Origin of the sequence: Paenarthrobacter sp. NCHU4564 (assembly GCF_052156435.1) — a bacterium.
In the GTDB taxonomy this organism is placed as follows: Bacteria; Actinomycetota; Actinomycetes; order Actinomycetales; family Micrococcaceae; genus Arthrobacter.
Map to the genome: position 1 here is coordinate 399,304 of NZ_JBQLIS010000001.1, position 57,671 is coordinate 456,974.

The 57,671-nt window shown below is 64.8% G+C and carries 47 protein-coding genes (2 of these 47 only partly in view); 21 read left to right on the forward strand and 26 right to left on the reverse strand.

Features of this window, described 5'->3' with window-relative positions; translation table 11 throughout:
• Positions 1-255: the final stretch of a septation protein SepH gene (gene sepH / locus ACSVIE_RS01855; RefSeq protein WP_442422837.1), read on the forward strand. The gene continues 1,119 nt to the left of window position 1, outside the view; the window shows 255 of its 1,374 coding nt (coding positions 1,120-1,374); the start codon falls outside the window, past its left edge; it ends in the stop codon at positions 253-255.
• Here the strand turns inward: sepH and ACSVIE_RS01860 are convergent.
• The 4 genes from ACSVIE_RS01860 to ACSVIE_RS01875 all read right to left on the reverse strand — a co-directional run bounded on the left by ACSVIE_RS01860 (position 252) and on the right by ACSVIE_RS01875 (position 5,669).
• The gene (locus tag ACSVIE_RS01860) at positions 252-983 is read right to left on the reverse strand and encodes a thymidine kinase (RefSeq protein WP_442422838.1); all 732 of its coding nucleotides are present in this window, start codon (positions 981-983) and stop codon (positions 252-254) included. The genes sepH and ACSVIE_RS01860 overlap by 4 nt on opposite strands.
• Positions 976-2,190 carry an alkaline phosphatase family protein gene (locus tag ACSVIE_RS01865; protein WP_426007092.1) on the reverse strand — a complete coding sequence of 405 codons (1,215 nt, stop codon included), beginning with the start codon at positions 2,188-2,190 and terminating at the stop codon, positions 976-978. The genes ACSVIE_RS01860 and ACSVIE_RS01865 overlap by 8 nt, the downstream gene beginning before the upstream one ends.
• On the reverse strand, positions 2,187-2,912 hold the full coding sequence (locus ACSVIE_RS01870) for a DUF5998 family protein (RefSeq protein ID WP_426007091.1): 726 nt from the start codon (positions 2,910-2,912) through the stop codon (positions 2,187-2,189). Before ACSVIE_RS01870 ends, ACSVIE_RS01865 begins: the two co-directional genes overlap by 4 nt.
• A gap of 69 nt (positions 2,913-2,981) precedes the next feature.
• On the reverse strand, positions 2,982-5,669 hold the full coding sequence (locus ACSVIE_RS01875) for a bifunctional acetate--CoA ligase family protein/GNAT family N-acetyltransferase (RefSeq protein ID WP_442422839.1): 2,688 nt from the start codon (positions 5,667-5,669) through the stop codon (positions 2,982-2,984).
• Between the two features lie 54 nt (positions 5,670-5,723).
• Here ACSVIE_RS01875 and ACSVIE_RS01880 point away from each other — a divergent pair, with 54 nt between their 5' ends.
• Positions 5,724-8,240, forward strand: a complete 2,517-nt coding sequence (locus ACSVIE_RS01880; protein WP_442422840.1) for a DNA gyrase/topoisomerase IV subunit A — start codon at positions 5,724-5,726, stop codon at positions 8,238-8,240.
• Between the two features lie 77 nt (positions 8,241-8,317).
• Here the strand turns inward: ACSVIE_RS01880 and ACSVIE_RS01885 are convergent, their stop codons facing one another.
• A complete protein-coding gene (locus ACSVIE_RS01885) occupies positions 8,318-8,701 on the reverse strand; it encodes a VOC family protein (RefSeq protein ID WP_426007087.1) in 384 nt (127 codons plus the stop codon).
• Positions 8,702-8,828: 127 nt separating this feature from the next.
• Between ACSVIE_RS01885 and ACSVIE_RS01890 the strand changes: the two genes are divergently transcribed.
• Complete coding sequence (locus tag ACSVIE_RS01890) at positions 8,829-9,347, forward strand: DinB family protein (protein WP_426007085.1); 519 nt, start codon at positions 8,829-8,831, stop codon at positions 9,345-9,347.
• Here the strand turns inward: ACSVIE_RS01890 and ACSVIE_RS01895 are convergent.
• The 4 genes from ACSVIE_RS01895 to ACSVIE_RS01910 are packed head-to-tail and all read right to left on the reverse strand — an operon-like array spanning position 9,344 to position 16,487.
• The gene (locus tag ACSVIE_RS01895) at positions 9,344-10,354 is read right to left on the reverse strand and encodes a GNAT family N-acetyltransferase (protein ID WP_442422841.1); all 1,011 of its coding nucleotides are present in this window, start codon (positions 10,352-10,354) and stop codon (positions 9,344-9,346) included. The genes ACSVIE_RS01890 and ACSVIE_RS01895 overlap by 4 nt on opposite strands.
• A 9-nt stretch (positions 10,355-10,363) precedes the next feature.
• Positions 10,364-13,783 (reverse strand): thiol reductant ABC exporter subunit CydD, encoded by a 3,420-nt coding sequence (cydD, locus tag ACSVIE_RS01900; protein ID WP_442422842.1) that lies wholly within the window; start codon positions 13,781-13,783, stop codon positions 10,364-10,366.
• A 7-nt stretch (positions 13,784-13,790) separates the two neighbouring features.
• A complete protein-coding gene (cydB, locus tag ACSVIE_RS01905; RefSeq protein WP_426007077.1) occupies positions 13,791-14,876 on the reverse strand; it encodes a cytochrome d ubiquinol oxidase subunit II in 1,086 nt (361 codons plus the stop codon).
• An 18-nt stretch (positions 14,877-14,894) separates the two neighbouring features.
• A complete protein-coding gene (locus ACSVIE_RS01910; protein WP_442422843.1) occupies positions 14,895-16,487 on the reverse strand; it encodes a cytochrome ubiquinol oxidase subunit I in 1,593 nt (530 codons plus the stop codon).
• A gap of 279 nt (positions 16,488-16,766) precedes the next feature.
• Between ACSVIE_RS01910 and ACSVIE_RS01915 the strand changes: the two genes are divergently transcribed.
• Positions 16,767-17,153 carry a BlaI/MecI/CopY family transcriptional regulator gene (locus ACSVIE_RS01915; RefSeq protein WP_426007073.1) on the forward strand — a complete coding sequence of 129 codons (387 nt, stop codon included), beginning with the start codon at positions 16,767-16,769 and terminating at the stop codon, positions 17,151-17,153.
• A gap of 5 nt (positions 17,154-17,158) precedes the next feature.
• Positions 17,159-18,184: a M56 family metallopeptidase gene (locus tag ACSVIE_RS01920; RefSeq protein ID WP_426007071.1), complete on the forward strand. Its 1,026-nt coding sequence runs from the start codon at positions 17,159-17,161 to the stop codon at positions 18,182-18,184.
• A gap of 1 nt (position 18,185) precedes the next feature.
• Here ACSVIE_RS01920 and ACSVIE_RS01925 read toward each other — a convergent pair whose 3' ends face one another.
• Positions 18,186-18,722 (reverse strand): Chromate resistance protein ChrB, encoded by a 537-nt coding sequence (locus ACSVIE_RS01925; RefSeq protein ID WP_426007070.1) that lies wholly within the window; start codon positions 18,720-18,722, stop codon positions 18,186-18,188.
• A gap of 34 nt (positions 18,723-18,756) precedes the next feature.
• Here ACSVIE_RS01925 and ACSVIE_RS01930 point away from each other — a divergent pair, with 34 nt between their 5' ends.
• Positions 18,757-19,956, forward strand: a complete 1,200-nt coding sequence (locus ACSVIE_RS01930) for an MFS transporter (RefSeq protein ID WP_442422844.1) — start codon at positions 18,757-18,759, stop codon at positions 19,954-19,956.
• A 9-nt stretch (positions 19,957-19,965) separates the two neighbouring features.
• Here ACSVIE_RS01930 and ACSVIE_RS01935 read toward each other — a convergent pair whose 3' ends face one another.
• Positions 19,966-22,074, reverse strand: coding sequence for a DNA gyrase/topoisomerase IV subunit B (locus ACSVIE_RS01935; protein ID WP_442422845.1), 2,109 nt, complete (start codon positions 22,072-22,074; stop codon positions 19,966-19,968).
• 265 nt (positions 22,075-22,339) lie between these two features.
• On the opposite strand from ACSVIE_RS01935, the gene ACSVIE_RS01940 reads away from it, so the two are divergent.
• Positions 22,340-22,561 (forward strand): DUF7455 domain-containing protein, encoded by a 222-nt coding sequence (locus ACSVIE_RS01940; protein ID WP_426007065.1) that lies wholly within the window; start codon positions 22,340-22,342, stop codon positions 22,559-22,561.
• Positions 22,562-22,791: 230 nt separating this feature from the next.
• Here the strand turns inward: ACSVIE_RS01940 and ACSVIE_RS01945 are convergent, their stop codons facing one another.
• The 4 genes from ACSVIE_RS01945 to ACSVIE_RS01960 all read right to left on the reverse strand — a co-directional run bounded on the left by ACSVIE_RS01945 (position 22,792) and on the right by ACSVIE_RS01960 (position 28,056).
• Positions 22,792-24,111, reverse strand: coding sequence for an RNA polymerase sigma factor (locus ACSVIE_RS01945; protein ID WP_426007063.1), 1,320 nt, complete (start codon positions 24,109-24,111; stop codon positions 22,792-22,794).
• A gap of 256 nt (positions 24,112-24,367) precedes the next feature.
• The gene (locus ACSVIE_RS01950) at positions 24,368-25,651 is read right to left on the reverse strand and encodes a DUF4192 domain-containing protein (protein ID WP_426007061.1); all 1,284 of its coding nucleotides are present in this window, start codon (positions 25,649-25,651) and stop codon (positions 24,368-24,370) included.
• Positions 25,652-25,720: 69 nt separating this feature from the next.
• Positions 25,721-27,082 carry an MFS transporter gene (locus ACSVIE_RS01955; RefSeq protein WP_442422846.1) on the reverse strand — a complete coding sequence of 454 codons (1,362 nt, stop codon included), beginning with the start codon at positions 27,080-27,082 and terminating at the stop codon, positions 25,721-25,723.
• Between the two features lie 35 nt (positions 27,083-27,117).
• A complete protein-coding gene (locus tag ACSVIE_RS01960) occupies positions 27,118-28,056 on the reverse strand; it encodes a proteasome assembly chaperone family protein (protein ID WP_426007057.1) in 939 nt (312 codons plus the stop codon).
• Positions 28,057-28,369: 313 nt separating this feature from the next.
• Here ACSVIE_RS01960 and ACSVIE_RS01965 point away from each other — a divergent pair, with 313 nt between their 5' ends.
• The 5 genes from ACSVIE_RS01965 to ACSVIE_RS01985 all read left to right on the forward strand — a co-directional run bounded on the left by ACSVIE_RS01965 (position 28,370) and on the right by ACSVIE_RS01985 (position 34,489).
• The gene (locus tag ACSVIE_RS01965) at positions 28,370-29,890 is read left to right on the forward strand and encodes a leucyl aminopeptidase (protein WP_442422847.1); all 1,521 of its coding nucleotides are present in this window, start codon (positions 28,370-28,372) and stop codon (positions 29,888-29,890) included.
• A gap of 286 nt (positions 29,891-30,176) precedes the next feature.
• Entirely contained in the window at positions 30,177-31,559 is a 1,383-nt protein-coding gene (lpdA, locus tag ACSVIE_RS01970) for a dihydrolipoyl dehydrogenase (protein WP_426007053.1), read from the forward strand.
• A 114-nt stretch (positions 31,560-31,673) separates the two neighbouring features.
• Positions 31,674-33,443 (forward strand): 2-oxoglutarate dehydrogenase, E2 component, dihydrolipoamide succinyltransferase, encoded by a 1,770-nt coding sequence (gene sucB, locus ACSVIE_RS01975; protein WP_426007051.1) that lies wholly within the window; start codon positions 31,674-31,676, stop codon positions 33,441-33,443.
• Positions 33,444-33,565: 122 nt separating this feature from the next.
• A complete protein-coding gene (locus tag ACSVIE_RS01980; protein WP_426007049.1) occupies positions 33,566-33,919 on the forward strand; it encodes a hypothetical protein in 354 nt (117 codons plus the stop codon).
• A gap of 141 nt (positions 33,920-34,060) precedes the next feature.
• A complete protein-coding gene (locus ACSVIE_RS01985) occupies positions 34,061-34,489 on the forward strand; it encodes an OsmC family protein (RefSeq protein WP_442422848.1) in 429 nt (142 codons plus the stop codon).
• 72 nt (positions 34,490-34,561) lie between these two features.
• On the opposite strand, the gene ACSVIE_RS01990 is transcribed toward ACSVIE_RS01985, so the two are convergent.
• Positions 34,562-38,071, reverse strand: a complete 3,510-nt coding sequence (locus ACSVIE_RS01990; protein WP_442422849.1) for a S41 family peptidase — start codon at positions 38,069-38,071, stop codon at positions 34,562-34,564.
• 86 nt (positions 38,072-38,157) lie between these two features.
• Here ACSVIE_RS01990 and ACSVIE_RS01995 point away from each other — a divergent pair, with 86 nt between their 5' ends.
• Complete coding sequence (locus ACSVIE_RS01995; RefSeq protein ID WP_426007043.1) at positions 38,158-39,045, forward strand: TIGR01777 family oxidoreductase; 888 nt, start codon at positions 38,158-38,160, stop codon at positions 39,043-39,045.
• On the opposite strand, the gene ACSVIE_RS02000 is transcribed toward ACSVIE_RS01995, so the two are convergent.
• On the reverse strand, positions 39,042-40,679 hold the full coding sequence (locus ACSVIE_RS02000; RefSeq protein WP_442422850.1) for a serine/threonine protein kinase: 1,638 nt from the start codon (positions 40,677-40,679) through the stop codon (positions 39,042-39,044). The genes ACSVIE_RS01995 and ACSVIE_RS02000 overlap by 4 nt on opposite strands.
• Positions 40,680-40,829: 150 nt before the next feature.
• On the opposite strand from ACSVIE_RS02000, the gene lipB reads away from it, so the two are divergent.
• From lipB to ACSVIE_RS02015, 3 genes are all read left to right on the forward strand, one after another.
• Positions 40,830-41,498, forward strand: coding sequence for a lipoyl(octanoyl) transferase LipB (lipB, locus tag ACSVIE_RS02005; RefSeq protein WP_442422851.1), 669 nt, complete (start codon positions 40,830-40,832; stop codon positions 41,496-41,498).
• On the forward strand, positions 41,495-42,502 hold the full coding sequence (gene lipA, locus ACSVIE_RS02010; RefSeq protein ID WP_442422852.1) for a lipoyl synthase: 1,008 nt from the start codon (positions 41,495-41,497) through the stop codon (positions 42,500-42,502). The genes lipB and lipA overlap by 4 nt, the downstream gene beginning before the upstream one ends.
• Before the next feature lie 84 nt (positions 42,503-42,586).
• Positions 42,587-43,348, forward strand: a complete 762-nt coding sequence (locus ACSVIE_RS02015; RefSeq protein ID WP_426007035.1) for a DUF4191 domain-containing protein — start codon at positions 42,587-42,589, stop codon at positions 43,346-43,348.
• Positions 43,349-43,454: 106 nt separating this feature from the next.
• On the opposite strand, the gene ACSVIE_RS02020 is transcribed toward ACSVIE_RS02015, so the two are convergent.
• The gene (locus ACSVIE_RS02020; protein WP_426007033.1) at positions 43,455-43,892 is read right to left on the reverse strand and encodes an RDD family protein; all 438 of its coding nucleotides are present in this window, start codon (positions 43,890-43,892) and stop codon (positions 43,455-43,457) included.
• A gap of 301 nt (positions 43,893-44,193) precedes the next feature.
• Here ACSVIE_RS02020 and glnA (ACSVIE_RS02025) point away from each other — a divergent pair, with 301 nt between their 5' ends.
• A complete protein-coding gene (glnA, locus tag ACSVIE_RS02025; RefSeq protein WP_426007031.1) occupies positions 44,194-45,618 on the forward strand; it encodes a type I glutamate--ammonia ligase in 1,425 nt (474 codons plus the stop codon).
• A gap of 137 nt (positions 45,619-45,755) precedes the next feature.
• On the opposite strand, the gene ACSVIE_RS02030 is transcribed toward glnA (ACSVIE_RS02025), so the two are convergent.
• The 3 genes from ACSVIE_RS02030 to ACSVIE_RS02040 all read right to left on the reverse strand — a co-directional run bounded on the left by ACSVIE_RS02030 (position 45,756) and on the right by ACSVIE_RS02040 (position 47,460).
• Positions 45,756-46,109 carry a hypothetical protein gene (locus ACSVIE_RS02030; RefSeq protein ID WP_442422853.1) on the reverse strand — a complete coding sequence of 118 codons (354 nt, stop codon included), beginning with the start codon at positions 46,107-46,109 and terminating at the stop codon, positions 45,756-45,758.
• A 566-nt stretch (positions 46,110-46,675) separates the two neighbouring features.
• A complete protein-coding gene (locus ACSVIE_RS02035; protein WP_442422854.1) occupies positions 46,676-46,891 on the reverse strand; it encodes an AsnC family protein in 216 nt (71 codons plus the stop codon).
• Between the two features lie 32 nt (positions 46,892-46,923).
• Positions 46,924-47,460: a GNAT family N-acetyltransferase gene (locus ACSVIE_RS02040; RefSeq protein WP_442422855.1), complete on the reverse strand. Its 537-nt coding sequence runs from the start codon at positions 47,458-47,460 to the stop codon at positions 46,924-46,926.
• Positions 47,461-47,575: 115 nt separating this feature from the next.
• On the opposite strand from ACSVIE_RS02040, the gene ACSVIE_RS02045 reads away from it, so the two are divergent.
• Positions 47,576-49,072, forward strand: a complete 1,497-nt coding sequence (locus tag ACSVIE_RS02045; RefSeq protein ID WP_442422856.1) for an arylsulfatase — start codon at positions 47,576-47,578, stop codon at positions 49,070-49,072.
• Between the two features lie 10 nt (positions 49,073-49,082).
• Here ACSVIE_RS02045 and ACSVIE_RS02050 read toward each other — a convergent pair whose 3' ends face one another.
• Together ACSVIE_RS02050 and glnA (ACSVIE_RS02055) are read right to left on the reverse strand one after the other, a co-directional pair.
• Positions 49,083-52,094 carry a bifunctional [glutamine synthetase] adenylyltransferase/[glutamine synthetase]-adenylyl-L-tyrosine phosphorylase gene (locus ACSVIE_RS02050; RefSeq protein WP_442422857.1) on the reverse strand — a complete coding sequence of 1,004 codons (3,012 nt, stop codon included), beginning with the start codon at positions 52,092-52,094 and terminating at the stop codon, positions 49,083-49,085.
• 8 nt (positions 52,095-52,102) lie between these two features.
• On the reverse strand, positions 52,103-53,443 hold the full coding sequence (glnA, locus tag ACSVIE_RS02055) for a type I glutamate--ammonia ligase (protein ID WP_426007021.1): 1,341 nt from the start codon (positions 53,441-53,443) through the stop codon (positions 52,103-52,105).
• Between the two features lie 188 nt (positions 53,444-53,631).
• Between glnA (ACSVIE_RS02055) and panB the strand changes: the two genes are divergently transcribed.
• Complete coding sequence (gene panB, locus ACSVIE_RS02060; RefSeq protein WP_426007019.1) at positions 53,632-54,537, forward strand: 3-methyl-2-oxobutanoate hydroxymethyltransferase; 906 nt, start codon at positions 53,632-53,634, stop codon at positions 54,535-54,537.
• On the opposite strand, the gene ACSVIE_RS02065 is transcribed toward panB, so the two are convergent.
• Positions 54,534-54,698 (reverse strand): SPOR domain-containing protein, encoded by a 165-nt coding sequence (locus tag ACSVIE_RS02065; protein WP_426007017.1) that lies wholly within the window; start codon positions 54,696-54,698, stop codon positions 54,534-54,536. The genes panB and ACSVIE_RS02065 overlap by 4 nt on opposite strands.
• 105 nt (positions 54,699-54,803) lie before the next feature.
• On the opposite strand from ACSVIE_RS02065, the gene map reads away from it, so the two are divergent.
• Together map and ppgK are read left to right on the forward strand one after the other, a co-directional pair.
• On the forward strand, positions 54,804-55,682 hold the full coding sequence (gene map / locus ACSVIE_RS02070; protein ID WP_442422858.1) for a type I methionyl aminopeptidase: 879 nt from the start codon (positions 54,804-54,806) through the stop codon (positions 55,680-55,682).
• 72 nt (positions 55,683-55,754) lie between these two features.
• Positions 55,755-56,558 (forward strand): polyphosphate--glucose phosphotransferase, encoded by an 804-nt coding sequence (gene ppgK, locus ACSVIE_RS02075; protein WP_442422859.1) that lies wholly within the window; start codon positions 55,755-55,757, stop codon positions 56,556-56,558.
• Positions 56,559-56,619: 61 nt separating this feature from the next.
• Here ppgK and nrdR read toward each other — a convergent pair whose 3' ends face one another.
• Both nrdR and hisD read right to left on the reverse strand, forming a co-directional pair.
• Entirely contained in the window at positions 56,620-57,123 is a 504-nt protein-coding gene (gene nrdR / locus ACSVIE_RS02080; protein WP_442422860.1) for a transcriptional regulator NrdR, read from the reverse strand.
• A gap of 180 nt (positions 57,124-57,303) precedes the next feature.
• Positions 57,304-57,671 carry the final stretch of a histidinol dehydrogenase gene (gene hisD / locus ACSVIE_RS02085; protein ID WP_442422861.1) on the reverse strand. It continues 997 nt past the right edge of the window, so the window shows 368 of its 1,365 coding nt (coding positions 998-1,365); its start codon lies beyond the right edge, outside the window; it ends in the stop codon at positions 57,304-57,306.

Consider the following 57,671-nt stretch of genomic DNA (forward strand, 5'->3'; position numbering starts at 1 on the left):
CCGAACGAGGACAAGGCCGCTGGCCCGGTCCAACGTCCCGGCCTGGATGAATTGCTGGGCGGGTCGGTGACGCCGGCGCCACGCGGTGAGGGTGACGGCGCAACAACAGGCCCGGCCGGACAAGACGAGTCCGACGCCAGGATGGATTCTCCGGTGAAGGACCATGACGCCCCGGTGGAGCGGCAGCCCTCAAGGCCCAAGCGCTCAAGCATTCCCAGCTGGGACGAGATCGTGTTCGGGGCCCGCGGAGACTAAGAGCGCCGAGCGTCTCCGGCGCCTGGCCAGAGGCAGGCGTCGATATCGAACGGCAGCGTCTGGTCGGCGCCCGCCATCAGGTTGGCACCGTGGGCAGTGACCCTGCGCATGTAATGCCGGCGGCACAGGGTTTCGTAGCCGACGACCCGCGGCGGCTGTGCTTCCCGCCCTGCCTCGCCCTCGGTTTCAGGGGCTGCCGAAGACACATCCCCCACCATGACCTGCTCGCCTTCGACGACCATGATGCCGTCAAGGGTTCGTGCATTCTGCGTGGCCCGCCGGCCGCACCAGCACAGGGCTTCGACCTGGAGTACCTGTACCCGGTCCGCCAGCTCGATCAGGCGCTGCGATCCGGGAAACAGCCGGGTCCGGAAGTCCGAGGTGATGCCGAAGGCGAAGACATCCACCTCCATCTCGTCCACCAGCCGGGCCAGTTGTTCCACTTGGTCAGCCGAATAGAACTGGGCTTCATCGCAAATGAGATAGTCCACCCGCAGACCGCTGGTACGGCGGACCACCACTTCGTCCCAAAAGTCGGTATGTGCCTCTACTTCGACAGCATCCGTCTTGAGGCCAAGCCTGCTGGAGATCGTCGATTCGCCGGCGCGGTCGTTGCAGCTGAACCTGACTCCGCCCCGGCCCCTGGCCCGGTGGTTATGGTCCATTTGGAGCGCCAGGGTGGACTTGCCGCAGTCCATGGTCCCCGAGAAGAAGACGAGTTCAGCCACGCTTGCCCTTTTTGCCGCCGGCCGTCAAGCACAGCAGGGGAACTTCCCGCTCTGCCTTGGTGAGCGAGCCGTGCTGGCCGACAACCTCCAGGGACGCGGGCCTGGCCCGCCGCGTGTCGAACAGTGCCAGAGTGTCCCTGGCCGCAACCATGACATCACCGATGCGCGGTCCTACGTGCGGGTGGACGTCACCGAACAATCCCGCCCGGACGGCCTGCTCGCGGGTGAAGACCCAGATCCGTTCCCCGAACCGGCGCCGCCAGGCCGAGACCAAGGCGTTCCGGTGTTCTTCGGTGGCGTCGGGTTCCAGATACAGGTGGACCATGCGGGGCTCTCCAGCTGTATGCCGGACGCCGGCCACGAGGCTTTCGTCGGCCGAGTAATCGATCCGCTGCGATGCCGGAACATCCAGCATGCCGTGGTCCCCGGTCAGCAGGATAGTGGTTCCGGCCGGCAGCGTGGCCGAAAGCCGCTTGACGGTGGCATCAAGTTCCTCGAGCTGATGCTCCCACCGCTCCGACTGGCAACCGTAACGGTGCCCCGCCTTGTCGAGCTCGTTGGCGTAAAAGTACATGAGCGAGCGGCCTCCGCCGGCCATGGCGTCAGCTGCGGCAGTGGTCCGGGCATGCAGGGAGTTGCCGCCCGTGAACCTGCTGCCCCGCAACGCGGCCTGGGTCATGGGCGAGTTGCCGAACTGGGGCAGGCTCACCGTGACGACGTCGATTTCTTCGGCCAACTGTTCAAAGACGGTGGCGTGCGGCTGCCACGCCGCCGGATCAACCGAGGAATCCCAGTTGCCCAGGAGATTGACAACCTTGTCCTGCGCCGGGTCAAGGACGTCGTAGCCCACCATGCCGTGCTGGCCGGCCGGCAGGCCGGTGCCCAGGCTCGCCAGGGAAGCGGCCGTGGTACTCGGAAAAGCTGAATCAATCCACGAGGGGACATTCCCCTGGCCGGCAGCCATCACTGAGCGCAGGAACGGCGTGTGGGGGGCTTTTTGCTTCAGCAGATTCCTGCCCAGGCCATCGGCCAACACCACGCAGACGCGCTGGGCGGGAGGAAGGTTGAGATGGTTGGTGAAGCCGGAAATTCCCATGCTGGCCGCAGCACTCGTGAAAACCTCGGCTATCGACTTGCTGCCGAACAGCGGAGGCGCCGGGAGGTCCTGGGCTGTGTCCGGGGCGTCTGCTCCCGCAGCCCCGCTCAACGCTGGTGTCCGCGGCTCAGGCGGTTGCTGAAGACCCCCGACCGGGGACGGGGAGCCGGAATGCTGGCGTGGGGAACCGGCGTGGGACTTGCCGTATTGACGGCGCGGAGCGCGCGGGCGAAGACCTTGGCGTCCTGGACGGCCTGGAGACCGTCGGCCTCGGCGCTGATCCGCAGGACGATGTCTTCCTGGGCGATGGTTCCCGTGTAACCGTGATCCGCCTCGCACTGGGGATCCCCGCAGCTTGCGGGCCCCATGTCCAGACGCTGTCCGCCGGACCAGGCAATGGACAGCGTCAGTTCGCGCACGGGATCCGATGGCTTGTAGTCCTGGGGCTGCGCGTACATGTAGCTGAGCACGACGGAACGGATCTGGGCCACCGGCACCGACTCCGTGGAGATCTGCGCCACGATTTGCTCGCCGGCCTCGTCCAGCTGCTGGTCGTCCACGTGCGTGATCACCAGCATGTCCTCGGTCAGGACCAGGACGGTGATGTGGCGGCGGACCTCGGCGCGGTCGAAGTGGGTTTCCAGATGCACCAGGTGTGACAGGCAGTCCCGGCCATCCAGGGCGTCATTGACCACATCCGCCACCAGCCGGGGGTAGAAACCGGCCTGCTGAAGGGCCTGGTCGAGGCTCTGTCCCTGCGAGCTGTGGTTGTGGGCTGCGTGGTGCCCTGAAGAAGACGGGCGGGACTGAGGCGTCGGGGACTGGGTGCTCATTCCCCCATTTTCACAGATCGGCGTTCGACTTTCCTAACCGCAGGAATGCCCGCGGCGGCGTTCGGCGGGCTACCCGCGCATGGCCCGGCGTGCGCTGTCCGTCCGCTGGGCGGCGTTGCCGATCCACACCTCCGCGCCCAGGATGGTTGCGCCGGCCGGGCCGGCCAGGACGGGATTGAACTCCACGAGCGCGATGCCGGGGTGGTCGTCCTTGAGCTTGGCGAGACGGGCGGCAATATCTTCCAGGGCCGCGACATCAACGGCCGGCAGCCCTTGGTAGCCGAACAATTTGCGGGAAGCGCGGGGCGAGCGGATGACGTCGTGGAGGTCCGCCGCAAACAGCGGAGGAACCCGGTGCGACCAATCGTCCAGGAGATTGACGGCATCGCCGGCAAGGCCGAAGGACAATACCGGACCCAACAGCGGATCTTCCATGGCCCTGAAAGTGCAGGCCTGGCCCACGGGTGCCATGGCCTGCACTTCCAGGGACGGCGATCCGTAGGGTTCCAAAGCACGGCGCATCCGGGCGATGTTTTGGCGCAGGGATCCGGCGTCCTGGATGTCCAGGCGCACGCCTCCCAGATCCAGCCGGTGCCGCAGGGCAGGGTCCGTGGCCTTGAGCACCACGGGCCACCCCACTTTGTCGGCCGCAGCCACGGCTTCGTCGGCTGTGGCGAAACCAATGCTGGGTACCACGGAAATGCCGTAGCCGGCCAGCAGGGCGGCGGCAGCACCGGCGTCGAGCTTTCGCAGTTTCTCGCCGGTGACGCCGGCAAGCATGGCGGCGAGCGCCTGGCGGGTTCCCTCAACGTCGCATCCTTCGGGTTCCACCACCAGTCCCTGGTCCCGGTCACGCCATTGGGCGTAGCGGACGATGGCCGCGAGGGCATTGACCGCCGCTCCGGCGTTGGAGAAGCACGGCAGGAGCGGGCTGCCGGGTTGCCCCACCATCCCCTCCACCTGGACCGAGGGGTCGAGGATCCCGGTGAACGCTGCGACGACCGGTTTGCCGGCCTGGGCGGCGCATTCTGCCAGGACGCCTGCAAGGGCCTCCACCGTCAACCCCCTGGCAGGCAGCAGGGCTGCCACCACCGCATTGACCGATTCGTCCGCGAGGCTTTCCTGCAGGCTTGCGCGCAGTGCGGGAAGAGCCAAGGACATCCCGGCGTCGAGGTCGACTCCGGTCACGAGCCTGGTGACGTCCAGGCCCAGGGGGCCGGCGCTGTCGGCGACCACTTTCCCGAGGGCGACGGAGTTCGAGTACACCGCCACGCCGGGGCCGGTGGGCAGGGCCTGGGACGATACGATCTGGGCGATGTCCATCAGTTGCTCGATGGTGTCGACGCGGATGACGCCGGCCTGGCGCATCATGGCGTCGACGGCTGCCGCCGGGGCCTGCGTGGTCCGCACTTCGTGCCCTGGCGGCAGCCGTAGGCCGGTGACGTCGGATTTTGCCACGATGACCGGTTTGCTGCGCGACAGCCGGCGGGCCAGCCGGGAGAATTTGCGCGGGTTCCCGATCGATTCGAGGTAGAGCCCCACGGCGGAGGTGTCGGCGTCGTCTTCCCAGTACTGCATGGCGTCGTTGCCGGAGACATCGGCCCGGTTTCCGGCGGAAAGGAAGGACGATAAGCCGAGGCGGCGACGGCTGGCGGCGGCGTAGACCGCCACACCTACCGCGGCGGACTGGCTGAACAGGCCAAGACCGCCGCGGGGCGGCATGGACGGTGCCATGGAAGCGTTCAGGGAGACATCCGGGTGGGTGTTCAGGATGCCCAGCGATTCGGGACCGATGACCCTCATGCCGTTGGCGCGCGCCTGGCGAACCAGTTCATGCTGGCGCGACAGGCCCCGCTCGCCGTCGTCCGCGAACCCGGCGGTAGCCACGACGATTCCCTTGACTCCCGCGGCGGCGCAGTCCTCAACCACCTTGGCGACTTCGTCGTAGGGCACCGCGATGATGGCCAGCTGCACGGGTCCGGGGATCTCAGACAACTTGGCGAAGGAGATCATGCCGGCCAGTTCGAAGGCTTCCGGGTTCACGGCGTACACGGGCCCGTTGAATCCGCCTTCGATGATGTGCTCCAGCAGTTGGTAGCCGACTGTTCCCCACTTGCGGCTGGCACCGATGACGGCGATCGACGACGGCGCCAGCAAGTCGCGCACGCTGCGCGCCTCAGCGCGGTGCTCGCGGGATTCCATGACCGCGCGGGACTTTTCCGTGGGATCGATGTTGAACTCGACACTCACCACACCGTCGTCGAACTGCCGTTTGAGGTCGTAGCCGGCGTCGGCGAACACCATGAGCATCTTGCGGTTCTCGGGCAGGACCTCTGCCGTGAAACGCCGGATCCCGTTCTCGCGGGCGGCGACGGCCAGGTGTTCGAGCAGGATCGAGCCGATGCCGCGGCCCTGGTGGGCGTCGGAGATGTTGAAGGCAACCTCGGCCTCGGCAGGGTCATCCAGACGGTCATAGCGGCCAACACCCATGATTTCGCCGCCGATGGTGATGACAAAGGCCACGCGGTTAACGTGGTCTACTTCGGTGAAGCGCCTGACTTCCTTGCCGGACAGCTTGGGCTTGAAAGAGAAGAACCGCATGTAGATGGAGGCTTGCGATTGTCCGGCATGGAAGGTTTGCAGGGCATCGGCATCCTGGGGGCGGATGGGCCTCAGGTGGGCAGTTCCGCCGTCGCGCAGGACGACATCGGCCTCCCAATATTCCGGATAAATGCCGACGCCGGGCTGTTCCACCATAGGCTTAGCCTAGCCAAAACATCCGCAGTACAGCTTTAAGGATTCACCGACCCCATGGCCCGCAGCCAAACTTCCGCACGCAAAGGCGAGCCGCTCGGCGATTTCACCGAGACGATCGTCGACATTGATGTCACCTCCGAAATGGAAGGCTCCTTCCTGGAGTACGCCTATTCGGTGATTTATTCGCGTGCCTTGCCAGATGCCCGTGACGGCCTCAAACCTGTTCAACGCCGCATCCTCTACATGATGGCGGACATGGGCCTGCGCCCGGACCGCGGCCACGTCAAGAGCGCCCGTGTAGTGGGCGAGGTCATGGGCAAGCTGCACCCGCACGGTGACGCCGCCATTTACGACGCCATGGTGCGTATGGCGCAGGACTTCTCCCTGCGGCTGCCTTTGATTGACGGCCACGGCAACTTCGGCTCGCTCGACGACGGCCCGGCAGCTCCGCGGTACACCGAAGCCCGCCTTGCGGCGGCCGCCCTCACCATGACCGACCACCTCGATGAAGACGTGGTGGATTTCGTCCCCAATTACGACAACCAGCTGACCCAGCCCGATGTCCTCCCGGCCGCGTTTCCCAACCTGTTGGTCAACGGCACCACGGGGATCGCGGTGGGCATGGCCACCAACATGGCGCCGCACAACCTGGTGGAGGTCATCGCCGCCGCGCGCCACCTGATCGCCAATCCCGAGGCAACCCTGGACGACATCATGAAGTTCGTCCCCGGCCCGGACCTCCCCACGGGTGGCCGCATCGTCGGCCTGGACGGCATCCGGGACGCCTACGCCACTGGCCGTGGCTCTTTCAAGACCAGGGCCAAGGTTGAGGTGGAACAGCTTTCGGCGCGCCGTACCGGGCTGGTGGTGACGGAACTGCCCTACATGGTGGGACCGGAAAAGGTCATCGAAAAGATCAAGGACGCCGTCAACGCCAAGAAGCTGACCGGTATCAGCGATGTCGTTGACCTGACGGACCGGAACCATGGCCTGCGCCTTGTGATCGAACTCAAGAACGGCTTCAACCCGAACGCAGTCCTCCAGCAGCTCTACCGCTACTCGCCGATGGAGGACTCCTTCGGCATCAACAATGTCACCCTGGTGGACGGCCAGCCCCAGACCCTTGGGCTGTTGCAGCTGCTGCAGGTCTACGTGGACCACCGCCTGAACGTGGTCCGCCGCCGTACCGCGTTCAGGCTCGGGAAGAAGAAGGACCGCCTCCACCTCGTGGAGGGCCTGCTGATCGCGATTGTGGACATTGACGAGGTCATCCAGATCATCCGGTCCTCGGATGAAGCCTCGGCTGCCCGTGAGCGATTGATGTCGATTTACGATCTCACGGAGATCCAGGCCAATTACATCCTGGAGCTGCGCCTGCGGCAGTTGACCAAGTATTCGCGCCTGGAGCTGGAGAAGGAGCAGGACGAGCTGCGCCGCGAGATAGAGGCGCTGGAGGCGATCCTCGGGTCCGACCAGTTGCTGCGGGAACTGGTCTCCGGTGAGCTGGCCGAAATCGCCGAAAAGTACGGCACTCCCCGTCGGACCGTGCTGCTTGAGTCCGAAGCCGTGTCCCCCACCGTGGCTGCTTCCCTCGCCGCGCCGGGCCCCAAGGGCAAGGCGGCGCCGCTTCCGCTGGAGATCCCGGACGACCCCTGCTGGGCCCTGCTCAGCGTGTCCGGACAGATCGCCAGGACATCCAACCAGGAACCGCTGGCTGAAGCGGGACCGCGGGCCAAGCACGATGTCTTCCGGTCCGTCGTCAAGACCACTGCACGCGGTGAGATCGGAGCCGTGACATCGCTGGGCCGCATGCTTCGCCTGCAGGTGATGGACATGCCGGTGCTCCCGCCCGTCAGCGGACTGCCCAACCTCGCCGGCGGGGTTCCTGCCAAGGAGTTCATCACCCTGCTGAAGGGAGAGTCCCTGGTGGCCTTCGTCCCGTTGGATGCCGTGCTGGCACTGGGAACGGCCCAGGGCGTGGTGAAGCGGGTCCAGCCGGATTACCCGCTCAACCGTGAGGACTGGGAGATCATCTCGTTGAAGGACAAGGATTCGGTCCTGGCGGTGGAGCCCGCGCAGGATGACGACGTCGATCTCGTCTTTGTGACCAAGCAGGCGCAGCTGCTTCGGTTCAGTGCCGCCAGCGTCCGTCCCCAAGGCCGGACTGCGGGCGGAATGGCGGGGATTAAACTGGCCGCCGGCGATGAAGTCATCCACTTCGGCGCCGTCCGCGCTGACGATCCTGCCGCCGTCGTGGTCACCATTGCCGGTACCCAGGGGGCTTTGCCGGGAACGGCGCCCGGTACGGCGAAAGTGACCGCCTTCGGTGAGTATCCGTCAAAGGGCCGGGCCACCGGGGGCGTGCGCGTGCACCGCTTCCTGAAGGGTGAGGACACGCTGCTGCTGGCCTGGGCGGGCCATGGGCCTGCCAAAGCGTCATCGGCAGCCGGCGTGGCCAGGGCGTTGCCCCACGAACACGGCCGGAGGGACGGTTCGGGGGTGCCGCTGTCGCAACCAGTGGAAGCCATCGGGCCAAGCATGGCGTGGCCCGGGGAGCCTGCTGACGCCTGAGGATCACGCAGGAGGGCCGGCGACGCAGTTGTCGCCGGCCCTCCTGGTGCGGCAGCCTCTGCCGGCTGCCTGCCGGGCTAGCCGGCCTGGTTGATGCTCAGTATGTTCCCTTCCGTGTCCAGGAACCACGCTGCGGCACTTCCGTCGGGCATCCGGGCGATGCCGTTGTCCGTTTTCAGTCCCGGCTGGTCGTAGTCCTCGAACGTGACACCCTTTTCCCGCAGCTCCGCGACACTGGCAGCGACGTCGTCCACCATCCATCCCATCTGGGTATTTTTGGCGCTGCCCGCGTTCGGCGTTTGGTAGATGAAGAAGCCCGTACCGTTTCCGCATCTGTACTGAAGGTTGTCGTCGGCGTCCGGGTTTTCGGGTTCCAGACCGAGTTTCTCGCTGTAGAACGCGCGGGCCCGGCCAAGATCCAGTGCTGGTAAGACAGCACCCACTTGCTGATCCTTGAGCATGATTTTCTCTTTCCGGCTCTCCCCCCGGGACGAACTCTACTCCGCGGCGGGTGCTCCGTCATGGGAAAAAGCCACCCAATTCAGTACTTCCGTCCGCCCCTTGCGGCGATTCGCCTAGACTGGCCGCATGCCGATCATTCCCGACCAAAAAGACTGGACCTGGGTCCTCTCGAAGCCCTGCCCCGAGTGCGGTTTCGACCCCTCCACGGTGACTCCTGCGACGGTCCCCGGCAGCGTGCTCAGCATGCTCCCCAGGTGGCGCGCGGTCCTGCGCCGGGAGGACGCTTCCGTCCGGCCCAATGACCACACGTGGTCACCCCTGGAGTACGCGTGCCATGTCCGCGACGTTTTCAGCATTTTCGACCAACGGCTGAACCTCATGCTCACCCGGGACGATGCCGCCTTCGATAACTGGGACCAGGACAAGGCCGCCGTGGAGGGCGACTACGGGTCTTCCGACCCGGAGGCCGTTTCCGGGGAACTTACCGTTGAGGGTGAGCAGGTCGCAGCGTCCTTTGCCCGCGTGGTGGAGGACGAATGGAACCGCACGGGAACCCGGAGCAACGGATCGGTCTTTACAGTGCTGACGTTTTCCCGCTACTTCCTTCACGATGTAGTCCACCATCTCCATGATGTGGACGGCTAAAGCATCTTCTCCCACGTCATGCTGCGGTTCACTGCCTGGTACCCCATCCCCACGTACAGCTTGAGCGCTCCGGTGGGGTTAGCCGAATCCACGTCAAGCGAAGCCACATCCATGCCGGCGCCGCTGAAGCGACGGAAGGCGTCCGCCAGCAGCGCTTGGGCGATGCCACGGCCACGGTAGCCGCGGCGGACACCCAGCAACTCGGTGTAGCCCTCTTTGAAGCCCCTGTCCGCGGCGGCGTCGGGATCAAAGCTTGCGAGCTGGTACCCGGCCACCTCACCCGTTGCGGCGTCCAGGACCACGGCGCTCAGGTCCGGGCGGGCGGTGGGTTCCTCCAGCGTAAACCGCCATGATTCCTCGTCGCGGGGTTCGCTCCCCCAGTGGTCCCTGAACGCGTCGTTGTGGGCCAGGCGCGCAAGCTCGTGGAAGGCCGGTTCGAAGGTCCGCAGCTCAAGTCCAGTATCGAGCCGGGCCTCCGGTGCGGGACCGGACAGGGGCCGGTGCATTTCGTTGAACCAGCGGACAATCCCGTAGCCCCGGGCCGTGAACAAGGCCCACTGATGGCCGTGCTGCTCTTCGGTCCTGATCCGCAGGCGGGGCGGGGCGGCCACGTAGCCGGCAGCGGCGTCGGCCGCGAACCTGAGCCGGGTCAGTGCTTCCTGCCAGGCCAGGACGGCCGAGCCAATGCCCCGGTGCTGCCAGTCCGGATCAACGCATCCCATGGCATTGGCTTTGTCGCCGTCGGGGTTCTTGGTGATCCGGCCGTAGGCACGGGCTGTCCCGCCCTCGTCCAGGCCAAGCAGTGTGTGGGTGCGCGGATCGTTTTTGCCCGACTCCAGCACGTGGACCAGGTCGCCATGCTTCTCGTACCAGACAGGATGCTCGACGGCGGCAGTCCGGGCGATCAGGTCCGCCCAGTTCCGCAGGTCCCCGGCGGTGGCGGCCCGCCATCGAAGTCCAGTGGCGTCAGTGTCAGGAAGGATCGGTTCGTGGCCGTCTAAGAGCATGCCAACAGGCTACTGAGCGGCCGTCCGCCCGGCCAGTTCCGCCGCGCCGGGCGCCGCTGTGCTCATGGGGCCTGCGAGGTCCAGCCTGGCATCGGCAGGATCGATGTCCTGGGGATTGTGCGTCACCAGCACCACCGTCACCTCCCGCAAACCGCGCCGCAAGGCTGACATCATCTCCCGGGCCGAGTCCGCGTCAAGGTGGGCTGTCGGTTCGTCGAGCAGGAGGACGCGGGCACCTGTCAGCAGGGTCCGGGCCATGGCCAGCCGCTGCCGCTCACCGCCGCTCAGCCGCGAGCCTCCGGGTCCTATGCGCGCATCCAGTCCCCCGGGAAGCTTTGCCACCAGGTCGTCCAGGCCAACGTCGGCCAGTGCCTGATGCATCTCATCATCACCGGGCTTGCTGCCCGCCGGCCTGGCCAGCAGCAGGTTTCCACGGATGGTGGAATCAAAAAGGTGCGCTTCCTGGGGGCACCAGGCAGCAGTTCCCGTCAGTTTTACGCTCCCTTCGCTGACGGGGAGGAACCCCAGCAGCACGGACAACAGGGTGGACTTCCCCGCGCCGGACGGCCCTGTCACTGCGAGCCATTGTCCGGGCTGCGCCGTTGCCGAGACGCCCGTGAAGACCAACGGTCCGCCAGGCCAACGTGCACCAAGCCCGCTTAACTCAAGTCCCTCCCGACCATCACGGTCCGGGAAAACCTGCAACCCGGCGTCGTACTCTTCAGAGGCTTCAGCATGTCCGGCGTCCAGGGCACCGGACCCCGCCACACGTCGCAGGACGGCGGTCAGTGCCGGCGCCTGGCGGAGTGCCGGCACGATTCCGGCGTACGGTTCAACGAGGGCAAGCTGCATCAGCACGATGACAGCCACCAGCTCGGGTGCCATAGAGCCGTTGCGCACATCCGGCGCGGCCAGGACGCCCGCCCAAAGCGCGGCCAGGGAACAGGCAAGGACCGTCACCGCCTGCCCGAGCCCTTCGGCCCACGCCGAGCGTTGGGCCGCGGCGGTGGCAGCCCGGTCCTTCCTTCCCAGGGCAGCCAGCACCGGGGCAGCGACGCCATTGGCGGCCAGCCCCGCGCGGGAATCCAGCACGGACGCGACATCACCCAGGACCTCCTGGTGAAGCTGCTGCGCTGACCGGGCCGCGTTGCGGTCTGCCACGACCGCCGCCAGCGGAGCCACCACAAGGCCTGCGGCGGCGGCCACGGCAACGGCGGGCACAGCGGCCGGAAGAACCAGTGCGGTACTGATCAGGGCCGCAACCGCCACCCCCACGGCGGTCAACGGAGGCAGCACCACCCGGGGCAGGAGGTCCCGCAGGGTATCCACGTCGTCAATGATCGCGCCCAGGACGTTGCCGCCCCGCAGGAGCCGCCGCAGGGATAATGCCCGGCGGCTGAGCGATGCCCAAAGCGTCCCGCGCAGTGTGGTCATGGCGGCAAATACGGCGTCGTGGGTAAGCAGCCGCTCGCAATACCGCAGGACGGCGCGGCCGATTCCAAAGAACCTCACCCCGACGATTGCTCCCAGGAGGTACAGGATAGGGGGCTGGTCACTGGCGCGGATAATGAGCCAACCGGACAAACCGGACAGGGCCACCGCGAACAGCGCTGCCAGGATTCCCACGGAGCAAGCGGCTGCAAACTTCCACCGGACGGGGCGCAGGACAGCCCGAAGGCTGTCCAGGCTCCAGGCCGCGGATGCCACCGGTGCAGCCGCTGCTCCCGGCGCGGTTGGCTTGGTAGTGCCGGGACCCGCCGTTTCCAGCCCGGCGGCGGCTCCCCCGGGAGCCGAAGCCGCCGCGGGCACGTCAGGTGAAGAACTCCCGCCGAGGTGGACCACGTGGTCTGCGAGCGCACGGGTTGCCGCGTCATGGGCCACCAGGACCACGGTTGCTGTTCCGCGGACTGACTCAATGGCGCGCCGGACCGCTCCGGCAGTCTGCGGGTCAAGGTGTGCCGTAGGTTCATCGAGGAGCAGGACGGTAGTGCCTGCCTCGATGCGGGCAAGGCCACAGGCCACCGCGACCCTGCGCAGCTCTCCCGGGCTGAGTTCGGCGGGATGCTTTCCGGCGAGGTGGCCGGCGGAGGTCTTGTGCAGCACCCTGTCAGCGGCTGCTGCCTTGTCCGGCGCGGCGAGCCCCTCAAGGTACAGCTCGACTTCTTCCCTGACCGTGGTCGCCACCATGGCGGGATGTTGCGGCACCCAGGCCACGGCGGTACCGGGTCCCGGGAGCTCTACAGAGCCGGTCACGGCAGTTCCGCCGCCGTCGCCGATCAGTCCGGCCAGGACCCCCAGCACGGTGCTCTTGCCGACGCCGCTTGCGCCGGCCAAGGCGGTGACCTGGCCCAGCGGGGCGGTGAAGTCCAAGGGCCCGACGGCGGGAGCTGACCGACCGGCGTATGTCACCGCCAGGCCGCGCACCAGGATTCCGCTGGCGGAGGAGCCGGTTGGGCGTGCCGGGCCGTTACTGGAGGGAAGGGGGCGGGCCGGTGGTGTATCCAGCACAGTGTTGGTTGTTTCGAGCGCGGCCCTGCCGTCGTCGCTGGCGTGGTGCGCTGTGCCCAGCTCCCGCAGGGGCAGGTAGCAGTCCGGGGCAAGGATCAAGGCCAGGAGCCCGGCTTCAAGGGGCATGCTTCCGTCAACAAGCCGAACGCCGATGAACACCGCCACCACTGCCACCGAGATGGTTGCGATCAGTTCCAGGGCGAGGGCCGAGAGGAACGCAACGCGGAGTGTCCCCATCGTTTTGACGCGGTACTGTTCGGAAATTTCCTCCAGCGCGGCGCGCTGTTCGACGGCGCGGCCCAGGCCCACCAGCACCGGAAGCCCCTTGGCCAGCTCAAGGATGTGCCCTGACAATTTCCGCAGTGTCGATTGGGCGTCTTTGACGCAGTCTTCGGTGTGCCGGCCGATGATCACCATGAACAGTGGCACCAGGGGCACCGTCAGGACGATCACCACGGCACTGACCCAGTCGGCGAAGAGGATCCTGGCTCCGATGAGCAGCGGGACGGTGGCGCAGTTGACCAGTGCCGGGAGGTACTGGGTGTAGTAGTCGTCCAGGGCGTCCAGTCCGCGCGTGGCGAGGATGGCCAGGCCGCCGTCGTTGATTCCTCCCACGGGTGCCGGTCCGCCGTTGTCCAGGGCACGTTCCAGGAGCCGTGACCGCAGTTCCTCCTTGACCCCGAGCGCTGCCCGCCGGGCCGCGATCCCCTGCCCCCAGACCGTCAAGGAGCGCAGCAGGGCCCCGCCGGCTCCCCACAACAGGAGGCTGTTCCAGTCGCCGGAACCCTCCGTCAGGCCGGCCAGCATCCCGGCGACGGCCTGCGCCATGAGCACCAGGGACAAGGCTTTCAGTGCGGAGAGCAGCCCGATCACATAAAGGGCAGTCCTGGTGGCCGGACCGGACGGGAAGGCGGGTTTCATGGGTCGCTCAGGCTTCCGGCGTGGAAGGGGCGCCGGGGGTGGTCCCGTCCTTGGAGACCAGTACCTTGGCCGCGATGGCCGGTAGGAAGCCGTGCGCCTCCGGGATGTGGGAGGCACTGACCCTGCGGCGGAACACCCAATAGGTCCAGGCCTGGTAGGCGATGACCAGGGGCAGTCCTACCGCGGCGACGATGCTCATGAGCCCCAGGGTGTAGTCCGAGGATGAGGCGTTGGCGATGGTCAGGTTGAAGGCGGGGTCGATGGTGGACGGGATGACCACCGGGAAGGAAGCACCGAAGATCGATGCCGTGGCGCAGACCACGAAGACACCGGTGGCGGCAAAGGCGCGACCCTCGAATCCGCTGCGGGCGAGTTGCCAGGCAAGGGCCACGGCCACCACACCCGCCCCGGCAACGATCCAGGTCCAGGCCTCACCGCTGATGAGCTGGACTGCGGCCATCCATCCCAGCATGGGAAGGACCGCCACCGGAAGCAGCCGCACGAACCAGCGCCGGGCGCGGTACCGCACGTCGCCGTCGGTCTTCAGCGCCAGGAAAGCCAGGGCGTGGACCAGGGCGAAGGCCACAACGCCCAGGCCGCCGAGCAAAGCGTAGCCGCTGAACCAGTCCAGGGGGCCGCCATCGCGGTCTCCGTTGGCGTTGATCGGCAGGCCCGTGGTGGTCAACGCCAGGGCAGCGCCGATGCCGAACGCAGCCACAAAGGATCCGAGGGCGATCGCCCAGTCCCAGCCGTTGCGCCAGCGGACCGTGTCCACCTTGCCCCGGTATTCGAAGGCCACCGCACGGAAGATGAGTGCCACGAGGACGCACAGGAGCGGCAGGTACAGGGTGGAGAACAGCGACGCGTACCACAGCGGGAAGGCGGCGAAGGTGGCACCGGCCGCCGTCAGGAGCCACACCTCGTTGCCGTCCCACACCGGGCCGATGGTGTTGAGCAGGACCCTGCGGTCGGTGTTGTTGCGGGCAAAAAGCTTCATCAGCATGCCGACACCGAGGTCGAATCCTTCAAGGAAGAGGTAGCCGGTCCACAACACGGCGATCGCGATGAACCAAAGGGTGGGCAACAGTTCCATGGTGGTTTTCCTTAGCTCCTAGTAGGCAAAGGCCAGGACATCGTCGGCCGTGCCGGCGCCGGGAGTGCCGTCGTCGTTCTTGTCGTGTTGCTTGTTTGGGGTGTGGGCGAGTTCCGGCATGGCGGATGCCACGCCTCCCCGCACGTACTTGACCAGCAGCTTTACTTCCACCACAAGGAGGACGGCGTAGATTGCCGTCAGCACCACCAGGGAGCCCAGGAGCTCCCCCGCCGTGACGCCGGGCGAGACTGCTGCGGCGGTGAACATGAAGACCTGGTCGATCCCGTTCATGTCCGGGTTGGGTGCCACCACGAATGGTTGGCGGCCCATCTCGGTAAAGATCCAACCTGCGGCGTTGGCGCCAAAGGGAGCAAGGATGCCAAAGACAGCCAGCCGCATGAGCCACCTGGACGCGGGCACCACTCCCTTGCGCGTCACCCAGAGGGCCAGCAGGGCCGCGAAGGCAGCGATGCCGCCGAACCCGATCATCATGCGGAAGCCCCAGTAGGTGACTTCCATGACGGGAACATACTGGATCTCCTGGCCGGCACGGTCACCGTAGAGGGGGTTGTCGGGCAGGTGCGTGCCGTACTTCTCCTGGTATTCACCCAGCAGGCTGTTGACGCCTTTGACCTCGGTGGTGAAGTCGCCTTTCGCCAGGAAGGAGAGGATGCCCGGAACTTCGATGACGGCCACGATGTCGTCGCAGTTGGTGGCACCAAGGTTGCCCACGCTGAGCACGGAAAACCCGGTGCCGTCATGGCAGGCAGCTTCGGCGGCTGCCATTTTCATGGGCTGCTGTTCGAACATGAGCTTGCCCTGCAGGTCGCCGGTGATGGCGGTGCCGGCGAAGGAAATCATCGCCACGACGGCGCCCAGGCGGAGGGATCGCATCCACACCGAGTAGTCGGCTTTGTCGCGGCCGGGGATCTCAGCTTCCCCGGGGACCATCTTGCCGTCGGCGCCGACGGTGTCGATGCCGTCATGGCGGCGGCGCCACAGGTGGTACCAGGCGATGCCGAGCAGGAAGGCCCCTGCCACGCCCAGGGCGCCGAAGAGCGTGTGCGGCACGGCCACCATGGCCGTGTTGTTGGTGAACACAGCCCAGGCATCGGTCATGACAGGCCTGCCATCCACCATCTCCACGCCCACCGGGTGCTGCATCCAGGAGTTGGCCACGATGATGAAGTACGCGGAAAAGACTGACCCGAGCACGGCTATCCAGAGGCACGCAAGGTGCACCCCCCGCTTGAGCTGCTTCCAGCCGAAGATCCAGAGTCCCAGGAACGTGGACTCCACAAAGAAGGCCAGGAGCGCCTCAAGGGCCAGCGGGGCCCCGAAGACATCCCCCACGAACCTGCTGTACTCGCTCCAGGCCATGCCGAACTGGAATTCCTGCACGATGCCCGTGGCAACTCCCATGATGAAGTTGATGAGGAACAGCTTGCCCCAGAACTTGGTCATGCGGAGATATTCGGGCTTTCCCGTCCGGTACCAGATCGTCTGGATGACAGCCACCACCAGCCCAAGGCCGATCGTGAGCGGCACCATCATGAAGTGGTAAACGGTGGTGATCCCGAATTGCCAGCGTGCGATTTCCAAAGCGTCCATGGCTGTCCTTAGTCCGGCGGCCGAAGTGCACCTGCACTTAGTTCTACGTTCTGTAGAAAACTCTCTTCTACACAGTGTAGAACATCAGCAGGGGGCACATGCCCATTCTTCACGTGGCGTTACACACCCGCCAGAGCCACCCTCCCTGCCGCGGCACGCCGATCGTTCTACCTCGCGTAGAATGGAAGGCTGAAACGCGGTAGATTTATCGTGGAATGTTGAATCATCGCCTCCCGCCTGCGGTTCTGCGGCGGGAAGCGGAAGGTAGGGACGGAACAGATGGCAAGTCTTGGGGAACTGGAACGGGCAGTCATGGATCTGCTCTGGGCAAGCCAGGAGGCTGCAACCGCCAACACGCTGCGCGATCTCCTGGCGCAGGATTCCGCTGCCGGTGACGGCTCGGAAGGACACCAGGGCAAGGACCTGGCAGTCACCACCGTGCTCACCGTCCTTTCGCGGCTCGAAAAGAAGGGCCTTGTGGAACGCGAGCGCGGCACCAGGCCGCACCGCTACCAGGCAGTCTCCAGCCGCGCGGACCACACGGCAGAACTCATGCACGAAGTCCTGGGCTCCGCCCCTGACCGGGAGGCAGTCCTGGCCCGCTTCATTGGTTCCGTCTCCGAAAGCGAAGCCGCTACCCTGCGCAAACTGCTCGGCTACAATTAGCCACTATGTTCTGGACCTCATACTTCCTGGCGGTCCTGGCAATCATCCTGGCGTGGCCGGTACCTGTCCTGCTCTCGCGCGCGCAGTGGCCGGCACGCTCCCCCTTCACCGCCATGGTCCTCTGGCAGGCCATAGCACTTGCCGGCGGGCTGTCCATGATCGGCGCCATGCTGGTGTACGGACTGGAGCCCATCGGCGATAACCTGATCGCCGGCCTGAAGAGCCTGGCAGGCATGGTCTTCAACAATGAGCCCACCACGGCGTTGGGTTTCTGGCACTTGTTTGCCCTCTCCGCCGCAGCTCTCCTGACAGCGCACCTGGTGTTCACCCTCCTTCTGACGTATTACAAGATCGAGCGCCAGCGCCGGCGGCACCGTGAACTCCTCACCCTCCTGGCCTCTCCGTCCGACGACGGACCTGGAACCGTGGTCATCAACCACGATTCGCCCGTCGCGTACTGCCTGCCTGGCGGTGCCCGCTCCGTCACCGTCCTGTCCGATGGCCTGATGGCCGCACTGGAACCGGCAGAGCTGCGGGCTGTGCTCATTCACGAAAACGCCCACCTCACCCAGCGTCACGATCTCCTGCTCTGGGCGTTCGCAGCATGGCGCCAGGCCCTGCCCTGGTTTCCCACCACCCGCCTTGCCCAGACGGCCGTCAACTCGCTCATCGAGATGCTGGCAGACGATGTCGCCCTGAGGACGGAAAGCAAGGGCACGCTCATCAAGGCGATCGCCATTGTGTCCAGCGGCAACGCCGCTCCCGCCCCGGACGGCCGGTCAGCCGCCGCGGGCCATGCAGCCTTCAGCGGCCAGGCGGCACTCAGCGGAACCGGCGCCGTCGTGGAGGCTACTTCGGTCAGCGCCACCGGCGGGGCCGATTCACCACGGACGACGGCGTCACGCGTCAGCCGCCTCCTCTCCCCCAAGCCGCCACTCGCCACGGGGCTCCGGGCACTGGTCCTGGCAGTTTCAGCCTTGCTGCTCGCCGTGCCAACGGCCCTGTTGATCGTGCCGGGACTGCTGGGCTGAGCTAGGTGAGGGTAGCTTCGTAGACCTGTTCCGCAAACGTCTCCAGGACATCGCTGCATCCGGCCAGTTGCTGTGCGGCGGCACGCGCTTCCGGAAGGGCAAGAACATCGCGTGCCTTCAAGTCCCGGTACCAGCGACGCAGACGCTCGAGGCTTTGTTCTTCTTCTTCGAGTTCGGCCAGCGTGAACTTGCCAAGCATGGTCTCCTTGGCGATCTCCTCCATGAACTTCCCGCAGTCCTTGGAAAATTCCGCCCATTCTTCGGTGCGGGCGGCAGCAAACGCATCACGAAAGTCCACTCCACCGGTACCACGCGGCCGGGCCTCCACGACTGTCATGGACCCGTTACCCTTCAGCAGTTGATGGATGCGCTCAATCCCGGCCTCGAATGCGGGGTGGGCAGGAAGAATCCACGTGCCCGGAGAGATGGGTACAGCTCCGGATTTCCGCAACCCCCGCCAGACGGCCACCCGGTGCCGGGAGGGCTTTGCCGGAACGTGCACCAACAGCAGCAGCCACTGCAATTCGACATCAACCACAACAGTCAATGTAGCAGCTGTTACATTCAGTGGTGTGACTTCCTCTTCCGGCAGCCAGTTACTGCCCTCCATCGGCGACCACCATCGCTGGCCGCTCTATGCTGCCGGCTTTACCACCGCGTTCGGCGCCCATGCAGTAGCTGCCGGGCTGGGGGCCGAAAGCGCGGACATCGGGTTGAGCCTCCTGGGGCTGGGGCTCCTCCTGGCCCTCTATGACGTTGCTGAAGTTTTCCTGAAACCCCTCTTCGGCGCCCTGAGCGACCGCATCGGTCCCAAACCAGTGATCGTTGGAGGCCTCCTTGCCTTCTCGGCAGCATCACTGGTTGGCCTGTGGGCCGACCAGCCGCTCATGCTGGCCGCGGCCCGGCTCGGACAGGGAATGGCAGCATCAGCCTTCTCACCCGCATCCTCGGCGAGTGTGGCCCGACTCGCCGAGGGCAGGACCGGGCGATACTTCGGCCGCTACGGCTCATGGAAGGGCCTCGGCTATGCGATCGGGCCACTCCTGTGCGCATTGGCCATCGTCCTGGGCGGTTTCAGCCTGCTCTTTGCCGTACTCTCCGGACTTGCACTGGCGGTGTCGGTTTGGGCGGTGGTGGCTGTGCCTAAAATGGCTCCGCTTCCGCGCCCCCGCTACACACTTTTGGACCTCTGGCAGCAAAGCACGCAATGGTCCTTCCTTGGGCCGACCATCGTCCTGGCAGCCGGCACGGGAGCACTCGGTGCCGCTGTCGGATTCTTGCCGGCCCTGGCTGCCAGGGAAGGCCTGGGAACCGTCGGCAGCGTAGCCGCCGTGAGTGTCCTGGCTGTTGCTTCGTCACTGCTCCAGCCCTACGTCGGCAAGCTCAGGGACCGCGCAGTGATCGGCGACCGGGCAGGCATTGTGGCAGGCCTGCTGGCCATTGCGCTGGGCACGGCACTGGCAGCCATCCTGCCGGGAGGGCCGGGCATCTACACTGCAGCAGTCCTCATTGGAGCAGGCATCGGTGTCGCCACGCCGCTGGCCTTTGCCCACCTGGCGGATGCGACACCACCGGAACGACTGGGCAGGACCATGGGATCGGCGGAGTTGGGCCGTGAGCTCGGTGACGCGGGCGGTCCTCTGCTGGTAGGCGGGGTCGCCGTTGCCGTGGGACTGCCGTGGGGGTTGGGTGCCCTGGCGCTGACCGTGGGGGCTGCAGCACTGGCCGCTCCCGGACATGCCGGGCAGGCGGACCAAAGGACGGGCCCCTAGAAAGTCTTCTCAGGCGTCGATGCGTTCACGATCCAGGGTGGAGGCACCGGCAATGATGAATTCCTTCCGCGGCGCCACATCAGAGCCCATGAGGAGATCGAACACCTCTTCGGCCCGCTGCGCGCTCTCGATTCCCACCTTGCGGAGGGTCCGGTGGCGCGGGTCCATGGTGGTCTCAGCCAGTTGCTGGGCGTCCATCTCGCCCAACCCCTTGTAGCGCTGGATGGGCTCCTTGTAGCGCTTTCCTTCCTTGGCCAGGTTGGACAGCAGGACGTGCAGTTCCGCTTCCGAATAGGTGTAGATCATCTCATTGGCCTTTTGGCCGGGGTTGATCACTTCCACGCGGTGGAGCGGCGGAACGGCAGCGAAAACCCGGCCTGCCTCGACCATCGGGCGCATGTAGCGGAAGAACAGGGTCAGCAACAAGGTGCGGATATGGGCGCCATCGACGTCGGCATCGGTCATCAGGATGACTTTGCCGTACCGGGCGGCATCGATGTCGAAGCTCCTGCCCGAACCGGCACCCACCACCTGGATGAGGGCTGCGCATTCGGCGTTGGAGAGCATGTCCCCGACGGATGCCTTCTGCACGTTCAGGATCTTGCCACGGATGGGCAGCAGGGCCTGGAAGTCGGAAGAGCGGGCCAGTTTGGCTGTTCCCAGCGCAGAGTCGCCCTCCACGATGAACAGTTCCGAACGCGCCACATCGTCGGTGCGGCAATCGGCAAGCTTGGTGGGCATCGAAGACGTCTCCAGGGCGTTCTTCCGACGCTGGGTCTCCTTGTGGACACGGGCCGAGATGCGTGACTTCATCTCGCTGACAACCTTTTCCAACAACAGCGCCGACTGGGCTTTGTCGTTACGGTTGGCTGAATTGAGCCGGCTGGTGATTTCCTTCTCCACGACCCGGGCAACAATGGCGCGGACCGCGGAGGTTCCCAGGATCTCCTTGGTCTGGCCCTCGAACTGTGGTTCGGCAAGCCGCACCGTCAGCACGGCGGTGAGCCCTGCCAGGACATCGTCCTTTTCAATTTTGTCGTTGCCCGCCTTGAGCTTGCGTGCGTTGGCTTCGATGACCTTGCGGAACGTCTTGAGCAGTGCCGCCTCGAAGCCTGCCTGGTGGGTGCCGCCCTTGGGCGTGGCGATGATGTTAACGAAGCTGCGGACCGTCGTGTCGTAGCCGATTCCCCAGCGGAGGGCTATGTCCACTTCGCAGTCCCGTTCAACGTCAGCGATCTTGCTGTGCCCGTTCTCGTCCAGGACGGGTACGGTCTCCTTGAACTTGCCCGAGCCATGCAGGCGCCAAACATCCGTGACACCGGAATCGGAGGCCAGGAACTCCACGAACTCCGAAATGCCGCCGTCATGATGGAAAACTTCTTCATGGACCCCGTTCTCACCCGGGGTACCGGCGAGCCTGCGCTCGTCACGCACGGTGATTCTCAGTCCCGGAACCAGGAAGGATGTCTGCCTTGCCCTGGCCACAAGATCGTCGTACGAGAAGCGGGCATCAGGGGTGAAGATCTGCCGATCGGCCCAGTAGCGGACCCGGGTGCCGGTGACACCCCGTTTGGCTTTCCCGACAACATCCAGGACGGAATTCTCAATGAAGGGTTCGAAGGGGGAATTGGGACCGGGCTTGGCACCTGAATCATTGAAACGGCCGGGCTCGCCGCGGCGGAACGACATCTGGTACGTCTGGCTGCCACGGTCCACCTGAACATCCAGACGACTGGAGAGCGCATTGACCACGGAGGCGCCAACGCCGTGCAGACCGCCCGAGGCCGTGTAGGAACCACCACCGAACTTGCCGCCGGCATGCAGTTTGGTGAACACGACCTCGACGCCGGACAGGCCCGTCTTCGGTTCGACGTCCACCGGGATGCCGCGTCCGTCGTCGTGGATTTCCACCGAGTTGTCCGCATGGAGGATCACCTTGATGTCGTGCCCGAACCCTGCCAGGGCTTCATCCACGGCGTTGTCGATGATTTCCCAGAGACAATGCATCAGGCCGCGCGAGTCAGTGGAGCCGATGTACATGCCAGGGCGCTTGCGGACAGCTTCCAGCCCTTCCAGAACGGAAAGGTGCCGGGCGTTGTATTCAGAACTAGGTGCCACTCGCAGTGCGCTCCTTCGGGGTCTATCTCAAAGTGATGCCGGGGTGTTTGGCCGTCCGGCACGCCAGTGTTTTCAAGGCAAACACAGCCCATACTAGGGTAGCCGCAGGCCCGGCCCGCGCCCGTGTGCCACTCCAGGGCAGGCGCGGGCTGCGTCGTTACGTTACCCACATGTGATACGCGGACAGCGAAAGTGACCCATCCTTGCCATGGTTCACCAACGAATGCTGGTTATATGGATGTACAGAACTACCAAGGAGGCCGACATGACAACAGCAGTTGCAGACCGCACGCTCAACGCAGCCGACAGGTGCGACCGTTGCGGAGCCCAGGCATACGTCCGCGTTGTACTCGAGTCCTCCGGCGGTGAGCTGCTCTTCTGCGCTCACCACGCACGTGCAGTCGAGGCTACGCTTCGGCCCCTGACCTCGGACTGGCACGACGAGACCGAGCGCCTCAACGAGAAGGCCCCGGTCCCCGTTGACTAACTGAGGCCGGCAGGACCGGATCCATCCGGCTGCAGGGTCACGACGTCGAGGGATCGACTACGCGAGCGACCAACGCTTGACCATGAACGAGGCTCCTCCCACAAAGGGAGGAGCCTCGTTTGCTTGTTTGACCAAACAGTCCGCAGGGCACTGGCCGCTGCGTGGGCTTTAAGTGCCGCGGCCCGGCCGGAAGATTCCAGCCGGGCCATGGCACTGACGTGCTCGTATTCCTAGTCCAGGTAGTCCCGCAGAACCTGCGACCGCGAAGGGTGCCGGAGCTTGGACATGGTCTTGGATTCGATCTGGCGGATGCGTTCGCGCGTCACTCCGTAGACCTTGCCGATTTCGTCTAAAGTCTTCGGCTGTCCATCGGTCAACCCGAAGCGCATGGCAACGACCCCTGCTTCCCGCTCGGACAAGGTGTCCAGGACGGAATGAAGCTGTTCCTGGAGCAGGGTAAAGCTGACGGCGTCAGCCGGAACAACGGCTTCCGAGTCTTCGATGAGGTCGCCGAATTCGGAGTCGCCGTCCTCACCCAAGGGGGTGTGCAGGGAGATCGGCTCACGGCCGTACTTCTGGACCTCCACGACTTTCTCGGGAGTCATGTCCAGTTCCAGCGCCAGTTCTTCCGGCGTAGGTTCACGGCCGAGGTCCTGGAGCATCTGGCGCTGGACGCGCGCCAGCTTGTTGATGACTTCCACCATGTGTACTGGAATACGGATGGTGCGTGCCTGGTCGGCCATGGCGCGGGTAATGGCCTGGCGGATCCACCATGTGGCATAGGTGGAGAACTTGAAGCCCTTGGTGTAGTCGAACTTCTCCACGGCCCTGATGAGGCCGAGGTTGCCTTCCTGGATCAAATCGAGGAACAGCATGCCGCGACCGGTGTAGCGCTTGGCCAGCGACACCACCAGGCGAAGGTTTGCTTCAAGCAGGTGGTTCTTTGCACGCTTGCCGTCGTGGATCACGAACTCGAGTTCACGTCGCAGCTTCGGATCCATAGAGCCGTCGTCGTTGTTGATCTTCTCTTCGGCGAACAAGCCGGCCTCGATGCGGAGCGCGAGGTCGACTTCCTGCTCGGCGTTCAGCAGGGCAACCTTGCCGATCTGCTTCAGGTAGTCCTTGACGGGGTCAGCGGTAGCGCCGGCTGACATAACCTGCTGGACGGGGGCGTCGTCGTCGTCCGCGTCCGAGTAGACGAATCCGGACCCGGTGGGAGCGGGCTTGTCCTTGGGGGCATCGGAGGTGTCATCGGCGTCGTCGTCGCTTACTTCCACTTCTTCAGCGGCAGCAGGGTCGAAGTCCTCATCCTCGACAGTGACGTCGTCGGTGTCTTCATCGACGTCGCCAGGAGCAGCAGCGGATTCTGCTGCGGCTTTGGCGCCCGGCTTGGGTCCACGCTTCTTGGGAGCCGGCTTGTCGGAATTGCCCTCTCCGGGCTTGTTGGCGGCACGGGTTGCCGCCCGCTTTGCCGAAGTGGCCGCCTTCTTTTCCTCAGCGGACAGTTCGGCCTGGGCGGCAAGTTCCTTCTCGACGGAAGACGGGGTCACAGAAAACCTTTCTAGCGGCGGTCTGTGGAATCACCATGTGGGCAACACCACTATGACCCTGTCAAGTCCGCGATCAATTTCAAATGCGATCGCCACCTGCAGAGTCACTCTGTACAACTGCCGGCGTCACTGAAATGTTCCCGCTCACGGAGCCATTCAACGCATTCAAACGCGGACCCAACCGGGTCTCGGCATCCATTGTCTCACGATTTTGTGAGGAGTACGCCTGTTGAAGAAGTCAGGCTTGTAAGCGGTGTCAGATCCCGCAGCTTTTGTGGGTGCCCCAGGCGGACTCCTGGCGCATTGCCCACGGACAGATCGTTCCCTGGCCCATGATCCCGTTCAGGAGTTCGGCCAGGCGGTAGCCAGGCTCCGCGGCGTCCGCTTTGACGAGGCAGGCATGCGCGTGTGAGCCGCTGCCCTTGCACCACGCAATCCAACCTTGCATGGTCAACGCGGCAGCAGCCACGACCCCCTGTTCTTCATCGGCAATGATGCGGGACAGGAGTTGCTGCAGCGCATCCAAACGAGCCCAGTCTGGAAGGCCGGGCTCGATGCCCAGGAGGACTTCACCGTAGGAGTACACCGTCCCATGCTCCTGTTCAGTGCCGCACGGCGCACCCGACTGGACCAACGCGCGTGCGTCCAAGCCGAAATCCGCCGGATCGACCGGCAGGTCAGCGGAGTCGTCCCCGGGAAACAATCCGAAGGCGACGGCGCCTGCCTCGGCAGTCTCCATTCCGGCCGCGGCCATGACCACTACAGCATCACGCCACGCCGGGCGCCTGAGCGTCGCGCGAAGGAAGCCGGCGAGTTTGACGCCTTCCGCAGTCCCGGCGGCGTCATCCAGTGGGCAGCTTGCCGGAAACGCATCCAGCACCTGCGCCCATATGGAGGTGACGGTCCGGAGGCATTCCAGGCTTGTCCAGGCCTCCTCCAGGCAGCCGGCATAGTACTCTTCGGCAGCGAGAATGGCAGGATCCATGGGTGCGCCGCCGGCCATCGGCATGTCTGCGTCCCCTGTGCCCCGGCGGGACCCCGGCCGCGGGCCCACGGCACTGCCCCGGTAGACCATCTCGGCGCTGAGTTGGCTGCTGCGGATCCGGTCCACAGGCAGACCCGGGAAGGGACAGCAGTCTTCGTCCCCGCAGAAGGCGCCGCGCCAATACTCGCTGCCAACGAGCCAGGCATCCCGCACTTCCAGGCCGGCACGTTCCAGGCAGCCTTGGAGTTCGGACAGCAGTGGAAGCGTGCTGGCCAGCACTGTACCGTCCCCCCAGCCGTCATCCGTATACACGGCCAGGACAACCCCTGTGGCAGCCTTATCAGCCCGCAGGCAACTCCGGACATGTGCCGCAAAACCGGCCAAGGCTGCGTCCGACCGGACAGTGGGGAGGTCTACCCTGAGGGTGGCCCCGAGGATTTTTCCCTGCATGGTGATGGCAACAAGGCTGTCTTCAGGCCAATAACCCAGCAGGTGCGGAATGTAGGCGAGGATGTCTTCAGGCTGGCGGATGCTCAGGATCTCTGTGGTGGTCATGTCCCAAGCTTGGGCAACCGCTGTGCTGACCGGCAGGGACCACTTGCCCTATGTGGATAAAGGCGCGCATCAGCGCTCCCGCGTGGCGTCCGGTCTTGAACGGGCGGACCTTCTGCGTTCCACACGATCCCGGCGCTGTTGAGCCAGCGCCACCATGAGGGGCGCAACATGGACGCCCTGCGCGGCCATCTGCTGCCGGACCTTCCGCCGGGACAGGAGGATCAGGACCGTCCCGATGCCCAACAGCACGAACTGAACACTCAGGGCGATCCGGAAGGGTGCCAGTCCGTACAACTGCCCCTGGGAAAATCCCGTGGAATGGAGGATATCCAGCACGAGGCCAATCAGGTAAATGGCCACCAGGGCGGCAATGAATCCACCCACATTGACGATTCCGGTGGCGGTTCCGATGCGGTGCGAGGGGTTGAAGGTGCGGGCGAAGTCGAAGCCGATCATGGAGCCCGGGCCGCCGACAGCCAGCACCACTACCAGAATGACCAGCAGCCACAGGGGCGCCCGGCCCGGGAGCAGGAGAACAGCCGCCCAGGCCAGGGCCGTTGCCATGGTGATCAGCAGCACCATGGCTGAGCGACGCATGGGATGCCGCGACACAAACCTCCCGAAGCCCGGCCCGGAGAGGATCGCCGTGGCGACAAAGACCGCCATCAGGGCAGAAACCGTACCGGCGTCCAGGCCCTGCGCGGAGAGCAGGAACGGGTACCCCCAGGACATGGCGAACAGGTTGCCGCTGAACTGCACGGTGAAATGGCTCCACAGCCCAAGGCGGGTGCCCGGCTGCTTCCACGCCCGGGCTACCGATACACCGGTTGCCCGCAGGCCTTGCGCAGTCTGGCGCGGCGGGTGTCCCGGAGGTGCGTCCCGCAGCAGGACCGCCACCAGCACCACAGCCAGCACCGACATGGCGGCCAGGGACAGGAACGCGGGTGTCCATCCTGCCGCGTGCAGGAGAAGCGCGAAGGGCACCACGCTGAACAACTGCCCCAGCTGCCCGCACATGCCCGTCAACTGCGTGACCAGCGGGGCCCGGGCGGGAGCGAACCACAGCGGCACGAGCCTGATGACGGAGATAAAGGTCATGGCGTCACCGGCCCCGACCATTACCCGCCCCAGCACGCCGCCAGGGACGCTGTCCGCAAAGGCCAGCTGCAATTGGCCCAGGCCCATGAGCGCAGCTCCGCCAGCCACCATGGCCCGGGAACCGAACCTGTCCACGAGGATCCCTACGGGAATCTGCAGGCCGGCATAAACCAGCAGTTGGAGCACGGTGAAGAAGGAGATGGCTGCCGCGGATGCATTGAACCGCTCGGTTGCCTCAAGTCCGGCAACACCAAACGACGTGCGCTGGGCCACTGCCACCAGGTACGCGAAGACGCCGATCGTCCAGATGAGCCAGGCGCGGGGTGCGGTCACCCCACAATTATGCCAGCCCCCGCCTCAAATCAGATTTATTGAGTCGAATCCTTGCGGGCCAAATACGCCTCGACCGCCGCGCCGATGTCCTCCGCGTCCGGAAGCTCGTGGTTCTCGTAGGCAAGGAGGGACCTGCGCACGACGCCCTCTGATTTTTCGTCATAACGCGCCTCAAGATTGGACACCACCGCCTGCACTTCCTCCGACGCCTCGATCTGCTCCGCGATCTGGCGCCCCACCTCGCGGCCGGCTTCCCGGAGCCGGTCCGTTGGCAGCATCAACGAGGTTGCTGCTCCCAGGTACTCCAGCCCGGCAACAGCGGCCGTCGGGTATTCGGCTTCAGCGAGGTAGTGCGGTACGTGGATCACATAGCCGGCCACGTTGTGTCCCGCTTCAGTGAGCCGCAGCTCAAGGATGTGTCCGATCGCAGCAGGAACGTCCACCGTGGGTTTCCAGCTTGAAATACCGTCGATGAGCTCGGGGCGGTTTCCATGGACGGTCACCCCGATCGGGCGCGTGTGCGGTACGGGCATGGGGATGGAATGGATCCAGGTCACCAGGTTGACGTCAAGCTTCTCGACGATCCCGACGACGGCCCGCGAGAAACGCTCCCACTGCAGGTCGGGTTCGAAACCGGCCAGCAGCAGGAAAGGCTGGCCCAGCCCATCCGTGAGCTTATAGAGGGCAAGCCGGGGGGCGTGGTAATCCTGCAGGTGGTCCTGCACGAAGCTGATATGGGGCCTCCGCGATCGGTAATCGATCAACTGGTCGGCATCGAACACGGCCACGACTTCGGAGTCGAGCTGGTCCAGCAACTCGGCATTGATCTGCTTGACCACGTGGCCGGCATCGGCAAAACCGGTAAATCCCATGACCATGTTCAATCCCCGCAACCCGGGACTGTGGAAGGTCTCGATGTTGCTGGCGTAAAGCGCCTCGGGGTCCAGGAGGGAGCCGGAAATCCGTTCAAACACGGCATGATCCTTTCACTGTGGCAAAGTTCGTCGCATTCCTGACATGGAGCGGCAGGCTCTCCATGGTGTTGCGTACTGGGTACAACGCGGCGCGGCCAACGGACATTCCTGTCTGTCGTGTGCCGCAGATCTCATTTAATTGCTGTCCGCAGCCTTCAAGAGACTACGATCGAATCGGGCCGACGTCCTCTTGCGACGCTGGGCCTGCAGACCAAGGCCGCCGTCGCAAGAGGACGTCGGGCGCGTACCGGGGCTGGTCCGCCAAACATGCGGTTCCGCCATGCAATGCAGAGAGAAGTGAGGAAACATCCTCGTGGTCAAGACTACTGACATCATCCTCGGCCTTATCGCCAAGGACCTGAAAAAGTCCCCCAGCGACGCCTTGGTGCTTGGCGTTGCCCAGGGCACGAACGGGCCGGAACTCCTTCCCAACCCGCTGAGCGCCAAGGCCGCCGAATCGCTGGCCGCCTCGCTCAAGCTCCTGGGAATCACCGGCGCCGCGGACCAGGTCCACCGCCTTCCCGGCCTGCCCGAAACCGGCTCAGGAGTGCTGGTGCTGGCCGGAACGGGCAAGCTGCAGGACGGAAGCCTGACCGGCGAGGCCCTGCGCCGCGCGGCCGGCTCGGCAGTGCGGCAACTCGCCGGCATCCCGTCAGTAACTCTTGCGCTCCCGACGGCGACCGTCGCCGAGGTCGCCGCTGTCGCCGAGGGCGCCGCCCTGGGGGCCTATTCCTACACGGAACACCGCTCAAGCAAGGACGGCCTGAAGGCACCTGTCGGCAAGGTCCTGATCTCCACGGACGTCGATCCCAAGGCTGCCCAGCCGGGCCTGGACCGGGCCATCGTCCTGGCCCGCGCGGTGAACGCCACCCGGACACTCGTCAACCAGCCTCCGAGCCACCTTTTCCCGGAGTCCTTTGCAGAGTCCGCCAAGGAACTCTCCAAGGGCCTGCCCGTCAAGATCACGGTGTGGGACGAAAAGCGACTGGAAAAGGAAGGCTTCGGCGGCATCCTCGGGGTTGGCAAGGGTTCCACGCGGCAGCCGCGGCTGGTCAAGGTGGAATATGCGCCCGCAAAGGCAACGCAGAAGATCGCCCTGGTGGGCAAGGGGATCACGTTCGACACCGGTGGCATTTCCATCAAACCGGCCCTTGGCATGGGTGACATGAAGAGCGATATGGCCGGCGCCGCCGTCGTTCTTAACACTGTCCTGGCCATCGCCTCACTGAACCTGCCCATCAAGGCAACCGCCTGGCTGTGCATTGCAGAAAACATGCCTTCAGGTGCCGCCCAGCGGCCCGCCGATGTCCTGACCATTTATGGGGGCAAAACCGTGGAAGTCCTCAACACCGACGCTGAGGGCCGCCTGGTCATGGCCGACGGCATCGTGGCCGCCAGCCTGGAAAAGCCTGACGCCATCATCGACGTGGCGACTCTGACCGGGGCGCAGCTTATCGCCCTGGGCCTGCGCACAGCCGGTGTCATGGGCTCGGACTCCGTCACTGCCGCCCTGAAAACCGCCGCGGACCGGGCCGGTGAACTTCTCTGGCCCATGCCCCTTCCGGAAGAACTGCGCCCAAGCCTGGACTCGCAGGTGGCGGACATCGCCAACATCGGCGAACGCAATGGCGGCATGATGACGGCCGCCGTCTTCCTGCGCGAGTTCGTAGGCAAGGATGGCACCGGGGAACAGATTCCCTGGGCTCACATCGACATTGCGGGTCCGTCGTTCAACAACGGCAGCCCCTACGGCTACACCCCCAAGCAGGGCACCGGCTGCACTGTGCGGACCCTGGTGGCGTACGCGGAGGACCTGTTGGCCTCTGCTTCGTAGCGCGCTCATCCCATGCTGCGGGGGCCTTCGGGCGACCTGGCCAAAGGCCCCCGCAACCCCGGAATTATGCGGAAGGTAGCCCTGTGTCACAAGTGAACGTGAGTCTCGACACAAGCGCTCCACAAACGCCGCGCGAGGGTGGAGCATGGGTAGGTGGTTCGCTAAGGTGAACTCGATAGTCACAAATGCAAGAGAACTTACCGGCTGGCATAATCACGGCAGAGCAAGTTCCAAAGACCCGATGACACGCAGGATCGTGTCATCATTCACGCGAGGGAGCGTTTAAGTGGCCGATCAGGCAACTGCGCAAGAATTCGACATCCTGGTACTCGGTGGCGGCAGCGGCGGCTACGCCACGGCCTTGCGGGCCGTACAGCTTGGGTTCACCGTTGGCCTTGTTGAGAAGGCCAAGCTCGGCGGAACCTGCCTGCACAACGGCTGTATCCCCACCAAGGCCCTCCTGCACTCGGCGGAGCTGGCGGACCACGCCCGCGATTCCGCCAAGTACGGTGTTAACGTCACGCTGGACAGCATCGACATGTCGGCTGTGAACGCGTACAAGGACGGCATCATTGCCGGTAAGTTCAAGGGCCTGCAGGGACTCATCAAGTCCAAGGGCATCACCGTGATCGAAGGCGAAGGCAAGCTCCAGGGCACCAACACGGTCGTCGTCAACGGAACCGCCTACACGGGCAAGAACATCGTCCTCGCCACCGGTTCCTACTCGCGTTCGCTCCCTGGCCTGGAAATCGGCGGCAAGGTCATCACCTCGGACCAGGCCCTGACCATGGACTACATCCCCAAGAGCGCCATTGTCCTGGGCGGCGGCGTCATCGGTGTCGAATTCGCCTCCGTCTGGAAGTCCTTCGGTGTGGACGTGACCATCATTGAAGGCCTCCCGTCCCTCGTTCCCAACGAGGACGCCTCCATCGTCAAGAACCTTGAGCGCGCCTTCAAGAAGCGCGGCATCAAGTTCAGCACCGGCATCTTCTTCCAGGGTGTGGAGCAGGACGACAACGGCGTCAAGGTCACCCTCGTTGACGGCCAGACCTTTGAAGCCGACCTCCTGCTCGTCGCAGTGGGCCGTGGCCCCGTCACGGCAAACCTCGGCTACGAAGAAGCCGGCCTCACCATCGACCGCGGCTTCGTCATCACCAACGAACGCCTCCACACGGGCGTCGGCAACATCTACGCCGTAGGCGACATCGTCCCGGGCGTGCAGCTTGCACACCGCGGCTACCAGCAGGGCATCTTCGTCGCCGAGGAAATCGCCGGCCTGAACCCGGCCATTGTCGAGGACATCAACATCCCCAAGGTCACCTACTGCGAGCCTGAGATCGCCACGGTCGGGTACACGGAGAAGGCCGCCAAGGAAAAGTTCGGCGACGACCAGGTCCAGACGCAGGAATACAACCTGGCCGGAAACGGGAAGAGCTCCATCCTGGGCACCGGCGGCATCGTCAAGCTGGTGCGCCAGAAGGACGGCCCGGTCGTCGGCATCCACATGATCGGCTCCCGCATGGGTGAGCAAATCGGCGAAGCCCAGCTGATCGTGAACTGGGAAGCCTACCCGGAGGACGTGGCCCAACTGGTCCACGCACACCCCACCCAGAACGAATCCCTGGGCGAAGCCCACCTCGCCCTCGCGGGCAAGCCGCTCCACGGCTAAGTCTTCACCCAAGACACACGGGTCGGGTGCATGCGGCGGAATCTGCCGGCTGCACCCGGCCCGGACCAGCAGAATTCATCCGCATCAAAGATCAATAAGGAGAACGGGGACGACATGTCTGAATCCGTTAACTTGCCCGCCCTCGGTGAGAGTGTCACCGAAGGAACTGTCACCCGCTGGCTCAAGCAGGTTGGTGACCGGGTGGAGATCGACGAGCCGTTGCTCGAGGTTTCAACCGACAAAGTAGACACTGAAATCCCCTCTCCTGTCGCAGGCGTCATCGAAGAAATCCTCGTCGCTGAGGACGAGACGGCCGAGGTTGGCGCTCCCCTGGTACGCATCGGTGATGGCTCCGGCTCAGCCGGCGCTGCCGAAGAAGCACCCGCACCTGCTGCCGAAGCTCCCGCACAGGAAGCAGCTCCTGCCCAGGAAGCTCCTGCCGAGGCACCGGCTCCCCAGGCCGAAGCACCTGCTGCCTCCAGTGGAGAGACCGCTTCAGGCGGAGAAGGCCACGAGGTCACCCTTCCGGCCCTTGGCGAAAGCGTCACCGAAGGCACCGTGACCCGCTGGCTGAAGGCAGTGGGGGACACCGTAGAGGTAGACGAACCGCTGCTTGAGGTCTCCACCGACAAGGTCGACACCGAAATCCCCTCCCCCGTAGCCGGAACCCTGCAGGAAATCCGCGTCAACGAGGACGAGACAGCTGAGGTCGGCTCCGTTCTGGCCATCATCGGTTCCGGAGCCGCTGCGCCTGCTGCAGCTCCGGCGCAGGCCGCGCCTGCCGAGGAGGCTCCCGCAGCCGAGGCACCCGCCGCCGAAGCACCGGCACCCGCCGCAGCTCCTGCCGCTGCCCCCGCACCCGCGGCTGCGCCCGCAGCAGCACCCGCACCCGCAGCAGCACCCGCACCCGCAGCAGCCCCCGCTCCGGCCGCTGAGGCCGGCGGTTCTGCCGAGTCCGGCTATGTCACTCCCCTGGTCCGTAAGCTGGCCAACCAGCATGGTGTTGACATCGCATCCGTTTCCGGCACCGGCGTTGGCGGCCGCATCCGCAAGCAGGACGTCCTGGCCGCTGCCGAGGCCAAGCAGGCAGCCGCAGCTCCGGCAGCAGCACCTGCCGCTGCCGCGGCTCCGAAGGCTGCAGCTCCGGTTGTTGCTTCGTCGCTCCGCGGAACTACGGAAAAGGCGCCGCGCATCCGTCAGGTCATTGCCCGCCGCATGCGCGAGTCGCTTGAGGTCTCCACGCAGCTCACGCAGGTGCACGAAGTGGACATGACCAAGATTGCCAAGCTTCGCCTCAAGGCCAAGAACAACTTCCAGGCACAGAACGGCGTCAAGCTGACGTTCCTGCCGTTCATCGCCAAGGCCGTTGCTGAAGCCCTCAAGCAGCACCCCAAGCTGAACGCCGCCTACGACGAGTCCAAGCAGGAAATCACGTACCACAACGCTGAGCACCTGGCGATTGCCGTGGACACCGACAAGGGCCTCCTGGTTCCGGTCATCTCCGACGCCGGCAACTTGAACCTCGCCGGTCTCGCCAGCAAGATCGCCGACGTCGCAGGCCGTACCCGTGACGGCAAGATCGGTCCGGACGAACTCTCCGGCGGTACGTTCAGCATCACCAACATCGGCTCCGTTGGTGCCCTGTTCGACACTCCGATCATCAACCAGCCGCAGGTGGGCATCCTGGGAACCGGTGCAATCGTCAAGCGCGCCGTTGTGGTAGCTGACGAAAACGGTGACGATTCGATCGCCATCCGCTCCATGATGTACCTGTCCCTCACGTACGATCACCGTTTGGTGGACGGCGCAGACGCAGGCCGCTTCCTGCAGACCCTCAAGGCCCGCCTTGAGGAGGGTGCCTTCGAAGCCGACCTCGGCCTCTAAGGATTACCAGCAGTCCTTCGAAGGGCAGGCGAACCGGGAATTCCGGTCGCCTGCCCTTTGTCTTGCCCGCCAGGCGCGTGGCTTTGCTACAGGACGTAGAACCAACTGGATAAGCTGGGGCCATGAGTATTCTCTTCAGCATCCTGGTGTTCCTGCACATCGTCGGCGCGGCCATGATTGTCGGCTACTGGATCGCCACCCTCAAGGAGCCCACGATCCACCCGCGGCAACGTGACGGCGCCTTCCTCCAACTCCTGACGGGCATCGCCATGATGGGTGTCATTCCCATGCTTCCCGACGCAGACCCCAACTACTTCAAGCTCGGCATCAAGTTCGCCATCGGTGTTGCCGTGGCCGTCCTGGCCGTCATCGGTTCACGCAAGGTGAAGAACGGCGAGCCCGTTTCCACCGGGCTGGCCCACGGTGTGGGTGGCCTCGCGTTGATCAACATCGCCATCGCGACGATCTGGAACTAGGGCCTCAACAGCCGCTGATCCGGGGTCATAATCCACCGACAGCGGAATGGCCGTGCGGTGCGGGAGGCAACTCCCTAGGATGGAACCCGGTGGCACCTGCCGATGGCCGGTGCCGACAAATGACGACCCAAAGGAGTGGACATGGCAGCAACACGTACCGCACACACGGTTTGGAACGGGAACCTCATGGAAGGTTCCGGCAACACCACGCTGGACAGCTCAGGCCTTGGCACCTTCGATGTCACCTGGAAGGCCCGCACGGAGCAGGCCGGCGGAAAGACGAGCCCGGAAGAGCTCATTGCCGCAGCCCATTCAGCATGCTTCTCCATGGCATTCAGCCACGCCCTGGCGCAGGCCGGCTACACGCCTGAAGAGGTCCAGACCAAGGCAGACGTAACGTTCGTGCCCGGCACCGGCATCACCGGCAGCCACCTGACCATGTCCGCGACGATCCCAGGCATCTCCGAGGACGAATTCCGCCGCATCTCCGAAGAAGCGAAGACCGGCTGCCCCGTCTCCGGCGCCTTGGCCAGCATCGAGATCACCCTGGACGCCACGCTTAACGCGTAGCGGACAGTTGCGAAAGGCCCCTCGTTCTCCCCCATAGCCGGGGAGAACGAGGGGCCTTTTCCATGCCTGGGGTCAGCTTTGCGGCCTGGCGGGAAGCGCAGACGGCCGGACTTTCCTGTAGCCCTCACGCAGCGGCGGCCGGTCTGTAGGAAGTTCCTGGATCATTTCCTTCAGCGCTCCAATGCCGTATTCCAACTGGGGGTCGGTACCGGCAGCGTAAGCATGCGGCGGAAAGAGGACCTCGATGTCAGGTTCCACGCCCCTGTTTTCCACGTCCCAACCGATACCTCCGCTGAACCATGTTGCATACCGCGGCTGCGTCACTCCCGTACCGTCGGCCAGGGCAAACCGGTTGTCGATGCCGACCACGCCGCCCCACGTCCGGGTGCCAATGACCGGACCGATACCCCGCAATTTGGACACCTGCGTAATGATGTCGCCATCGGAACCGGCGAATTCATCGGCCAGGATAACCACCGGTCCACGCGGTGCGTGATGCGGATAGGTGCGCGGTTTCTCCCCGCGCGGCATGCTCCATCCGGTCACCTTCCGGCCGATGAGTTCAGCGACCAGCTGGGAGGTATGGCCCCCACGGTTGCGGCGGACATCGACGATCAGTCCGTCCAGGGCTGTTTCGGTATCGAGGTCGCGATGCAGTTGCGCCCAGCCGTTGGCCATCATGTCGGGAATGTGGAGGTAGCCAAAGCTGCCGCCGGAAGCTTCCCGGACGGTCCGCCGGTTGCCCCGCACCCAGTCCTGGTAGCGCAGCCTTTCCTCGTCCCGGATCGGAATCACCGCCACCCGCCGCTGGACGCCGGCAGAGCTGCCGTGGGCTTCGCCGTTCAGGAGCGTCAATTCAACGGTCCGGCCCGCGGCATCCACCAGCTGCATGGCCGGCGTGAGTTCCGCGGAAAGTTCGACGCCGTCAATCGCCAACAGGACATCGCCCACCTTTGCGTCCGCACCCGGACGGGTCAGGGGCGACGTTGCCTGCGGATCGGAGGATTCGCCGGCGAGGATCCGGGTGATCTCCCACCCCTGGCCACCCCACTGGAGTTCGGCACCAAGCCGGCCCTGACCATTCCGTCCGGGTTCCTTGTCCGGTGCGGGCCGTACATAGGCATGCGAGGTCCCCAGTTCACCGTGGAGCTCCCACAACAGATCCACCAGGTCATCATGCGAGCCCAGCCGGTCCACCACGGGGCGGTAGCGCTTATGGATGGAATCCCAGTCCAGGCCCGCCATGTCCGAGGCCCAGAAGAAGTCCCGCTGCAGGCGCCACGCCTCATCAAAGGCCTGGCCCCAGGTCGACACGGGGTCGAGCATGACCCGGACCCGGTTCAGATCCACCGTGACCAAGTCGCCGGATTCCTCGTCCACCTTGCTGTCCGATGGCACCGACGTGACCTGCTTATCCAGGACATAGACAACCCGTTTGCCGTCACCGGACAGCCGGTAGCTTTCGGCTGCCTTGACCAGCGTCGACTCTTTGCGCTTGGCGAGGTCGTACCGCATCAGTGCGGGGGCCGTCTTTTTGTCCTGCAGGCTTCCTTTACCCTCTCCGGTGACACCGGAGAGTTCAGTGTCAAGCCACAGGAGCGCACCGTCCACCGCCGTCAGGTCGGAGTAGTTGCCCTGCGGGACGGGAACGCTGATGACCCTGTGGGCCAGGCCGTCCGCGTCCACCCGCACCACCGGAGCATCGCTGTCGTCCGTCGACTCCCCTGCCGCCGAAGCGCCCTCGAGGCTGTCCACGGCCGGGCCGAACGGAGACGGAGTATCCGCGGCCAGGGCAACGAGATAGGGCTTGATGGGGCTGGGAAAGGAAAGATCGAAGGAGTGTCCGTCATAGACGGGATCGAAGCTCCGGTTGGACAGGAACGCCAGGAATTTTCCGTCGGGGGTGAACCGGGGCGACTCGTCGCAGAAACGTCCGTCCGTGACATCAACGATGCCGTCCGCGGGATCCGCCGGCCGGGCGAGGCGGAGCTTGCTGCGGGAACCAAAGGACGTCACCGGCTCGGACCAGACCAGCCACTGGGAGTCACCCGACCACGACAGCTGGTCGACGCTGCCCTCACCGATGCTGACCAGCCGGGTCAACTCTCCGGAGGCTGTGTCCGCCACGAACACGTCGCCAAACGTGGTTCCTACGGCGAGCCAACGCCCATCCGGGCTGGCTTCCAGCGCGCTGGTGCGGGTAGGAGCAGGGAACCCGATGCGGAGCTCTGCAGTGTCCTGGTCGGGGGCGGCAGGCATGGCCACAGCAACGCCTGCCCCCGCGGTGTCCGGAGACGGCTGCTCCCCGGCCGCTTGGTCACCGGCTGCGTCCGACGAAGCGGCGGGAACAGCTTGGTGTGCCGCGGCACCGGGTCCCACCACGTTGGACACGGACACGGGTTTGGGCAGGACTGCACTGTCCTCGTCAGAACCCGGTGCATCGGCGGTTTGTGGCGCATCGACCGCGGGCAGCGGAGCCGGAGCCAGCCTGGCAGCAATCCGTTTGATGTAGAGGGCTTCCGCTCCCCCGTGGTCCGCCACATAGGCGATCCGGCCGTCCCCCACCGGGCGGGGAAGCCGCGCACGGACCCCGGGAGTCGCCTCCACGATCCGGGATGGCCCGTCTTTATGGCGGAGCCAGTGGACCGTCCCATGCGATTCGATGGCACTGGCTGTGCCGGCCAGGTTCGGAACGACGTCGCCCAGGTGGGCGGAAACCTTCAGCGGTGCGGGGCGGCGGGCGGGCGACGCCGAGCCCAGCGTAATGTCCAGCTTGGTGGGCTGCGCATCGGCATCGAGGGAAGGCAGGAGCCACAGCTCACCCGCCGACTCGAACACGACCCGCTTACCGTCGGTGCTTGCGTGCCGGACGTAGAAGTCCTCATGATCGGTGTGGCGCCGCAACCCGGTTCCGTCGGGAAGTACCGAGTACAGGTTGCCGTAGCCTTCGTGGTCCGAAAGGAAAGCGATCCTGCCTTGGATCCATAGGGGGTCTGTCAGGTTACCGTCGATTTCCGGCACGAGGCGCTCGAACTCGCCGTTGCCGTCCGAGTCGATCCACAACTTGCCGGCGGTTCCTCCCCTGTACCGCTTCCACCACGCGGGTTCCCGGGAGAGGACGCTCGCCAGGACAACAGGCCGCTCATCGCCGACTTCGGGGCCGAAAGCCACGGCCTCTACGGGGCCGAAAGGAAGTTCGACGGCTGAGCCACCGTCGAGAGGGAGGCTGTAGGCGTGCGTGTGGCGGCTCTCCGCCTGCTGGAAAGCACTGGTGACCAGGACGTTTCCGGCGGGTGTAAACCCCTTGACACGTGTGGTGCTGTGGCCAAAGTAGCTCAGCTGCCTGTAGCCGCCACCTTCGATCCCTGCCGTCACGACCTCCGGGGAGGTACCACAGACAACCGTCCATACAAGCCGTTGGCCGTCCGGCGTGAAACGCGGATTCCTGGACGGGAGCTGCTGGGAGGAGACCCGCCAGGCGCGCCCGCCTGAAACGGGTGCAATCCAGACGTCGTCTTCGGCCACGAACGTGACCAGTTCACCGTGCACATGCGGGAAGCGGAGGTAGCTGGAGGAGGTCATTGTTCGATCATAGTCAAGACCCCCAGGCGGGAACCTGCGCCGGCATGGTGTTTCCGTCACCTGCGCCGGACATGGTGAGATGGGTCATGCGAATAGTGATGGCCGGAGCTTCAGGAATGATCGGGACCGCCCTGGCTGATGTACTGGCCCGGCGTGGAGACGAGGTGGTCAGGCTGGTCCGACGGCCCGCCAGGAACACCTCCGAACACAGCTGGGACCCGGCTGAAGGCAGGCTGGACGAAGCCGTACTGGCCACCGCGGACGCCGTGGTTAACCTTTCCGGCGCCGGCATCGGGGACCGGCCCTGGACCAGGCACCGGCTCAGCGTCCTGCGGGATTCCCGGCTTCAAGCCACGCGGACGCTCACTTCCGCAATGCACCGGCTTGGGTCGCCGGAACTCACGTTCGTCAGCCAGTCCGCGTCGGGCTACTACGGCGCCTCCCGGAACGGTGTCCTCCGCGAAGACTCGGGCCCCGGAACAGGAGTCCTTGCCAGGCTGTGCATCGAGTGGGAAAACGCGGCCCGCTCAGCCCCTTCGAGCGTCAGGGTGCTGAACCCCCGGACCGGAGTGGTACTGAGCACCTCGGGCGGGGCACTTGGCCCGCTTCTTCCCCTGCTCAAACTGGGACTGGGCGGCCCTTTTGGACATGGACGCCAGATCTGGCCGTGGATTACGCTGCCCGACCAAGCTTCCGCACTGGCCTTCCTCATCAACTCCCGGCTCGAAGGGCCAGTCAACGTGTGCGCTCCTGAACGGGCCGACGTCAATGCGATCGTCGCCCGGCTGGCCACGGCATTCCACCGGCCGGCTTTCCTCCGGGTCCCGCGACCGGCCCTGCGCCTGGTCCTCGGCGGGCTCGCAGATGAGCTGGTCCTCGCCGACCAACCGATGGAACCGGCCAGGCTCGCAGCGGCAGGCTTCAACTGGCAGCACCCCCGACTTGAGGATGCAATGGACTGGCTGGCTTCCTAGGCCGGGCCGAGGATCTGGAAGATCTTCCACCGTTCCCCATCCTTCACCAGGACGAGCCGCAGGTCCTGGGGTGATCCTTGAGGCCTCTCCTGCACCACGCTGTTCCCGCCGGCCTGCTCCCCAAAAGCGGAGACCGTTGCCCTCAGGCCCACCACCATCCGGCCGTTGCCGACCGCCTCCACCAGCCTTACCTCCCCAAGTTCCGTCCTCAGGCCTGTGAGCCGAAGATCCTCCGCCGCCAACTGTGCGGCCAGAATGCCGTCTGCTGCTTCTGCCGGAGAGCCCTGGGCGTTCACTATCGAGAGCAACCCGTGATTCTGCTCGCGCAGGGCTGTGTCGCGCACCGCCGACAGCGCCCGGACCGCCACCACGGGGTCGTTGGAAGCGAGGGCCTCCAACACGTCCGGCGACACCGCACCCGGGCTTCCGCCGTCGTGGTGGATCCCGTGAGTTGATGCCTGCACAGCTCGCGGCCTCTCCTGACCGACTGCCCAGATGGCCACGGAGACGCTGGTCAGGGCCGCCACCAGCAACGCGCCCACCACCAGCGCCAAGCCCAAACCGGCCGGACGCACCCCTCGTCTTCGGTCCGCCCTGCGACCAGCGGGGCCACGGGAAAAACGGGCCGGCATGGACTTTGGCTTGCTGCGCCCTGCCGGACCGGCATAGCAGGGGCGGCGCCACCGATTCACGCGACGCAGGGCCAGGATGACCCGGGCAGGCCGGCGCACACGGCCCTCCGGGTTCCGCTGCGTCAACAATTCCGGGATGACGGACGGATGGACCGAGCCAACCAGGTCCACCGGCTCGGCAGCGGCACTGCGGTAGACCGCCGTCGTGAATTCACGGGCGCTGGGACGGACCGCCGGGTCCGGGTCCAGGCCCGCCTCAAGGACGGTCACCAGACCGCGCGGAACTTCCGGAACCAGCAGGGACAGCGGCGGCCGGACCTCCGGTCCTTCCGGAGGTGAACCTGTGAGGCAAAACCAGCCCACGGCTGCCAGTGCATGAATATCCCGCGAAGGCCGCAGGAAGCCCTGCTCTTCCGGTTCGGTAACGGTGGAGTCCGCAAAGCCAGGCGTTCCCACGTCCTGCGACGTTGGAGCGTCGCCCACCATGGCCGCAATTCCGAGGTCGCCAAGAAGCGGCTTGCCCTCGGCAGTGAACAGGATATTTCCGGGTGAGACATCCCCATGCACCGTTCCCTGGCCATGGAGGTACTCAAGAACCTGGGCCATGGGCGTCAGGATCGTGACAGTTTCACCGACCCGAAGGCTTCCGCGGGACTGCACCAGCCCAGCAACGGAACCTCCCGCGGCATAGTCCATAAGGAGGACGGGCTTTTCCGTTCCATCCACCTCCTGCTGCACCAGGCCGTGGACTTTGAGCAGATGGTCGTGCTGCACCAACGACATGATCCCGAACTCACGCAGGGCCGCCGCCTCGGCCCGGTACCCCGCATCCGGCGGCACCGTGGAGCGCTCCTCCAGCAGGCACTTGACGGCGAAGCGTGCTTGGTCGGAGTCCCGGACGGCAAGCCACACCGCCGATGATCCCCCTTGGCCGAGTTTTCGCGACAGGGAGAAACCAGGGATGCCCGGAACCGGTTCACGGGAATTGTCCTGACTTGCCATATCCAAGGTCTACCGGATGCCGTGGAATCCTGCAGAAGTTATCCACAGGCCATGCTGACCCGCCCCACCGCGCACGTACGGAGCGGGATGCGACTGAGAGGTTCACCACAAAAGCATGGGACCTGTCCAGCGGGGTCTAAGCTTGAACCCATGACTCTTGAGTTTTCACAAGTGGGTCTCGCCCCGGAGTTCGTTGATTATGTGCAGGGCTGGGACCTGCAGCGCGAAATCCACAACGAGGTTGTTGCAGGCGCAAGGAACAGCACCGTACTCCTTCTCGAACACTCCCCGGTGTACACAGCAGGCAAGTTGACGGAAGACCACGAGCGCCCCTTCGACGGCACACCGGTAGTGCCGGTTGACCGCGGCGGCAAGCTGACCTGGCACGGACCAGGCCAATTGATCGCGTACCCGATCCTGAAACTCAAAAACCGTGCAGGAATCCGCGACTACGTCGAGCGCCTCGAAGCGACCATGATCGCCGTCATGGCCGACTACGGAATCAAGGCCGTCAGCGTCAAGGGCCGGGCCGGCGTCTGGGTGCTTGCTGACGACAAAGGACCGGACCGGAAGATCGCCGCCATCGGCATCCGGGTCCTGGACGGCGTCACCATGCATGGAGTCGCCATCAACTGCAGCAATGACCTTGCACCCTACGCCCAGATCATTGCCTGCGGCATCACAGATGCCAGTGTCACCACCATGACACTGGAGACCGGCCGGACCATCAATCCCGCCGACATTGTTGACCGCTTCGTGGAAGAGTTCCGCAAGCACGAAGAAGTACTTGTTTCCGCCCCGGAAGGAGCACTCCAGTGACCCTGGCACCTGAAGGTCGTAAGTTGCTGCGTATCGAGCAGCGTAACGCTGCGGTCCCTGTTGAGCGTAAGCCTGAGTGGATCAAGGCGAAGGTCCAGATGGGGCCGGAGTTTGTCGGGTTGAAGAACCTGGTGAAGAAGGAAGGCCTGCACACGGTGTGTGAGGAGGCCGGGTGCCCGAACATTTTCGAGTGCTGGGAAGACAAGGAAGCGACGTTCCTGATCGGCGGGTCCGAGTGCACCCGGCGCTGTGATTTCTGCCAGATCGATACCGGCAAGCCCTCCCCGCTGGACCGGTTCGAACCCACCAAGGTGGCCCGGTCCGTGCAGGCCATGCAGCTGCGCTATGCCACCGTGACCGGGGTGGCCCGTGACGACCTCGAGGACGAGGGCGTGTGGCTGTATGCCGAAACGGTCCGCAAGATCCATGCACTGAACCCCGGCACCGGGGTGGAGTTGCTGATCCCGGACTTCTCCGGCAAACCCGAACACATCGCCGCGATCTGCGACTCCAAGCCCGAGGTGTTCGCCCACAACGTGGAGACCGTGCCCCGTATTTTCAAGCGCATCCGGCCCGCGTTCCGCTACGAACGCTCCTTGGATGTCATCACGCAGGGCCGGGACCTGGGCATGGTGACCAAGTCCAACCTGATCCTGGGCATGGGCGAAACCCGCGAGGAAATCTCCGAAGCCCTGCGGGACCTGCACGCCGCCGGGTGTGACCTGATCACGATCACCCAGTACCTGCGCCCGTCCGAACGGCACCTGCCCGTGGACCGGTGGGTCAAGCCCCAGGAATTCGTGGACCTCCAGCACGAGGCCGAGGAGATCGGCTTCCTCGGCGTCATGTCCGGCCCGCTGGTCCGCTCCTCCTACCGCGCCGGCCGGCTCTGGGCCACCGCGATGCGCAAAAAGGGCTGGGCCATCCCCGAAGCCCTGGCCCACATCGAGTCCTCCGGAACCACCCGCCAGGAAGCCTCCACCATCCTCGCCGCCCACAGCTAGGCCACGGCCGGCGGCACAGAAGGACCGGATGCCGCCGTCATGGCGTCCGGTCCTTCGACATACATCACGTAGAATTAAGGCACTATGGCGAAATCCCCTGATTCCAGCAATTCGACACCTTCTGCCGACGCTCCCAAGCGTGGGCTGTTCCAACGCAAGCCCAAGGAAGCCAAGGCCAAGAAGCCGAGCCAGCTGAAGCAGATCGCTGAAGTCTTCAAGATGACGCGGCGGAATGATCCGCAGGTTGTGTGGATCATGGTGCTGGCATTCCTGGCCGTGGTCGCTGTGGCGTTCCTGATCGGTTTCCTGCTGGAGAACTGGGTCACCGGCTTGATCATCGGTATTCCGCTGGGCCTCCTGGCCGCCGTCTTCATCCTGTCCCGCCGGGCAGAGAAAGCGGCCTTCGCCCAAATCGAAAACCAGCCCGGCGCCTCCGGCGCTGCTTTGGGCACGCTCCGCCGCGGTTGGATCACGCAGGACCAGCCGGTGGCAGTCAACCCGCGCACCCAGGATGCGGTCTTCATGGCCATCGGCCGTCCCGGCGTCGTTCTGGTTACCGAAGGACCGTCCCACCGCGTCAAGGGCCTGGTTGACGGCGAGCGGAAGCGTTTGGCACGCATCCTTCCCAACGTCACGGTCCACGTCCTGCAGTCCGGCCGCGGTGAGGGCCAGATTCCCCTGAACCAACTGGCAAGGACCATGGGCAAGCTCAAGAAGGAGCTCACCAAGGTGGAGGTCAACGCCGTTTCCAAGCGCATCAACTCGCTGGGGAACCGCCTCCCGATCCCCAAGGGCATCGATCCCTACAAGGCACGTCCGGACCGCAAGGCGGCACGCGGACGCTGACCACGGGCTTCCTGTACCAAAGGAAAATGCCTCCTTTGCTCTTCGTCAGAGCATAGGAGGCATTTTTGCGTGCCGCGCGTTCCTGCTGCACGCTCTTGGGCGGGTTTCAGAGGCGGATCAGGATGGTGTTCATGGCTTTGTCGTGGAGGCCCCTCTGGTCGGGATCGAAGACGACGGCCGGTATGACCAGGCATAACAGCAACGTGCGGACGACCGCGGCCAACGGACCCGCCGGGCCGCCGCCGAGACGCACCACGTGGATGCCCGCAATCCTGTGGCCGATGCTGTAGCCGAGGGTCCCGATAAGCAGGATCTGTTCCGCGGCGAAAACCGCGAGGGTGGCCCATTGGTTGCCGCCGAACGCGAAATTGCTGATGACCAGGGCAATGGTCCAGTCGATGACGATGCCCAGGATCCGCCGCCCTGCCCGCGCCATGGACCCCGGTCCGGACTCGGGCAGGCCAAGGCGTTCGCCGGGATACTTGGAAATGCCGGACGTGTCCGGCCCGCTCAACCAGGAGCCTATGTCTTTGCGATCAACCACCCATTAAGCCTAGCGGTTGTTGCCCCGCCTGCCCTCGTCCGGCGGACGGGACGTGTCCAGCGTTGATCGGCCTGTGGACCCACATGGACCTGACACCAACAAGCCAACTACCGTTTACACAACAGATGATTCTGTAACCTGCCCGAAACAATACTGACACTCCCGGGAAATGCCGTCTCCCTAAGGTGGTAGGAGTTGCCAGCCACTGCGGCAAGGGGAGATTTTTGCGTCTCCGGGCCTTGGCTTGGGCTGACCCATGCGGCCTACCGGGCCTGTTACTTGATATGCATAAGGAGCATAGATGTTCAAGACTGCGGACGAAGTCCTCCAGTTCATCAAAGACGAAGACGTCAAATTCGTCGATATCCGCTTCACCGACCTTCCGGGCGTCCAGCAGCACTTCAACGTGCCGGCCAAGAGCGTGGACCTCGACTTCTTCGTGCACGGTCAGCTCTTCGACGGCTCTTCCATCCGCGGTTTCCAGGGCATCGCCGAATCCGACATGCAGCTCATCCCGGATGTCACCTCCGCCTTCATCGACACCTTCCGCATCGAGAAGACGCTGGCCCTGAACTTCTCCATCGTGAACCCGCGCACGGGCGACCCGTACCACCGCGACCCCCGCGGCGTAGCCGAGAAGGCAGAGGCCTACCTGGCCTCCACGGGCATCGCAGACACCGCGTTCTTCGCTCCCGAAGCCGAATTCTTCGTCTTCGACAACATCCAGTACGAGTCCTCCCCGCAGGGCAGCTTCTACAAGATCGACTCCGAGGAAGCACACTGGAACACCGGCCGCAAGGAAGAGGGCGGCAACCTCGGCTACAAGACCCCGGTCAAGGGTGGCTACTTCCCGGTGTCCCCCACGGACAAGCAGGCCGACCTCCGTGACGCCATGTGTGTCGAGCTGGACAAGGCCGGCCTTGAGGTTGAGCGCTCCCACCACGAAGTCGGTTCCGCCGGCCAGGCTGAAATCAACTACAAGTTCACCACGCTGACCGCAGCTGCTGACGACCTCCAGAAGTTCAAGTACGTCATCAAGAACACCGCTGACGCCTGGGGCAAGTCGGTCACCTTCATGCCCAAGCCCGTCTTCGGCGACAACGGCTCCGGCATGCACTGCCACCAGTCGCTCTGGAACAACGGCGACCCCCTGTTCTACGACGAGAAGGGCTACGCAGGCCTTTCCGACACCGCCCGCTGGTACATCGGTGGCCTGCTGAAGCACGCTTCGGCAGTCCTGGCCTTCACCAACCCGACGGTCAACTCGTACCGCCGCCTGGTCAAGGGTTTTGAAGCTCCGGTCAACATGGTCTACTCGCAGGGTAACCGCTCCGCCGGTATCCGTATCCCGATCACCGGTTCCAACCCGAAGGCCAAGCGCATCGAGTTCCGCGCACCGGACCCCTCGTCCAACCCCTACCTCGCCTTCGCAGCCCAGCTGATGGCCGGTATCGACGGCATCCGTAACCGCATTGAACCGCCGGCTCCGATCGACAAGGACCTCTACGAGCTCCCGGCCGAGGAAGCCAAGGACATCCCCAAGGCTCCGGGTTCGCTGGAAGAAGCACTCGAAGCCCTGCGTGAGGACAACGAGTTCCTGCAGGCCGGCGGCGTCTTCACCCAGGACCTGATCGACACCTGGATCGAGTACAAGTACGAGAACGAGATCCTGCCGCTGTCGCTGCGTCCGAACCCCTACGAGTTCGAGCTCTACTACGGCGTCTAGCATCCGCGGGTCGGGTGCCCGTCTGACGGGGACCTGCAAACGCTGAACGGCACAGACAAGGGCCGGGTTCCAGGTGTTACCTGGAACCCGGCCCTTTCGTTCATGCCGTGGTGGACTCCCGCAGGACTGCGAACCCGCTACTCCTGGTCCTTGGCCTGATCGCGGTCCCGGATATTCCTGCCAAACTCGTCCAGCTTCTCCCGGACAGCCTTGGCCGCGTCCGCCAGGCCCTTTTCCGCGCTGCTGAGCGGATCGAGTTGCAGGTATACGTCGTGGTCGACCGTCAGGTCGTACTCATCCTTCAAATGGGTACCGCCGGAAACCCCGTCCAACGACAGGTACACCAGCGCCTCGGTCCGCGCGATACCCGCGATCGTACCGAAGACCACGGTGAAGTCGTTGGGCTGAAAGCTCACCGTCTGGCCTACATGTCGCCGGTCCAGCTCTCCGGCCGGAATGGCTTTTTCGGCCGGACTTCCGTTGTATTCCATGAACTTCCCCTTCTCATCGAGAACAACTACACAATGAGTCTATAAGGAGACTTATGGATTCGTTGAGCGGGTCAGTGTTCCGTGACGGGGACTGCTTCCTGCCGGCCAGGGGAGGAGCAGTCGGCGCAGAACACCTGCTCCGTTTCCTCCCCACAGCACTGGCAGCGATGGATCAGTGCGGCTGGTTCAACTACATAGGCTGTCATACCGACCATGGTGCCCAGTGGTCCATATCACACACACGAGTAATGTGTACTCGTTTTTCGCTGGGGCCAGCCGCGGGACTACTTGGTTTCCCCCAAGGGAACGGTCGTCTCAAGAGGCACGAACGGCGACGCGGGAGCTGCGCCGGAGGGATCGGCAACGGTGTCAGGGAATGTAGCGAAGCAGCGGCGGCACGCAAAAATGTCACCCCGGCCATGACGGGAACTCCAGTGCGGCCCGGCCTGGGCACAGCGAAAGCAGCCTGCGTCTGAGAAGGCCGCGCCTTCCGGGTCGAGCCTGATTGTCACGGGAGAATAGTAAGCCCGCGGGCACCCGGGGGAACAGACCCGGCCGGCGTCGCCCTACTGCTTCCCGTATTTCTTATGCACCGCCTGCTTGCTTACGCCCAGACACACTGCGATGGCTTCCCAGGAGAGTCCTGCCTGCCTCGCTGCGCGAACCAGCGAAGCTTCCGCCCGGCCTACCTCCTTTTGCAGTTCCGCTACGGCGTACAACGCCTCAGCCGGCCCCATTCCGTCCATTGACCCTACCAGCGTCTTCATACGTTCCACCTCCATGGGGTCAACGCTAGTTGACCCTTTTTCGAGGGTCAACCATTGTTGACGCTTCGTGCCGGAAGCCCCTCAAATGCCTTGAACATGGTCCGCTGCGGACCTGCTTTCCCTCCCAGATACCGACCCGTGTCCACAAATCCAGCCTTCCGGTAAGCGGCCTGGGCGGCAGGATTGCGCTCGTTGACGGAAAGTACGACGCCGGCCTGGCCGCCACCCTGCCGCGCCGTCAGCTTTCGCGCTTCCTCAACTGCCGCCACGGCTGCGAGCGTTCCTATCCCCTTGCCTTGCAGCCGGGAGTCGATGAGGAAGCCGCGGAGCAGCCAGGCGGAATCATCGTCATCCCAGCCGGCCAGTGATGCGGCACCGGCCTGGAGGGTCATCACTCCTGCCCCTTTCCCGTTGGCCTCAATGACGTAGGGGTACCGGCTGGCATCCTCCAGCCCGGCCATCATCATCCGCAGCGGCTCTCCGACGAATTCCTGCTGTGCCGCAGCTATCGCCAAGCCTGCGACAGTTCCCAACTGCACCGCCCGGGCGTCGTCATCAAGGAGCTTCAGGGGAATCAGCCACACATGAGTATGATCCTGAACGCGCGAAACACCACTGTTTGCGTCATAATCACGCACTCCGAGCTCTCCTGACAGTAGGGTATGGACCAAAGTTCCCTACAACCCGAGGAACCACCCGATGCCCCAGCCTAACGTTATTTTGATCTGCGTCGACGAGTGGCGGGGTGACTGCCTTTCGGCTGCCGGCCACCCCTCTGTGGAGACTCCGCATTTGGACGACCTGGCCAGGAACGGCGTCCGCTTTACGAAGGGCTACTCGGCCACGCCCTCCTGCGTACCTGCCAGGGCAGCCCTCTTCACCGGCCAGTCCCAGGAGCGGCATGGCAGGGTCGGGTACCAGGACGGCGTTCCCTTCCACGTTGCCCATCCCGTCACCATCCAGGGCGAGTTCAGGAAAGCCGGGTACCACACCCAGGCCATCGGCAAGATGCACGTATGGCCTGAACGGTCCCGGCTCGGATTCGACGACGTCATCCTCCACGACGGCTACCTGCACCATGCCAGGCAAACGCACAGACAACATTTCGCCATGTTCGATGACTACGTTCCGTGGCTGAGGCGCCAACCTGGCGGAGGCCCGGACGCCGAGTACTTCGACCACGGCATCAACTGCAATTCCCTGGTGGCCAGGCCATGGGACAAGCCCGAGCACCTGCACCCGAGCCATTGGATCGGGACGCAGGCCATCGAATGGATGCAGCGCCGGGACCCCGTGAAGCCCTTCTTCCTCTACCTCTCCTTCCACCGACCGCACCCACCCTACGATCCACCGTCGTGGGCTTTCGACCAGTACCTCGGCATCCCGGACTACAAACCGGTGGAAGGCAATTGGGAACATCATTGGAATGAATTCCGGCAGGATGGCGATTACCAGGCGAGCCACGGAATGATACCGGACAGGGTGGTCCACCGCGCCCGGGCCGGATACTACGGTCTGATGGCCCAGATAGACCTGCAGGTCAACAGGATCAAGGAGGCACTGGCCGACTACGGGCTTCATGAGGACACGGTGTTCGCCTTCACCAGCGACCACGGGGAGATGATGGGCGACCACCACATGTTCCGGAAAGCAGTTCCTTATGAAGGTTCGGCCAGGGTGCCGTTCATCATTGCCGATGCAGCGTCCAGGCGCGGTTCAGTCCGCGGTGCCGTGGTGGACCACGTGGCTGAGTTGCGCGACATCATGCCCACGCTCCTCGATCTGGCCGGCCTGCCCATCCCGGAAACCGTGGACGGTAAGTCACTCGCCCCGATCGTCCGGGGCACCAGCACCGGGCCGGTCCGCGAATACCTCCATGGCGAGCACGTGTACTGGGGCCAGAACCTCCACTGGCTGACCGATGGGCACCATAAATATATCTGGGGTTCCGGCCGTGGCACGGAAGAACTGTTCAACCTCGACGACGACCCCCGGGAATGCAACAACCTCGCCGGGCAAGCATCCCACGCCGTTGACATGGACCGCTGGAGGCAGCGCATGGTGGAGGTCCTCCGGGACAGGGAGGAGGGCTTCGTGGTGGACGGCAGGCTCACCGCAGGCAGGCCGGTGGTGACCATGCTGCGGCATACCCGCGCCACCCTCAAGGCCAACGCCAGCGCAGCCGCCGACGCCTGAACGCCGCGGCTCAGGCGTCGTAGAACCGACGTTCGAAGACGGCGCGGGCATGGCGGCTGAGGCGCAGGTAGTCCTCCTCGAACCGGCCCGCCGCGCCGGGCGGGTAACCGCACCAGCGCGCTACCGCCTCGAGGTCCTTCCGCGAGGACGGCAGGACGTCCGATGCGCGCCCCGTCGCAATGACGTTGGCCGACCGGACGCGGCTGGCGAGCCGCCACGCCTGACGCAGCAGGCCGGCGTCGTTCCTGTCCAGAAAGCCAAGCTCTTCGGCAGCCGCCAGCGCCGCCAGCGTGGACGTTGTCCGCAGTTCCGGGTGCTTGTCCGCATGCTGCAGCTGCAGCAACTGGACGAGCCATTCGACATCACTCAAGCCACCACGACCAAGCTTTACGTGCCTGGCCGGGTCCGCACCCCGCGGCAACCGCTCGGATTCAACGCGCGCCTTGATGCGCCGGATTTCCCGGACATCCTGTGGTGACAGGTCCCGGGGATAGCGGATCGGGTCAATCAGTTCCAGGAAGCCGGCCGCCAGTTCATCCGAGCCCGCCATGGGCCGGGCCCGAAGCAGGGCCTGGGCTTCCCAGATCAAGGACCACCGGCGGTAGTACTCAGCGTAGGACTCCAGGGAACGGACCATGGCACCGTTCTTGCCCTCAGGCCGCAGGTCTGCGTCCACCATGAGCACCCGCTCGGCCATGATCGCCGGCTTCAAGGGCTGGGTCAGGAGGCTGGACACCTTGGCGACGATGGCCGCAGCCTGTTCCTGGGCCTCCGCGTCGCTGAAGCCCTCCCTGGCCTGGTGCACGTACATGACATCGGCGTCCGATCCGTACCCGATCTCCCGGCCACCCTGGCGGCCCATGGCCACCACCAGGACGTCCGTTTTCAAGGGACCGGACTGCGCGGCGATCCCCTCAGCCACATGGAGGGCACCGAGAACAGCCGCACGATCGGCCTCCGCCAGCGCCAGGCCAACAGCTTCCTGGTCGAGCAGGCCGGCGCTGTCCGCAATGGCTGTCCTGAGGATCTCGCGCCGCCGGATCAGACGGATGAGCCGCATGGCGCTTTCCGGATCCGGGTGACGCGACAGCTTGGACTGGATTTCCTGCCACTGGGCCGTAAAACCGATGGGCACCAGGTCCTTGTCGCTGCCCAGCCAGGCCACCGATTCGGGGGAAACCTCCAGCAGGTCCGAGATCAGCCTGGAATTGGATAACACCTGGCACAACCGTTCAGCGGCAGCCTGCGAATCCCGGAGCATGCCCAGATACCAGTGCGTCGTGCCCAGGGCTTCGCTGACACGGCGGAAGGCGAGCAGTCCGGCGTCGGGATCAACACCCTCAGCCAGCCAGCCAAGGAGGATCGGCAGCAACTGCCGTTGGAGCGCAGCACGCCTGCTCACGCCGGCCGTCAACGCCTCGATGTGCCGCATGGCGCCCTGGGGGTCGAGGTAGCCCAGCGCCGCAAGGCGGCCCTGGGCGGCCTCGGGGCTCAACCTCGCGTCCTCGCTGCTCAGCTTGGCGGCAGTGTTCAGCAGCGGCCGGTAGAAGATGCGCTCATGGAGCTCCCGCACGGACCGCTTGGTTTTCTGCCAGGTGCCGATCAGTTGGTCCGGCGTTGGACGCTCCAGCGAAAAAGGCCCCAGGACTGCTTTGGCCAGGAACCGCTGGGCATCTTCCGACTCCGGCATGAGGTGGGTCCTGCGCAGCTGGAACAACTGGATGCGGTGCTCCAGCAACCTGAGGTACCGGTAGGCGCCGTCGAAAGCTGCCGCGTCGGTGCGCCCGATGTAACCCCCGGCTGACAGCGCAGCGATCGCGGACGTCGTGTCGCGGCACCGCAGCGACTCGTCGGACTTGCCGTGGACCAACTGCAGCAACTGGACGGTGAATTCGACGTCCCGCAGGCCGCCCCTGCCAAGTTTGATCTGCCGCTGCTCCTCGGCCGCAGGAATGTGTTCGGTGACCCGGCGGCGCATTGCCTGGACCGATTCGACAAAACCGTCACGTCCGGCCGAGGCCCACACCAACGGCTCCACCGCTTTCCCGTACCGGAAGCCCAGCTCCCGATCCCCCGCAATGGTCCGCGCTTTGAGGAGCGCCTGGAACTCCCAGCTGTCAGCCCAGCGGTCGTAGTAGCTCAAGTGCGAGGCGAGGGTCCGAACCAAGGGTCCCGACTTGCCTTCCGGGCGGAGGTTCGCGTCGACTTCCCACAGCCCCGGCTCCGGCGCCGGGGATGAGATGGCCCTCGAGATGCCCGAGGCCAGCGCGGTGCCGATGGTTGCTGCGCGTGCATCGTCGAGGTCTTCGGCTTCAATCACGTAAATGACATCGACGTCGGAAATATAGTTCAGCTCACGGGCGCCGCACTTGCCCATGCCAATGACGGCAAGCCCGACGGCGGCAACCTCCGATGCTTCGAACTGCGCTGCCGCTTCAGCCCGGGAGACGGCCAGGGCTGCCTCGATCGCTGCACCGGCGAGGTCCGCGAGTTCCGCGCCCACGGAAGGCATGAAATCCTGCGGCGATGCGGCACAGAGGTCCTTGATGGCCAGTTGCGTCAGGCCCCGCCGGTACGCTGTCCGGAGTGCGGCATAGGCCGGAGCTCCGGTCAGCCCGGCCACTGGACGCTGAGCCCCGGGTTCGGCCTTCACCGAACGCAGCAAGGACGCGCGGAGTTCCTCGCTGGAGGCCGGCAACGGCTCCGGACTGACCTTGGCATCGAATACATCCAGATGCTCGGGCCTGCGGATGAGGAACTCCCCCAGCGCCTCTGATGCACCGAGGAGCCGGTACAGCGGCTCACTGGAATCCAGGTCGGCAGCAGCCAGCGCCGCGAGCCCGGGTTTTTTCTCGATCAGCCGGACCAGCGACTGCAGGGCGGTGTCGGGACTGGCGGCCAGTGACAGGCCCGCGAAAAGCGCTTCCTGGTCCATGCCGTCCAGTTCACGGGCAGCGAGGAAGCGTTCGGCCTTTTCAAGGTCGCTGAAACCGGCCGCGATGAGCCGACGTGCCAGGCTCACTGATGCTCCTACAGGATGCCGAGGTTGCGCTGCAGCTCGTAAGGCGTGACCTGGAGACGGTAATCCTGCCACTCCGCACGCTTGTTGCGCAGGAAGTGCTCGAAGACCTGCTCACCCAGGATCTCCGCCACGAGGTCGGACTCCTCCATGGCACGGATGGCGTCGTGCAGGCTCGCAGGCAGCGGGGCGTGGCCCATGGCCTTGCGCTCCGCGGTGGTCAGCGACCAGACGTCGTCCTCCGCAGCCGCCGGGAGATCGTAGCCTTCCTCGATGCCCTTCAAGCCGGCGCCCAGGAGGACGGCATAGGCCAGGTACGGGTTGGTGGCGGAGTCGATGCCCCGGTATTCGATCCTCGCCGACTGGCCCTTGCCGGGCTTGTACAGCGGCACCCGCACCAGGGCAGAGCGGTTGTTGTGCCCCCAGCTCAGGTAGCTCGGAGCCTCGCCGCCGCCCCACAGCCGCTTGTACGAGTTCACGAACTGGTTGGTCACGGCCGTGAATTCCGGGGCGTGCCGGAGGATGCCGGCAATGAACTGGCGGGCGGTCTTGGACAGCTGGAATTCAGCACCGGCTTCGAAGAAGGCATTGGTGTCGCCTTCGAAAAGGGAAAAGTGCGTGTGCATGCCCGAGCCCGGGTGGTCCGTAAACGGCTTGGGCATGAAGGTGGCGTACGTCCCCTGCTGCAGGGCGACTTCCTTGATAACGGTGCGGAACGTCATGATGTTGTCCGCCGTCTGCAGGGCATCGGCGTAACGGAGGTCGATCTCGTTCTGGCCCGGTCCACCCTCATGGTGGCTGAACTCCACGGAGATGCCCACGGATTCGAGCATGGTAACGGCCGTACGGCGGAAGTCCTGGGCCACGCCGCCAGGGACGTGATCGAAGTACCCGCCCTCATCCACCGGAACGGGAGCACCGTCGGGGCCCAGATCCTTGGACTTGAGCAGGTAGAACTCGATCTCAGGGTGGGTGTAGCAGGTAAATCCCATGTCTGCGGCCTTGGCAAGGGTCCTCTTGAGGACATTGCGCGGGTCGGCAGCAGACGGTTCACCGTCAGGAGTCAGCACATCGCAGAACATCCGTGAGGTCTGCTCCGTTTCACCGCGCCACGGCAGGATCTGGAAGGTGGACGGATCCGGCTGCGCAAGCATATCGGACTCGAAGACACGGGCCAGGCCCTCGATCGCGGAACCGTCAAAGCCCAGGCCTTCCTCAAAGGCCCCTTCGACTTCGGCCGGCGCCAGTGCCACGGACTTCAGCGACCCCACGACGTCGGTGAACCACAAGCGCACGAAGCGCACGTCGCGCTCTTCGATCGTCCGCAGAACGAACTCTTGCTGGCGGTCCATGGGGCCTCATTTCCGGTTGGTGTCCACGCCGCAGGTCCCTTCTCCGAAAGCCACGGCAGCTCAGCCTTCACTCTACTAAGCATTCCCGTGGAATGCCGCCGCAGGAGGGCCGCGTAACACAGCGTTTACAAACAGTGACGCCTGGCACACTGCTGGCAGCGGTCCGCGGCACGGCTTAGGCTCTATCCATGGCCCCGAGCAACTTTCCTGAGTCCAGCACGCCCGCCGAGGTTTCCGCACCGTACGGCACGGGCCCTTCTCCTGCCACGCCGGCACCTGCGGCCGGGGGCGCCAAGCCGGGCGGTCGGGTCCGTATCCACCACCTCCAGCAGGCCAAAGACAACGGAACACGCTTTGCCATGCTCACCGCCTACGAACAGTACACGGCCGAAATCTTCGACCAGGCAGGAATAGAAGTCCTCCTGGTGGGCGACTCCGCCTCCAACAACGTCTTTGGCAACGAGACAAGCCTTCCTGTCACCGTGGACGAGCTCCTCCCGCTGTGCCGCGCGGTCAGCCGGTCAGCCAGAAGATCACTGATCGTGGCCGACCTGCCGTTCGGCAGTTATGAAGTCTCGCCCCAGCAGGCGGTCGCCAGCGGCGTGCGGTTCCTCAAGGAAGGCCTTGCCCATGCCGTGAAAATCGAAGGCAGCGCCTACTACGCCGGGACTGTCAAGGCGATGGTCCAGGCCGGCATCCCTGTCATGGCGCACATCGGCTTCACCCCGCAAAGCGAACACTCCCTGGGCGGCTACCGTGTCCAGGGCCGCGGTGACGACGCGCAGCGGCTCATCGATGATGCCCTCGCCCTCCAGGAAGCCGGCGCTTTCAGCGTGTTGATGGAAATGGTTCCGGCGGAGACGGCGGCGGCCGTTGACGCAGCGCTCCGCGTCCCGACCGTGGGCATCGGGGCCGGCAGGGGGACAACGGGCCAGGTGCTGGTATGGCAGGACATGGCGGGATTGCGCGGCGGAAAGATGGCCAGGTTCGTCAAGCAGTACGCCGATCTCCGGACCACGTTGACCGACGCTGCCGCAGCCTACCGTGAAGATGTGCGCTCCGGGCAGTTCCCTGGTCCGGAGCACTCCTTCTAGTCGTCGTCCTGGGCTTCCCAGGCCTCATTGCGCTGCCGGACCTTCTCCAGGGCATGTTCGGCTTCCTCCCTGGTCTTGTACGGGCCAATCAACTGGGACCAGTCCGACATCGCGTCCTCTTCGATCTCGTGCGTCCTGACGTTGTACCAGTACTCCGTCACGTCTCCTCCTCGGTCTTCGGGGCCGGCCCGTAACGTTCGCGGAGCCACGCAACGGCCGGCCCGCATTGTTACTTGCGTCTCTTGAGTGCCTTATATGATCAATCTATGCCTTCTCTTGCTTCCACTGCACCCATCGGCACGCTCACGCCCGGAACCATCAGCCCGCAGCGGCCGGTACCGGCGTCGATCCCCCGCCCTGAGTACGTGGGCAAGAAGGCGCCTGCCAAATTCACCGGCTCCGAGGTCAAGTCGCCGGAGACCATCGAGAAGATCCGTGTGGCCTCCCGTATTGCTGCCCAGGCCATCGTGGAGGTCGGACAACACATCCAACCCGGTGTTACCACGGACCATCTGGACCGGATCGGCCACGAGTTCCTCCTGGACCACAACGCCTATCCCTCCACCCTCGGCTACAGGGGTTTCCCCAAATCCCTGTGCTCGTCCTTGAACGAGGTCATTTGCCACGGCATCCCCGACTCCACGGTGATCCAGGACGGCGACATCCTGAACATCGACATCACCGCCTTCATCGACGGGGTGCACGGAGACACCAACTACACTTTCCTGGTGGGCGACGTGGACGAAGAGTCCCGTCTTCTGGTTGAGCGTACGCAGGAGTCGCTCAACCGGGCCATCAAGGCCGTGGCCCCGGGCCGCGAGATCAACGTCATCGGCCGTGCCATCCAGTCCTACGCCAAACGCTTCGGCTACGGCGTGGTACGGGATTTCACGGGACACGGTGTCGGCGAGGCCTTCCATACCGGCCTCATCATTCCGCATTACGACGCAGCCCCGGCGTACAACACCGTGATCGAGGCAGGCATGGTCTTCACCATCGAACCCATGCTGACCCTTGGCACCATCGAATGGGACATGTGGGAGGACGACTGGACGGTCGTCACCAGGGACCACAAACGAACGGCCCAATTCGAACACACCTTGCTGGTCACCGAGACCGGCGCGGAAATCCTGACCCTTCCTTGAACTCTCCGGAAGGTCCACCGCAGCTGCAAGCTGCGCCATGTTCACCCCTCCTGCCATGAACGGAAAACTGCATTGTCCAAAAAGGATGAGAAGACCCACAAGAACGCCCCGCTGATCGGCATCGACATCGGCGGCACCGGCATCAAGGGCGGCATTGTCGACCTGAAAAAGGGCAAGCTGATCGGCGACCGCTTCCGCGTCCCCACGCCCCAGCCGGCCACTCCGGAAGCTGTAGCGGACGTGGTGGCCCAGATCGTGGAGGAACTCTCCCTCCGCCCTGAGGCCCCGGCCGCCGACTCGCCCGTAGGTGTGACGTTCCCGGGTATCATCCAGCACGGCGTGGTCAACTCTGCAGCCAATGTCGACAAATCATGGCTGGCAACGAACATCGACAAGAAGTTCACCGAGCGGCTGGGCCGGCCCGTCGAGGTCATCAACGACGCCGATGCCGCCGGCCTCGCCGAGGCCCGCTACGGCGCCGGGGAAGGCGTCGACGGCACCGTGCTGGTCATCACGTTGGGAACCGGCATCGGTTCTGCCTTCATCTTCAATGGCCAGCTGGTTCCCAATGCCGAACTCGGCCACCTGGAGATTGACGGATTCGATGCCGAGACCAAGGCCTCAGCAGTGGCCCGTGAACGTGATGGCCTGAGCTGGGATGAGTACGGAGTCCTCCTCAACCGCTACCTGCAGCACGTTGAGTTCCTGTTTTCCCCCGAGCTGTTCATCATCGGAGGGGGAATCTCCAAGCGCTCCGACGAGTATTTCCCGCACTTGCAGCTGCGGACACCCATTGTCACCGCCAAGCTCAAGAACGACGCGGGCATTGTGGGCGCCGCACTGGAAGTGGCGCTGCATCACAACCTCGCCAAGTAAGGGACACAGCCACTGATATGACGGTGGCGGCCGCGGCTTCCCCTCCGCTGCCGCCACCAGGCTAGAGCTGGCTTCTCTCGGAGCCCTTGGCTTCCGTGGCCCCGGCTGTGGCCTGCGCGCCGGCTTCCTGGCGCAGCAGCGCAATGGCGGACTCGAAGTCCTCCAGTGACTCAAAAGCCTGGTAGACACTGGCGAAACGCAGGTAGGCGACCTCGTCCAACTTGCGCAGGGGGCCAAGGATCGCGAGTCCTACCTCATGGGCGTCGATTTCGGCTGCCCCGGAGGAGCGGATATTCTCCTCGACTTCCTGCGCCAGCATGGCGAGATCGTCCTCGGTGACCGGGCGTCCCTGGCATGCCTTCCGGACTCCGCTGATGACCTTGATGCGGCTGAAGGGCTCCCCCACCCCTGAGCGTTTGATCACGGAGAGGCTGGTGGTTTCCACGGTGGTGAAGCGGCGACCACATTCGGGACATTGGCGGCGGCGCCTGATGGAAGAACCGTCGTCGGCCATCCGGCTGTCCACCACGCGTGAGTCAGGATTCCGGCAAAACGGACAATACACGCTGGGCCTCCCTGAAACTGTTCCGGTGTGTCCGCACCCGCTGGGGTCCACGAACGCAAATGGTGCCGGATTTTTACTTCCGGCACCAGTTTACGGTTGGCATCCAGCTAATGACAAGCGTGTAACTACTACATGTAGTGGTGGCTACCCGCACATGTAGTGGTTGCACCTGGTGATCGCCTAGGCGAAGCGGATCCTCACGGCATCACCGTGTCCCGGCAGATCCTCAGCCCCGGCCAAACTCACGATGTGGCCGCTGACCTCCTCCAGCGCAGCGCGGTCGTAGTTGATGACCTGTACCGCCCGCAGGAACGTGGTGACGTTGAGGCCGGAAGAAAAAGCGGCCGTGCCACTCGTGGGCAGCACATGGTTGGAACCGGCGCAGTAGTCGCCCAGGCTCACCGGGCTGTAGTCGCCGACAAAAATGGCGCCGGCATTGCGGATGCGTGCGGCCACCGCCGCGGCGTCCGCGGTCATGATCTCCAGGTGTTCTGCCGCGTAGGCATTGCACACGGCGATTCCCTGTTCCAGGTCATCAACCAGGACAA

Excerpts from the sequence above, each read along its gene's own strand:
- ACSVIE_RS01870 (WP_426007091.1), bottom strand. The coding sequence starts at position 2,912 with ATGAGCACCCAGTCCCCGACGCCTCAGTCCCGCCCGTCTTCTTCAGGG.
- ACSVIE_RS01875 (WP_442422839.1), bottom strand. The coding sequence starts at position 5,669 with ATGGTGGAACAGCCCGGCGTCGGCATTTATCCGGAATATTGGGAGGCC.
- ACSVIE_RS01880 (WP_442422840.1), top strand. The coding sequence starts at position 5,724 with ATGGCCCGCAGCCAAACTTCCGCACGCAAAGGCGAGCCGCTCGGCGAT.
- ACSVIE_RS01885 (WP_426007087.1), bottom strand. The coding sequence starts at position 8,701 with ATGCTCAAGGATCAGCAAGTGGGTGCTGTCTTACCAGCACTGGATCTT.
- ACSVIE_RS01890 (WP_426007085.1), top strand. The coding sequence starts at position 8,829 with ATGCCGATCATTCCCGACCAAAAAGACTGGACCTGGGTCCTCTCGAAG.
- ACSVIE_RS01895 (WP_442422841.1), bottom strand. The coding sequence starts at position 10,354 with ATGCTCTTAGACGGCCACGAACCGATCCTTCCTGACACTGACGCCACT.
- cydD (WP_442422842.1), bottom strand. The coding sequence starts at position 13,783 with ATGAAACCCGCCTTCCCGTCCGGTCCGGCCACCAGGACTGCCCTTTAT.
- cydB (WP_426007077.1), bottom strand. The coding sequence starts at position 14,876 with ATGGAACTGTTGCCCACCCTTTGGTTCATCGCGATCGCCGTGTTGTGG.
- ACSVIE_RS01910 (WP_442422843.1), bottom strand. The coding sequence starts at position 16,487 with ATGGACGCTTTGGAAATCGCACGCTGGCAATTCGGGATCACCACCGTT.
- ACSVIE_RS01915 (WP_426007073.1), top strand. The coding sequence starts at position 16,767 with ATGGCAAGTCTTGGGGAACTGGAACGGGCAGTCATGGATCTGCTCTGG.
- ACSVIE_RS01920 (WP_426007071.1), top strand. The coding sequence starts at position 17,159 with ATGTTCTGGACCTCATACTTCCTGGCGGTCCTGGCAATCATCCTGGCG.
- ACSVIE_RS01940 (WP_426007065.1), top strand. The coding sequence starts at position 22,340 with ATGACAACAGCAGTTGCAGACCGCACGCTCAACGCAGCCGACAGGTGC.
- ACSVIE_RS01950 (WP_426007061.1), bottom strand. The coding sequence starts at position 25,651 with ATGACCACCACAGAGATCCTGAGCATCCGCCAGCCTGAAGACATCCTC.
- sucB (WP_426007051.1), top strand. The coding sequence starts at position 31,674 with ATGTCTGAATCCGTTAACTTGCCCGCCCTCGGTGAGAGTGTCACCGAA.
- ACSVIE_RS01980 (WP_426007049.1), top strand. The coding sequence starts at position 33,566 with ATGAGTATTCTCTTCAGCATCCTGGTGTTCCTGCACATCGTCGGCGCG.
- ACSVIE_RS01985 (WP_442422848.1), top strand. The coding sequence starts at position 34,061 with ATGGCAGCAACACGTACCGCACACACGGTTTGGAACGGGAACCTCATG.
- ACSVIE_RS01990 (WP_442422849.1), bottom strand. The coding sequence starts at position 38,071 with ATGACCTCCTCCAGCTACCTCCGCTTCCCGCATGTGCACGGTGAACTG.
- ACSVIE_RS01995 (WP_426007043.1), top strand. The coding sequence starts at position 38,158 with ATGCGAATAGTGATGGCCGGAGCTTCAGGAATGATCGGGACCGCCCTG.
- ACSVIE_RS02000 (WP_442422850.1), bottom strand. The coding sequence starts at position 40,679 with ATGGCAAGTCAGGACAATTCCCGTGAACCGGTTCCGGGCATCCCTGGT.
- lipB (WP_442422851.1), top strand. The coding sequence starts at position 40,830 with ATGACTCTTGAGTTTTCACAAGTGGGTCTCGCCCCGGAGTTCGTTGAT.
- ACSVIE_RS02015 (WP_426007035.1), top strand. The coding sequence starts at position 42,587 with ATGGCGAAATCCCCTGATTCCAGCAATTCGACACCTTCTGCCGACGCT.
- glnA (WP_426007031.1), top strand. The coding sequence starts at position 44,194 with ATGTTCAAGACTGCGGACGAAGTCCTCCAGTTCATCAAAGACGAAGAC.
- ACSVIE_RS02030 (WP_442422853.1), bottom strand. The coding sequence starts at position 46,109 with ATGGAATACAACGGAAGTCCGGCCGAAAAAGCCATTCCGGCCGGAGAG.
- ACSVIE_RS02035 (WP_442422854.1), bottom strand. The coding sequence starts at position 46,891 with ATGGAGGTGGAACGTATGAAGACGCTGGTAGGGTCAATGGACGGAATG.
- ACSVIE_RS02045 (WP_442422856.1), top strand. The coding sequence starts at position 47,576 with ATGCCCCAGCCTAACGTTATTTTGATCTGCGTCGACGAGTGGCGGGGT.
- glnA (WP_426007021.1), bottom strand. The coding sequence starts at position 53,443 with ATGGACCGCCAGCAAGAGTTCGTTCTGCGGACGATCGAAGAGCGCGAC.
- panB (WP_426007019.1), top strand. The coding sequence starts at position 53,632 with ATGGCCCCGAGCAACTTTCCTGAGTCCAGCACGCCCGCCGAGGTTTCC.
- map (WP_442422858.1), top strand. The coding sequence starts at position 54,804 with ATGCCTTCTCTTGCTTCCACTGCACCCATCGGCACGCTCACGCCCGGA.